Raw genomic sequence first — 57,671 nt, forward strand, 5'->3', positions numbered from 1 at the left:
CACCGCCTGAGCCTTCACCAAACCCAGAATCTCGGTACGGAAATCCTCCAACCGATCCGACCACCGCAAACCACCACGCGCCACCGCACCGAACCGCAGATGCACACCCTCCACCCGCGGCGAATACACGAAGATCTCGAATTGTGGTCGCGGCTTGGGCAGTTCGGCGATCTCGCCCGGCTCGACCTTCATCGAGATGTAGTCCCGCGCGAGACCGTCGGCGTCGGTGACGTAGTAGTTGGTGCGCAGCGTCGCCGCGATCAGGCCGAGGATGGCCCGCAGGATGCGGTCGGCGTCCAGGCTCACCACCTGGTCGATCCGGCTCCGCACCTCCGCTTCCAACTGCGCCGCACGTTCGGCGGAATGGGTGTCGGGGTCGAACCTGGCCCCGAACAGCTCGGCGAACAGCCGCGCGGCCTCCGGATAGCTGAGCAGGACGCGGGCGATATTGGCCTGGCTGTACGGGAACCCGGCCTGTTGCAAGTACCGCGCATAGGTGCGCAGGATGGCCACTTCGCGCCACGGCATCCGCGCGCGCAGCACCAGTTCGTTCAACCCGTCGGCTTCGGCACGGCCGTACCAGACTGCGGCGAAGGCTTCGAGGAACCGCGACCGCAGCCCACGCGACCTGGCATCGAGGGCATCCGATCGGGCTGCCGATTCCAGCAGCTCGGCGTCCAGATCCTCGTCCAGCGCGCTACGCAGCAGTTCAGGCCGGGCGAGCAGACCGAAGTCGTAGATCCAGCGTTCGGCTGCCACCTCACCCGTGGCCGCCTCGAGCCGGATCTGGTACGGGCGTTCATCGATCACCTCGACACCGAGGCTCTGCAAGACCGGCAGCACCTGGCTCAGTGACACACCGGTGCCACCGATGTAGAGACTGAACCGCCACGATCCCGGCGCGGCACCGGGCTGGCGGTACAGGTACTGATCGATATCGCCTTCGGTCAGCCGCTCCAGCCGCGCGATATCGGCCAATGCCCGTGCGGGCTCGAAGTCTTGTTTGTACCCCTCGGGGAAGGCATCGGCGTAGCGATCGACCACGCCGGGATCGAGCACCGTCGAGGTGCTCACCGCGTCGTCGAGGTGGTCGTCCCAGGTATGACTGGCCTCGTCGAGCAGACGCTGGATGCGCAGCCTGTTGTCTTCGGAGGTATCGGCCATCATCGGCGCCCGCCCCCCGGCATCCGCCGCGACCGCGGGCATACGCACCGTGAAATACACGCTGGCGAGCTCACTTTCGCTCACCCGCGCGGAATAGTCGATGGACACCCCGCCCAGTTCCCGGACCAGGATCTCCTGCATCTCAAGGCGCACCGCGGTGGTGTAGCGATCGCGTGGCAGATACACCATGCAGGCGACGAACCGGCCGAAGCTGTCCGCCCGCATGAACAACCGCGCCTGCCTGCGCAGACTCACGTTCAGCACAGCGGTGGCCGTCCGGCGCAGCGTCTCGGTGTCGGAGGAGAACAGCTCGGTGCGTGGGAACGATTGGACGACCTCGAGCATCCCCTGCCCGGAGAACGAATCGAGATCGAATCCACTGTCCTCGATCACCGACCGCACCCGGCGCGAGATCACCGGAATGTCGAGCACGTTCTCGTGCACCGCGGTGACGGTGAAGACACCGATGAACAGATGCTGGCCGACAACCGAACCCGTGGCGTCGAGGTCGGCGACGCCGATGAAGTACGGGTACACCGAACGATGCACAGTGGCCGGGACGAGGCCCTGGGTGAGCATCAGCAGCGGCTGCTCACCGCTGGTCACGGGGACGTCGAAATCCGTACCGACGCCGGGACGCAACACACCGAGGCAGGAATCCGGGACGACCCGAGAGGCGGCGGTGGCATCGGCGTCCGTGCGGTATCGCGCGTAGCCGAGCACGGTGAAATGCCCACTCGCCAACCAGCGCAACAGATTCGCGCAATCGGTCAGATCGACCGAGGGGAAGGGCGCTGTTGCGGCGGCGGCGGCGCGGTCGAGTTCGTCGGCCAGGGTGCTCTGCGCCACCCGGATGGCGGCGGTATCGCCGATGACCTGCCGCACATCGGCCACCACATCCGGCATCGATGACTCGATCCGGTCGAGGACCGCGCGGCTCGTCGAGGGATGCAATTGCAGATGCATCCAACTTTCCCGCAGTCCGACGCCGCCGTTGGCATCGACCTCATGCGGTTTGGCGTCGATCAACCTGCCGTCGCCGTCGCGTTCGATCTCGAAGATCGGATGGATCACCTCGCTGACGCTGACCCCCATCCGGCTCAGCGACGAGGTGATCGACTCCACCAGCAGGGGCATATCGTCGGTGACCACCTGGACCGCGGCGCCGAGGCCGGACCCGTCGTCGGGGTGATACACCCGAACGAGGGCCCGGCCCGGAGCGCGAGTCATCGCCAGTTCCAGATGCCTGCGGAAGATCTGGGTGATCCCGGTGATCGCACAGTCCACATCGCCCGCGTCGACGTGGCGGAAGTATGCCTCTTCCAGGGCGGCGAGGTCGCCGCGCAATGGCTGCGGCAACCCCGCGACCCACGCCGCACTGGACAATTCGGACGAGACCGTCATTTTTTTCGCCAACTCCCTCGGATTCGGTTCCGCAACAAAGTGACGCCGGTCTCGACACTAGTCCCGCACCCGGGGCCGGTGGGCAAGAGCTTTGCGGTTACCCGCGAGTCAGCTTCCGGTGGGTGACGCGATGCGGCCGGGCTGCCTCGGGACCGAGCCGCTCGATCTTGTTCGCCTCGTAGGCTTCGAAGTTGCCCTCGAACCAGAACCACTTGGCGTCGTTGTCGGCATCGCCTTCCCAGGCCAGGATGTGGGTGCAGGTACGGTCGAGGAACCAGCGGTCGTGGGAGATGACCACGGCACAACCCGGGAACTGCTCGAGCGCGTTCTCCAGCGAACCGAGCGTCTCGACGTCCAGATCGTTGGTCGGCTCGTCGAGCAGGATCAGGTTGCCGCCCTGCTTGAGCGTCAGTGCCAGGTTGAGCCGGTTGCGTTCACCACCGGAGAGCACCCCGGCGGGCTTCTGCTGGTCGGGCCCCTTGAAGCCGAACGCGCTCACATAGGCGCGCGAGGGCATCTCCTGGTTGCCGACCTCGATGAAGTCCAGCCCGTCGGAAACCACCTGCCAGACGTTCTTCTTCGGGTCGATGCCCGCGCGGTTCTGGTCGACGTAGCTCAGCTTGACCGTCTCGCCGACCTTCACCTCACCGCTATCGGGCTGTTCCAGCCCGACGATGGTCTTGAACAACGTGGTCTTACCGACACCGTTGGGGCCGATCACGCCGACGATGCCGTTACGCGGCAGCGTGAACGACAGATCCTTGATCAGCTGACGATCGCCGAAGCCCTTGTCCAGATGCTCCACCTCGACCACCACATTGCCCAGGCGCGGCCCGGCCGGAATCTGGATCTCCTCGAAATCCAACTTCCTGTGCTTCTCGGCCTCGGCGGCCATCTCCTCGTAGCGGCCCAGACGCGCCTTGTTCTTGGCCTGGCGCGCCTTGGCACCGGAACGCACCCATGCGAGTTCGTCCTTGAGGCGCTTTTGCAGCTTCTGATCCTTCTTGCCCTGCACCTCCAGACGCTGGGCCTTCTTCTCCAGGTAGGTCGAATAGTTGCCCTCGTACGGGTAAGCACGGCCGCGGTCGAGCTCCAGGATCCACTCGGCGACGTTGTCGAGGAAGTACCGGTCGTGGGTGACGGCGAGCACGGCGCCGGGGTAGGAGGCCAGGTGCTGCTCGAGCCAGAGCACGCTCTCGGCATCGAGGTGGTTGGTCGGCTCGTCGAGCAGCAGCAGGTCGGGCTTGCTCAGCAGCAGCTTGCACAGCGCGACGCGGCGGCGCTCACCACCGGAGAGGTTGGTGACCGGCTCCTCCGGCGGCGGGCAGCGCAGCGCGTCCATGGCCTGTTCCAACTGGGAGTCGATATCCCAGGCGTCGGCGTGGTCGAGATACTCCTGCAACTTGCCCATCTCTTCCATGAGCTCGTCGGAGTAGTCGGTGGCCATGAGTTCGGCGATCTCGTTGAACCGGTCGAGTTTGACCTTCACCTCGCCGAGGCCCTCCTCGACGTTGCCGCGCACCGTCTTCTCCTCGTTGAGCGGCGGCTCCTGCTGCAAGATGCCGACCGTCGCGCCCGGAGCGAGGAAGGCGTCGCCGTTGTTCGGCTGATCCAGTCCGGCCATGATCTTCAGCACGCTGGATTTACCGGCGCCGTTCGGCCCGACGACACCGATCTTGGCGCCGGGAAGGAAGTTCAAGGTGACATCGTCGAGCACGACCTTGTCGCCGTGCGCCTTACGAACCTTCTTCATCTGGTAAATGAACTCAGCCATGGAAAGAGCCTATCGGTGCGAGGAATGACGGATCGAAGCAGAGCCAGCGCCTGCGCTCGGCACGCATACGCGTCAGGCGTCGACGGGTTCGTGGTCGGGAGTCCGGGGCGGTGCCAGCGCGGAGACCTCCGCGTCCACCTGCTGCCCGTCGCCCCCGTGCTCTGGACCATCAGCGCCTGAGTGCCCAGCAGTATTCCCCATCCCGACCGCTGCCGTGTTCGCGGCCTGGCGCCAGCGGTGCACCTGGGCCGTGCACCTGGACAGATCGGGGCCGACGGCGCTCGCGCGCATCTCCAGATCACGTCGGTCGAGGCCGTCGCGGGTGCGGTACTCGTTGGTCCGTAGCTGGCCGTGCGCGATGATCGGATCTCCGCGACCGATGGAGGCGTCCACGCCCGCGACCAGTTTGCGCCAGCAGCTGACCGTGAGGAACAGGGTCGCGCCGTCGACCCATTCGCCGGAACTCTGATCGAATCGGCGGGAGGTGCTCGCCATCCGGAAGGTCAGCACTTGCTCGCCACCGGGCAGTTCCCGGATGACCGGCTGGTTGACCACGGTTCCCACGACCGTCGATATCGCCTCGTACATTTCTCCACCCCTTCGTAGATGCCCCCATGGCCCGACCTGCGTGCCGGGCCGACACCGCTCACGAATGTCGCGGAACCCGCCGTTGCGCCGGATCCGCCGCCATCTTCAGCCGATGATCACCGCGAGCGACCTCTCCAGCATGCGCCGGAACCACCCCGGACGACAGTCGCTACACCCGTTCTGTGGATAACTCGTAAGCCTGTGAACAACCGGCGTTCCGCACGTCGACAGGGCACAACGGTCGGAGCCGAGCAGACTCGGCGACATCATCGCGTGCAGAGATACGCGGGCCGGACCTAGAAGGTCGTGAGGTCGGTATTCGCGCCGCAGAGCACCACCACCGGCCGCTCCCCCGCCGCCGGGACGTAGGCACCGCTGCGCACCGCGGCCAGCGCCGTGGCACCGGCCAGCTCGACCACGAGGCGGAACTCCCGCCACAGGTATTCCCGCGCGTCGGCGATGGCGTCATCGGTGACCAGCACCGATCCCACGTCGTACCGGCGCGCGACATCGAAGGCGATATCGCCGATCCGGGAGGCACCCAGCGCATCCGCGGCGATGCTCGACACCCCGACCGTGACCGGCCGTCCCGCGGCCATCGCGGCGTGCAGCGTCGGCACGCCCTCCGGCTCCACTCCGATCACCCGCTGTCTGCGGCCGAGCGCGGCGGCGATACCGGCCACCAGGCCGCCACCGCCGACGGCGACCAGCACCGGCGGCCTGCCACGCACCTGTTCTTCGAGCTCCAGCCCGACCACACCGGCACCGGCGACGACGGCGGGCAGGTCGTAGGCATGCAGTTGCAGCGCACGCCGCTCGATGGCGAGTTCGCTCGCGTATGCGTGCGCTTCGGCGTAGGTGGTGCCGTGCCACAGCACTTCGGCACCATAGGACCACATCGCGGCGACCTTGGTATGCGGCGCGGATTCGGGCACGACAACCGTGCACGTCTTACCGAGCGCCGCCGCGGCGAGGGCGGCCGCGATACCGGCATTGCCGCCGGAGGCGATCACCACATGGTCGGTATCGTCGCTCGATTCCAGTAGCGCGTTGAAGCTGCCGCGCGCCTTGAAAGTGCCGCCGTGTTGCAGATGTTCCAGCTTGAGCGTGACCGGTACCAGGCCGTGCGGACCCGTCACCGTGGTGTGGAAGACCGGTGTCCGGCGGATCCGGCCCGCCAGGCGCCTGCGCGCGGCGCGCACGTCCGAGCGGTACAACCGGGCGAACGGCCGCTGCTGTGGTGCCGAAGTGCGCTGATCGGTCATTTGCGCACCGCCCGGTCGCGTTCGGCCAGTTCGGCGAACATGGCGTTGTGCGCGGCGAGGTCGGCGTCGTGATCGCGTTCGGCCGCGCGATCGGTGCGCTGAGCCAACCGCTGATCACTGCGTGACCATTGGATGAGCAGGGCGAGCATCACTACCACCAGTGGTATCTCGCCGCTGGCCCAGGCCAGGCTGCCGCCGGTGCGCTGATCGCCGAGCAGATCGGTGTTCCAGTCCAGTCCGAGGCTGCGATAGAACCAGCCGCCGAGCACGGTGGTCGTGCTCATCAGGGCCACGCCGAAGAACGCGTGGAACGGCAGCGAACCGAACACCATGCCCAGTTTGGTCAGCGGCTGCACCTGTCTCGGCTTGGGGTCGATACCGATCACGACCCAATAGAACAGGTAGCCGCTCAACAAAAAGTGCAGATTCATCAGCAGATGCGCGGCGTGCGAGTCGACGAAACTGTCGAAGATTCCGCCCAGGTAGAGCGCGTAGAACCCGCCCACGAAGATGGCGGAGGCCACCACCGGCTGGGTCAGCGCCCGCGACACCGGATTGTGCACCGCCGCCAGGATCCATTCCCGCGGTCCAGGCACACCGCCGCGTCCGGCCGGTGGCAGGGCACGCAGAGCCAAGGTCACCGCGCCGCCGAGCGCCAGCAGGATCGGCACCAGCATCGATAGCGCCATATGCGCGCCCATGTGCACGCTGAACATGGCGGGCCCGTACCGTCCGACGCCCGACGAGGTGGTGAACAGCAGGATCGCGCAGCCCGAGAGCCAGGCGATGGTACGTCCGATCGGCCAGGCATCGCCGCGGGCGCGCAACCGCCGAACCCCGAGCAGATACAAGGCCGCGAGCACGATCGACACGGTGCCGAAGATCAGATCGAAGCGCCAATCGAACAGCAGCCGCGACACCGTTGGCGGTCCGGCCAGCTCGTAACCGAGTTCCACCTCGACCGGTGTCGGTACGGTGCGCGGCGGCGGTGGCGGGGTCCGGCCGAGCCCGGCGGCGAGGCCGAAGGTCGCGGCGAAGATCAGCACCTCGACCGCAGCGAAGCGGATGAGCGCGGACCGGTCCTTGGGGTCGGCGGCCAGCGCGGGCAGCGCGGCGCGGCGCTGCAAGTAGCCGAAGACACCGAGCACGATCAGCGCGGCGGCCTTGGCCAGTACCAGGCGGCCGTAGGTGCTGGTGAACAGTTCGTCCAGTGGTACCCGCACCCAGGAATTGATCACGCCGCTGGCGGCGATGACGAGGAACGCCACCGTCGCGATCCCCGAGAACCGGCGGGCGGCGAGATCGGTGTGGGTGCCGTCGCGCAGCGCGTGGGCCAGTACCGCGAACAGGCCGCCCACCCAGATCGCCGCCGACACCAGGTGCAGGATCAGGCTGTTGGTGGCGATGTCGTGCGAGCCGCCGGAGGAGGAATGTCCGGTGAACGCCAACGGCATCATGGTGGCGATGGCGCCGCCGAACAGCACCGGAGTCCAGCCCCAGCGCAGTGCCAGGCGGCAGCCGACCGCGACGATCAACGCGAAGACCACCGTGGTGCGCCAGGCACCGGCGAGTGCGACCTGATCGATCGCCTGCCACAGTTCGGTCGGCGCGAGCAGTTCCCGCACCGGACGGCCCGTGGTGTCGGACACGGTCAGCGGCACCAGCAGCGCGGCACAGCAGGCCCAGGCCAGCGCCATGTTCGACGCCCGGCGCACCGCGCGATAGCCGCCGACGTCGAGTAGCCCGCTCGTTTGCGGTGGGATGAGGAATGCTGCGAACAGCAATGAGCCGACAGTGAGCGCCGCGAACAGATCCGACAGCGCGCGCACCGCGGGCATACCGTAGGTGGTCAGCGGCCCCGGATCGGGAATGCCGAGCAGCGTCAGCGCCTCGGCGGCCGACAACCCGACCACCAGCGCGGCCACCACCGCGGTGATCGCACCGGCCATGACGGTCAGCGCCGCGAAGGTGGCCGCCGAGCCCGGCCGAGAGATCTCGACATCGGTTTCGGTGGACAGGCCTAGCGGTGACGACATACGACTGAGGGTAGTCGGCAGCGTCCATCCGGCGTGTCCGGCCCGGCGCGCCCACCTCGTCCCACGCTCACCGACCGGCCGAGCTGGACGGTCGCTATACTTTCTGGCTGGACACCACGGTCGAAGTCGGCAATGGTGGAAACCACTGCCTCCGTAGCTCAGTTGGATAGAGCAAGGGCCTTCTAATCCCTAGGTCGCAGGTTCGATTCCTGCCGGGGGCGCCAGAGAGATGGGACCGCCGTCACCCACCCGGGTGACGGCTTCCCGCGCTGGTCGTCGGTGTCAGTGGCTGCTGCGCCTGGCTGGCGAGTCGACTACGGCGGTCATGTGAGTTGCGACGAGCGTGGCCCGGTGGTGGGTTGTTCGTGGGTCTGGTTGTATCGGATCTCCCGTCGTAGGACGTCGGCGAACAGCTGCGCGCCGGTTCGGCAGGCAATCTCCTAGACGGCTGGGTACCCATTCGGTCGCTCTTCAATCAAGCCCGGGTTCGGTGCGGCGGTAGGTTCTCGAGCTTGTCCGGCGGTGCTCACCGAACGCGGAGTTCGGTGCGCCGCCCGGTGCTCCGATGGCCGATTGCCTATTTCTCGTCGGTCGGCTGCTGTTGAGCTGTGATCAGAAATCACCACAGTCGAACTGAAATTCGGTCAGTCGATGCAGACTGGTCAGGGTGTCGTGATGGTCGGCGCCCAGCACGCGAGTCTGGTCGGCGATCAGCTGCTCGTAGTCGGAAACAATGCTCACCCTGCCCACGGTACGACCGGAAAGGCAATTTTCTCAGCACTTTTCGGCGCATGCAGACTGAGCTGGCGCCCGTGGCGATGGCGGGATCGGGCAGTGGCAACCTGCCGACCCGTTCACCGTGCCGGTTTGTCGATCTGTTCGCGGAGGATGTCGCCGTGACCTGCGTGCCTGGCGAACTCTTCGATCATGGCGAGCAGGGTCCAGCGCATGCTGACGGTGCCTTCGCCCGGGATGTCGATGGTGTCGTCGAGGTCGAAGCGGGACGCGATCGTTCGTGATCGTGTGCTCGCCCGTTCGAATTCCGCGATGACGTCGGTGAGTGGTTCGTCGTCGGCGACGGCGAAGGTGCCTTCGTCGCGGCGCGAGTAGCCGTCGCATTCGGATTCGTCGAGTCCTGCCCAGAATCGTTGGAACCAGATCCGTTCCGCGGCGGCGGCATGTTTGATCAGGGAGATCGGTGTGGTCAGTGACGCGACGAGTCGTCGCCGGGCGTCGGTGTCGGACAGTCCGCGGACGGTGTCGATGAGTGCTTCGCGGTTGCGGTCGAGCACGTTCTCGATGACGGTGCGCTCCACGCCGTCGGTAATCCTGTTGATAGTCATGAGGTTTCACTCCATTCTGTCGTGTGGTCGAGAGACCGTCGGACGAGCCGAACGACACGAGACGGCCTGACGGTGATCTCGGAGGGTGGACGAAACGTCCGATGTCCGGCAATGACCGGAGAGGAGGGGCGTGCGATGTGCTCGTGGCGACGAGTGTGCGCGGAGCATGGCGAGCGGGCATCGGCACCGCGGTCCAGGCCTGTCGGAAGGCACTGTCGCCTTGGTCAGGATAGCGCAGGGTGCCCACCCCGCGGGCAGTATCCGACGCTGCGGTGCAGGCCGCCGAACGGTCCCCGCGATCATTTTCGCGAGGACCGTTCGGTTATCGGATCACACCGATGCGGTCAGCAGGTCGGCGATCTCGGCCGCGCGGTAGATGAACCCCGCATGGGTCGTATCGAGACTGTGGACGTCGAACCTGTTGCCGGGTGTCGACGCGTCGGCCTCCGCGATGAGACGGTCCTGCATGGCGAGCGGAATCGATCGATCGCCGGTCAGGCGGACGAAGGTGCGCGCGACGGTTCCCCAGGTCTCGGGGTCGGCGGTGGCATCGTCGGTCATCGCCGCCAACGACTCGTCGGGTTGCAGGATATCGAGGAACGCCATGAACTCCGCGTCGGTGCGGTCGGCCATGGTCGCCTCCTTCAATCCCCGGAGCAGCTCCGGATCGGCGGTCCGGTAGTTCGCCCGGCCCGCGCCGAGTGCCGGGTCACCGACGTTCAATCCGGCCAGTTCCGGCAGCACACTGTCCGCGAATTCGGGTTCGGACATGTACGCCACCGGGCTCGGCCGTGTGGTGCACACCCAGGCGGAGATGTAGACCAGCCGGTCGATCAGATGCGGGGCCCGGTTCGCGGCCACGGTGATCGTCGTCCCACCGAGACTCGCGCCGACCAGCACGACGGGTCCGTGCTCGTGCAGTCGGACGACGGCGTCGAGCACGGTGGCCACGTTGTCGGCCAGGCCGACCTCGGCCAGCGTGGACGGGGTGGTGGCGAGGGCCGCCAAGTCCTGCGGCGCCTGATAGGCGGGCAGATACTGGGCGTCGAGTCCGTGACCGGGCAGGTCGACGGCGTAGGTGCGGTGGCTGCGGAGCGCGAGTTCGCGTTGTACGGAGGTCCACATGAACGAGCTGGTACCCGAACCGTGCACGAGGACGAACGTCGGGCGCGCCGAAGACGCGTGGGAAAAGGCAGTCATGCGAGAGACTTTCGTGTCGAAGGTGACGTACTCGTCGGCGACACGTCCGGCCCGCAGCACAGGGGCGGCTGGGACGGAGTCCGGCCTCGTAAGGCGGAAGGGTGCGCCGACTACGCGGCGCGCACGCGCATGAACTCGATCAACATGGTCGGTACCTTACCGCAGACCCGGTACCGGGATTCCGGTACCGAGCCGCGTGTGCGCCGATGTCAGGCGCAGGTGCGACCGTTCCACACGGTGCCCTTTTCGCATTGGGCGGTCGGCGGCGCGGCCTTCGTGGTCGTCGGTTGCCCCGAGGGGCCCGGCTTCCTGGTCGGCGTCCCCCGCGTGGGCGGCCCGCTCTTCACGGTCGGTGCGGGTTTCGTCGACGTGACGGGTTTGCTGACGGCGACGGTGCCGTCCCGGAATTCGGCGCAGGCACTGTGCCGTGGGCAATCCGACGCATCGGCGGTATCGCCCATGGCGGTCCCGACAGCGAGCAGACCTCCCCAGACGGCAGCGACGGTCCCGATCATCACCATGGTTCTACGCACGATATCCACTCCTCGATTCGGCTGGAACGGCAAGAATTCACTGACCGTACAAGCCGCGCACCCGCGCGCCGTTCGCCCCGGATAAGCGTGTCGCCGAACCGGAAACGTGATGATCACACCTGACGCTGACGGCCGGGCGGTGAAGCGATTCCTCCACGGCATCGGGATATCGCGGCTGTTCGTTCACCGCTGCACCCCGTCGGGTCCGGTCGCCGCGCCCGGACGTGCGGGAAGTCGGACCATGACGCGAAGCCCACCGCGGGGGCGCGGGGCCAGTGTGAGGGTGCCCCCGTGCGCTCGGGCGATGCTGTCGACGATGGCCAACCCGAGACCGACACCCGCGCGATGGGTGCGGATGCGTCCGGCGCCGCGCCGAAACGGCTCGGCGAGGGTGGCAACCACCTGCGCAGTGAGCACCTCACCGGTGTTCTCGACGACCAGCACCACACCGTCGGGCTGAACACCGGTTCCGACCCATACCGCGCCTTGTCCAGAGAGATTGTGGACGATCGCGTTGTGCACGAGGTTCGTCGTCAGCTGGAGCAGGAGGGCGGGCGAGCCCATGGTCGGGGTGATATCGCCGGAGGTCTCGAGGGTGATGCCGTGCGCTTCCGCCAGGGGCAGCAGCGTTTCGGTGGCTTCTTCGGCGAGGAGGGACAGGTCGACGGGCTCCCGGGTGAATGACCGTTGGTCGGCGCGGCTGAGCAGGAGCAGGGCTTCGGTGAGGTCGATCGCTCGGGTGTTGACGGCCTGGAGGCGGTCGACCAGTTCGTCGCTGTCGTGGTCGCGATCATTGCGGGCCACATCGAGCAGTGTCCGTGTGATCGCCAGCGGGGTGCGCAGTTCGTGGGAGGCATTGGCCGCGAACCTCTGCTGTTCGGCGACGTGGGCCTCGAGCCGGGCGAGCATCGCGTCGAAGGTGTCGGCGAGTTCGCGCAATTCGTCGCCGCGGCCCGGCAGCCGGATCCGGTGCGAGAGCGATCCGTTCGCCGCCATACGGGCGGCGGCGGTGATGCGGGTCAGCGGGGCGAGCATCCGACCGGCGAGAATCCAGCCGCCGAGCAGACCGAACAGCAGCAGGAAGACCAACACGACCGCCATGAACGGTGCGAACGAGCGCAGCAGCAGTGGGCGGTCGATCCAGAAGTTGCCGGTGGTATTGATCCACCCGGCGGGCAGGAAGTACAGGTAGAAGATCAGCACGGCGGCCAGCAGCAGGACACCGGCCACCATGAGGAAACCGGCGTAGCTGAGGGTCAGTTTGAGGCGAACGCTCAATCCGGGGGCTCTAGCCACGGTCGGCTCCTTCCCGCCCGGTATCGGCGTCGATGCGGTAGCCGACCCCGGCGACGGTGGCGATGATCCACGGTTCGCCGAGACGTTTGCGCAGCGCCGAAACGGTGATGCGCACGGCGTTGGTGAACGGGTCGGCGTTCTCGTCCCACGCCCGTTCCAAGAGTTCTTCGGCGCTCACCACGCCGCCCTCGGCGGCGACGAGAACCTCGAGCACGGCGAATTGTTTGCGGGTCAGCGCGATATAGCGGCCGGCGCGGTAGACCTCGCGGCGGAACGGGTCCACCCGCAGACCCGCGATCTCCCGCACGGGTGGTCTGCTGTGCGCGCGCCTGCGGTCGAGCGCTCGGAGGCGCAGGACGAGTTCGCGGAGCTCGAAGGGCTTGGTGAGGTAGTCGTCGGCGCCGAGTTCGAACCCGCTCGCTTTGTCGTCGAGCCGGTCAGCGGCGGTGAGCATCAGGATCGGCATACCGCTACCGGAGGCGACGATGCGTTCGGCGATCTCGTCGCCGGATGGGCCGGGGATATCGCGGTCGAGGACGGCGATGTCGTAGGCGTTGACGCCCAACAGTTCCAGCGCGGTGTCGCCGTCGCCCGCGATATCGGCAGCGATCGCCTCCAGGCGCAGCCCATCACGAATGGCGGCCGCCAAATAGGGTTCGTCCTCGACGATCAGTACGCGCATAGACCCTCGATCCTCCCAGCCGTGGTGTATCGCCGGTGTATCGAAAACCGCATACGGGCCGATAACGCCACGCGGCCTTGACTGAGGGCATGAACTACCGTCAACCAGCACGAACAGGTCCCCGGCCGACTGTCCTTGCGGCACTGATGGTCGGCTGCGCCCTGCTCATCGGTGTCCTCGCGTACAAGCCACTCGCGTCCCTGGCGCCCTCGGCCGTATCGTCGGTCGGCGTACCGCCCGGCTTACACCATGATCCCCCCGGCGTCTCGGTCTTCGCCGACGACATTCCGTCGGTGGCACATCTCGATCCCGATCTACGCGATGCCCTGCGCCGAGCTGCTACCGACGCCGCGGAGGAGGGCATCGAACTGGTCGTCAACAGCGGCTGGCGTTCCCCGGAGTACCAGGCGCAACTACTGCGGGAAGCGGTGTCGACGTACGGCTCGGAAACCGAGGCCGCCCGATGGGTGGCGACTCCCGACACGTCCGCTCATGTGTCGGGCGACGCTGTCGATATCGGACCCACCACGGCCACGACGTGGCTGTCCGCGTACGGCGCCGGGTACGGGCTGTGCCAGATCTACGCGAACGAGCCGTGGCACTACGAACTGCGGCCCGACGCCGTCGACTACGGCTGCCCGGCCCCGTATGCCGACCCCACCGAGGACCCGAGGATGCGGCAGTGATCGGCACGCACGTCGCCGACCGCGTCACCACACCGCCGGACTGGCGTCCGTCGACGCGCCTGGTGTTCCGTTTCTGCGTCGTCTATTTCGGCCTGTTCTGTCTGCTCGTCACCCCGATCCCGTTGGCGCTGCTCGGGGTCCTCGGCCGCTGGGTCCCCGGCCACAACGGACCATGGGGCCCGACCGTGACCGACCCCGTCACCAGCTGGGTGGGCGAAACGCTGTTCGGAGTCGACGCGGCGCTGCTCACGGATTCCGGCGCGGGTGACCAGACGGCCGTCTGGGTGCTGGTGTTCTGCCTCCTGGTCGTCGCGGTGGTGGCGACCGCGGTGTGGACCGCGTTCGACCGCCGGACCGCCTACCCCGGGCTGCTGGCCTGGTTCACGCTGTTGCTGCGGCTGTGCCTGGGCGGGCAGATGTTGTCGTTCGGGATGGCCAAGCTCATCCCCAACCAGATGCCGGGCCCCGGCCTCGCGCAGCTGCTACAGCCGTACGGCAGCTTCAGCCCCATGTCGGTGCTGTGGCTACAGGTGGGCAGCTCCCCCGCGTACGAGATGGCCCTCGGTGCGGTGGAAGTCGTTGCCGGGCTGGCGCTTTTCGTACCACGAACATCCGTGCTCGGCGCCGCACTGAGTCTGGCGAGCACGGCGCAGATCCTGCTGATGAACCTGACGTTCGATGTCCCGGAGAAGCTGCTCTCCTCGCATCTGCTGCTGATCAGCCTGGTCCTGCTCGCCCCGTATCTCCGGCGACTGGCCGATGTGTTCGTACGACAACGCGGGTGCGCACCGCTGCGCCAACCCGCGCTGTTCGCCGACGACCGGAAAAACCGCATCGCGGCCTGGCTTCAGATCGCCCTCGGCCTCTGGGTCGTACTGAGCGGCAGCTACGACAACTGGCGGGTCTGGCAGCAACAGCACGGTGCCGCGAGCCCGAGATCCGAGCTGTACGGAATCTGGGAGGTACGCGAATTCACCGTGGACGGAAGGCCGGTGCCACCGCTGACGACTGATGCGAACCGTTGGCAGCGCCTCGTTTTCGACGACCCGGAGGAAGCGACCTACCAACGGATGAACGGCGAACTGGTGCCTGCACGCGCCGATTTCCTCCCCGACGGGCAGCTGCAACTCACCACCGTGCCGGATATGACCGACACAACGGCCGCGCGGCCACCATTCGCGACCCTGTCTGCCGAGAGACCCACCCCGGACCGACTGATTCTCGACGGGAACCTGTATGACCGCCCGGTGACGATCACCCTGGAACGCGTGGATCCGAACAGCTTCACCTTGCGCAGCCGCGGGTTCCACTGGGTGCAGGACCACCCGTACTTCCGATGATCAGAGCCGATATCGCACAGCCCGCCGGACGATTCCGGCGGGCTGAACGAGACGAGCGGATCAGGCGTTGGCCGGGAAACCCAGATTGATCTGACTCTCCGACGGCTCGGGCCAGCGGGTGGTGACCACCTTGCTGCGGGTGTAGAAGTGGATGCTCTCCGGGCCGTAGATGTGGGTGTCACCGAACAGCGACTTCTTCCAGCCGCCGAAGGAGTAGGCGCCGACCGGTACCGGGATCGGCACATTGACCCCGACCATGCCGACTTCCACGTCGTATTCGAACTGGCGGGCGGACTTACCATCGCGGGTGAAGATGGCGACACCGTTGCCGTAGTAGTTGTCGTTGACCAGATCGACGGCTTCCTGATAACTGTCGACCCGCACTACCGCGAGGACGGGACCGAAGATCTCCTCGTCGTAGACCTTCATACCCGGACGGACCTCATCGATCAGGCTGACACCGATGAAGAAACCATCCGAATCGAACAGCTGCTGACGTCCATCCACCACGACCTTCGCACCGTCGCCCGCCGCGCCCGCCACATAGGAGGCAACCCGATCCCTGGCCTCCTTGGTGATCAGCGGACCCATCTCCGACTGCGGATCCGAGCCCGGCCCGATCCGCAGCGCCCGCACCCGCTCGGTGATCTTGTCGATCAGCGGATCCGCTACCGCACCGACGGCCACCAGCACCGATACCGCCATACACCGCTCACCCGCGGAGCCGTAGGCCGCCGAGACCGCCGCGTCGGCGGCCGCGTCGAGGTCGGCGTCGGGCATGACCACCATATGGTTCTTCGCCCCGCCCAACGCTTGTACGCGCTTACCGCGGTCGGAGGCCCTGCGGTAGACGGCCTCGGCAATGGGCGTCGACCCGACGAAACTCACCGCGGCCACATCGTCATCATCGATGAGCGCGTCGACGGCCTCTTTATCGCCGTGGACGACGTTGAGCACGCCGTCGGGCAGTCCCGCCGCGCTGAACAGCTCCGCGAGCAACACCGCCGCCGAGGGATCCTTCTCACTCGGTTTGAGGATGACGGTGTTACCGCAGGCGATGGCCGAGGACACCATCCACAGCGGCACCATCGCCGGGAAGTTGAACGGCGTGATGCACGCGACGACCCCGACCGGTTGCTTCACCTGATGCACATCGACACCAGCGGCCACCTGCTCGGAATAGTCACCTTTGAGCAGATGGGTGAGCCCGGCGACGAATTCGACGTTCTCCACACCGCGCGCGATCTCGCCCATCGCGTCGGCGACGGTCTTACCGTGTTCGGCGGAGATGATGCGCGCCAGTTCCTCGCGCCGCTCCCCGATCAGCTGGCGCAGCCGGAAGAAGACATCCGAACGTCGGATGAGGCCGGTGGCGCGCCAACCGGGCAGTGCGTTCTTGGCGAGCTGGACCGCGTCGGCGACTTCGGGCGCGGAGGCGAAGACCACCTCGGCGGTCTGCTCGCCGGTCGCGGGATCGAACACCGGCCCGGTGCGCGCACCGGTATCGATGCGTTTGCCGTTGAGGTAATGCGGAATACGGTTCATTGCCTGCGTCTTTCGGCTCGATGGCTAATCAGGAGATGGTGTCGTCGATGTGTTTGACGATCAGCGTGCAATCGCGGTCACCGAGACCGCTGTCGACGAGATCCTGGAGCTGACCCGCGACGATGCTCGCGGTCGGCAGCGGGGTGCCGGTGGATTCGCCCGCCCGCAGCGCCAATCCGATGTCCTTGTTGGCCAGGCTCGCGGCGAAGGTGGGATCGAATCCGTTGTTGGCAGCCGATGTCTCGACGATCCCCGGCACCGGATACCAGGTCCGCAGGGCCCACGAATCGGCCGAGGACACCGAGGCCACATTCCAGAACACCTGCGGATCGAGTCCGAGCCGCTCGGCCAGTACCGCGCCCTCGGCGCATCCGGCCAGATTGATCAGCAGCATCATGTTGTTGCAGATCTTGGCGGCCTGCCCCGAGGTCGCGCCTCCGGTTTGGATGATGTTGCGGCTCATGGGCTCCACCAGTTCGGCGGCCGCGTCGACGGCATCGGGTTCGCCGCCGAGCATGAAGGTGAGGGTCGCGGCGGCGGCGCCGCTGATCCCACCGGAGACCGGGGCGTCGACGAACCGGAATCCGCGCGACCGCGCGATCTCGTGCAGCGCGGCGGCGGTGTCGATATCGATGGTCGAGCTGTCCACCAGCAGCGCCGACGAATCTGCCTGGGCGAGAATACCATCCGGCCCCTCATACACCGCACGGACATTCTCGCCCTTCGGCAGCATCGTGAACACCGCGTCCACGCCCTGTACGGCCTCGGCAACCGACGCACAGGGCTTCACCCCATTTCCGGCCGCGGCGGCGAGCGCCTCGGCATTCAGGTCGAAGCCGTGGACGGTATGGCCCTTAGCCACCAGATTCGCCGTCATGGGGTTGCCCATATGGCCGAGGCCGATCCACGCGATTGTTGCCATCGTCTAGCTCCATCCTGCTGTCGCTTGGCAAGAAATAAGTGATGCAGGCCACGCTATGGGACGCTCGGTATAAAGATCAATGCAGTTCGAGACCTACTTTTGCAGCAATGGGCTGCAAATTTGCAGCCGCCGTGGTGTGATCGTCGGATGACCGCGGAGCGCCGACATATGGCCGGTGGCCAGCCCAATCCCGACGATCTGCTGGTCATGCTCGCGGTGGCGCGGCTGGGTAAGTTCTCCGCGGCCGCCGATGCGCTCGGCGTGAACTCCACCACGGCGTCCCGGCGTATCGCCGCGTTGGAGAAGGCGATGGGCGGCCGGGTGCTCGTACGTGGTTCCGGTGGGTGGGAACTCACCGAATTGGGCCGTGGCGCCTTGGTTGTGGCGGAGGAGATCGAGCGCTCGCTACAGCAACTGGCCACTCCCGCACAGATGCAACGCGACGGTGTGAGCGGTCTGGTGCGGATCGCGGCCTCGGACGGATTCGCGGTCCGCTTCGCCGTGCCCGCGCTGGCGCGGCTCCAGGAAAACCATCCCCGCCTGTCGGTGGAGTTGATCAGCGCCACCCGTCGGGTCCGGCAGAACCGGTCCGGCGTCGATCTGGAGATCGTCGCCGGACGCCCGGACGTGCATCGCGCAATCGCCCGCTTCCTCACCCACTACCACCTCGGCTTGTACGCCAGCGAGAGCTATCTCGCCCGCCACGGCAGCCCCGCCGCACTGGCCGATCTGGCCGACCACCGCCTGATCTACTACATCGAATCCGCCCTCCAGGTCGACGAATTGGACCTGGCCGCCAAACTGCTACCCCAACCGGCCACCAGCCTGCGCTCCACCAGCGTCTTCGCCCACGTCGAAGCCACCGTCGCCGCAGCCGGAATCGGTATCCTGCCGGTGTACCTGGCCGATGAACGACCCGAGCTACGACGACTGCTGCGCGCGGAGTTCGACCCGGAGATCTCCTACTGGTCGGTGGCGCGCGAAGAGTCGCTGCGCAGCAACGCCGTTCGCGCGGTACTCACCGCCCTACGCGCCGAGGTCGAATCGCGGGCGGCCGAGCTGCGCGGGCGCCTCGGCTAACGGCGCCGGTGACGATGACGACACACTGGACAGACGGACCGAGGAGGATCTCCATGCACAGCTCGATGCGCCATATCCGAACGGCGTTGATCGCTCTGCCGCTCGCGCTGGCCGGTCTGCTCGCTGCGGCGGGCCCGGCCACCGCACAGGGCACAGACCTGGACGACTACACCCCCATCGATGCCGCCCGCTACCTCGTCTCCGATCCATCGGTGAAGGGCACCGCCTTCTTCACCACCCCGGACGGCCGCCACTGCGCCATCTACTGGAACAACGGCCCCGCGGGCTGTGACGCGGTGCCGATCGACGCACCGGCGGGCACCGATCAGATCCGTGCCGGGCTGTTCGAGCCCGCGCATTTCATCGACGCCGACGATCCGATCTTCACCCATCCAGAAGCGGCCGTCCTGCCGGAGGGCCACAAGATCAGCCTCGGTGGAACCACCTGCGGCGTCGGCTATCAGGGCACCGTCAGCTGCGAAGCCGGTCCGCACGGTTTCACACTGGCGGCGACCTACAGCGTGCTGTACTGACCGTCCCCGATCGCGCACTGCGGCAATAAGAGCTTTCACCGAACCCACCCGACGGGTAAAATCGGATCCTTGTGCCTCGGCATCGGGAGGGGGTCGGCTGTGCTCACCACGGCACAGGATCTGCGCAGGTCGTCCGCGGTGTACTGGTATCTGGCGGTGGCCGGTTTCCGGCGGCAATGGCAGTACAAACTGGCCATGTTCGCTGGACTGTTCACCAACTGTGTGTTCGGGTTCGTCCGCGCGGCGGTCATGGTGGCCGCGGTGGGCGCGGCCGGTGGTTTCGGCGATTACGACGCCGACAGCATCGGCGCCTACGTGTGGATATCGCAGGGTCTGCTCGGCGCGGTCCAATTCATGGGCCCGCATACCGAACTGCGCGAGCGCGTCCGCAACGGGGATATCGCCATCGACTTCCTCCGTCCGGTCGATGTACAGCTCGGCTACCTCGCCGCCGACCTGGGCCGCGCAGCGTGCACCCTGCTGCCACGCGGTGTGCCGAGCCTTCTGGTCGGTGCGCTCACGTTCGGGCTGGCGATGCCCGATACACCTGGGCCGTACCTGCTCGGGTCGATCAGCGTATTGCTCGCGGTCACGGTGTCGTTCCTGTGCCTGTTCGCGGTGTCCGTCGCCGGCTTCTGGGTGGTGGAGACGCGCGGAATCGAAATCCTGCACCGGACCTGCGGAGTATTCCTCGCCGGTCTGGCCGTGCCGATCCACCTGTTCCCCGACTGGTTGCGCGCCATCGCGTACTCGACACCGTTCCCCTCGATCCTGCAAGCGCCGGTCGACGTGCTCTCCGGCCGGGTGTTGGGGGTGGACGCGCTCCAGGTCGTCGGCGTCCAACTGTTCTGGGTGGTGGTGATCGGCGCGCTCGGCCAGGTGCTGGTGCGGGCCGGACGACGCAAACTCGAGGTGCAGGGTGGCTGAGCGCACGGCGACCGGCACCTGGTTCGCCCCGTATCGCGCGGTATTGCGTTCCCGGCTCGACGCACAACGCAGCTACCGGCTGTCCTTCGCCAGCGATCTGTTCGGCGCGTTCCTGCTCGGATTGGCCGAATTCGGCGAGGTGTGGGTCATTTTCGGCAGCGGGCGGGTGATCGGCGGGCTCGATCTCGACGCCGCGCTGCTGCTGTTCGGTTTGAGCAACACCGGTTTCGCACTGGCGCAGGTGATCTTCGGCCATCTCGACCAGCTCCCGACACTGATCCGGCTCGGCACCCTCGACACCTACCATCTGCGGCCACAGCCGCTACTGCTGCAACTGATCACCGGCGATATCGCGCTGCGCCGATTCGCCCGCGCGTTCGTCTCGGTCGCCGTGCTGATCCTCGGGCTGATCCGCAACGACATCGACTGGTCACCCGGCGCGGTCCTGCTGCTCGCGATGGCCGCGGTGAGCGCGATCGCGCTGTTCGGCGGATTGTTCGTCTGCGCGGCGGGCTGCCAGTTCTATCTGATCGACGGCTCCGAACTCACCAACAGCTTCACCTACGGCGGTATGTTCGCCGCCACCCAGCCCGCATCGGTGTTCCCGGCGCCGCTGCGGCTGCTGTTCGGTTTCGCGATCCCCGTCGCGTTCACCGCCTATCTGCCGACCATCGCGCTGCTCGGCCTGCCCGGCCCGACCTTTCTGCCCGCATGGCTGGCCTGGCTGACACCGCTCGCCGCGCTGTGGGTGTGGCTGATCGCGCTCGGCATGTGGCGGCTCGGTACCAGGCACTATCAGGGAGGCGGCGGCTGATGGACGATTCGACACCCGATCCGATCATCGAGATCGAGGATCTGACGCGGCAATTCGTGCTGCGCCGTAAGGACGGCAACCACTGGCGCCGACGACGCGAGGTGCTCACCGCCGTCGACCGGATGACCTTCCGGGTCGCGCGTGGCTCCGCGGTCGGCTACATCGGCGCCAACGGTGCGGGAAAATCCACCACCATCAAGATGCTCACCGGCATCCTGGTGCCGACCTCGGGCACCGTGCGGACCTGCGGGCTGGAGCCGGTGCGCCAACGCAGGCAGCTCGCGAGCCGGATCGGCGTGGTGTTCGGGCAGCGATCACAGCTGTGGTGGGATCTTCCGCTGCGCGAATCGTTTTCGATCCTGTCGGCGATCCACCGGCTCGATCCGGAGATCGCTCGCAAACGCACCCATGAGCTGGTCGAACAGCTGGAGATGGGCGAGACCCTCGACACCCCGGTGCGGCAGTTGTCGCTGGGCCAGCGCATGCGCGCCGAGGTCGCGGCGGCGCTGTTGCACTCCCCCGACCTCGTCATCCTGGACGAGCCGACCATCGGGCTCGATGTGCTGTCCAAACAGCGGCTGCGCGAATTCCTGCGCGATGAACGCACCCAGCACGGCACCACCCTGCTACTGACCACCCACGATATGGGCGATATCGAGCGACTCTGCGATCGCGTCCTCGTCGTCGACCACGGCAGCCTGGTGTACGACGGATCGCTGACCGGCCTCGGCGCGACCGTCGGCGCACGGCGGGTCCTGGTAGTGGATCTGGCCGAGCCGACACCGGATATGACCGATCTACCGGGCGCGACCCTGGTGTCCAGCGAGGGCGGCGGTCTGCGGCAGCGGCTGGCCTTCGACGCCGAGACCACCACCGCCGCCGGACTTCTCGCCGCGGTATCACAGCGGGCCGAGGTGCGTGATCTGTCCATCGAGGAACCCGAGATCGAGGACATCGTCCGACGCATCTACCGGTCCGCGCGCTGACGTTTCGCGCGCACCGCACCGGCGCGTCGCCGTAACGACGAAAGTCGCGGCGTGGATGAACGAGTGACAACATCGCGCGTTCGCGCGAACCGACAATGCCGGTGTGGCATCCACTCCGGCGAGCGGCTCACCACCCCTGCGTCGGCCGATCCGGGCCGCACATCGCCTGGTGGCCGGTCTGCACACGAAGGCGAATCGATGACGGCGATAGCACTGCTCGCAACGATGATGATCGCGCTGCTGATCGGTATGACCATCGGAATACACACTGCTCGCGACGAACTCGCGGCCTACTCGTTGCGCAAGTGGGGGCGCTCGTCGATACTGGCTGAGGTCCATCTGATCCGAAAGCCTTTGGGGGGAACCGATCATGGTCAGGTCACGACCTGTGCTCGTCGTGCTGGGCGCGTTGCTCGCGGCCGTTCTGGTGTTGTCGATGAGCGGCTGCGGCTCGGGTAAGAAACGCCGGTCGTCGAGTTCCTCGCACGGGGCGGCCACCACCAGCGCGCAGCCGTTCCAGAACTGCACGCAGGCATGGGAGGCGGGGAAAGCGCCGCTGCGCCGTGGTGATTCCGGCTACACCACTCAGCTCGATCAGCTCGACGGCAAGAACGACGGGCTCGCCTGCGCCGATCGGCCGACCAGTACGACGTCCACGAAACGCGCGATCCCCGGCGCCGCGACCGCCCCGATGGCCACACCGACGGTTCCACCTGCACCGAAGCCCGGTTCCGGCGGTTCCTCCCACCCGCACACCACCGGTGCGCCGAAGCACACCGCCAGCGGCGGCTCCGAGAGCGGCAACCGGTCGGGCACGGGTTCGCGCTCGGGACGCTCCGGATCAAGCGGCGGCCGCTCCGGCTCCAGCCATCGATAGCGAGCCCGCTACCCATCGCCGGGAGGCTTGTACCATCGGCAGACGTGACCATCGGCGCGATACGTACCCCGGGTATCCGGGTCGTTGTCGCGTTGCTGTTCACGGTGTGGACGATCGCGATGTCGCTGCCGGAATGCCATGTGTTCCCCACACACGCCGCCCTGGTGCATACGCATATCGAATCCACCGATCCGGGTATCGCGAGTCCCGAGGCGGTGCGCGCGCTGACCATGCCGCATCAGCACGCCGCCGAGCCTGATCGGCATCTTCCCACCGAGGCCGTCCTCGCGACGCTGCCACGCAGCGGCGGCAGTCTGTTCGAGCTGTTGGTTCTCGCCGCACTGCTGATCTTCGCGCTCTCGCTCACCGCCCTGATCGCGCACGGGGTGCGGGCGCCGCCGTCCAGCGGTCCGCCGGTCCACAGCGGCCGCGAAATACTCACCCGATTCTGTATCGCCAGGAACTGATCGGCCAGCGTCAGGCCGATGCTGCCGGGCCCGGCCGGTGTTCGTGCGTACCGCACCCACACCACCTTCGCTGTGATCAGCGACCGCACAGAATCGACTGTTCCCATGTCTTCCGCACTGCACAGTGCCGCCCCGACCACAGCCGCCCCGACCGGCGTCGCCCCCGGCACGACTCGACCCGGGACCGCCACTCGGGAGTACGCCCCCGAACCGCGCGTGAGCCCGGCGGCGCTACTGACCACCGCACACCGCTGCCCTCGCCCCGCGACCATGGTCGGCAACACCCCCGTGCTGTGGGTGACCGAACCGCTCGCACCGTCCGGTCGCGGGTTCTGGGCCAAACTCGAGGGCGCCAATCCGGGCGGGATGAAGGACCGCACCGCCCTGCACATGGTCGAGCGCGCCACCGCACGCGGTGAACTCGCGCCCGGCGATCCGATCATCGAATCCACCAGCGGCACCCTCGGACTCGGCCTCGCGCTGGCCGGGATGGTGCACGGGCATCCGGTCACCCTCGTCACCGATCCGGGGCTGGAACCGCTCATGCGGCATATGCTCGCCGCCTACGGCGCACAGGTGGAGATGGTCGAGCAACCGCATCCGGTCGGCGGCTGGCAGCAGGCCCGCCGCGATCGGGTCGCCGAACTACTGGCCGAGGATCCGCGCGCCTGGTGCCCGGACCAGTACCGCAATCCCGACAACCGGGACGCCTACCGATCACTGGCGCTGGAACTGGTGGCGCAGCTGGGCCGGATCGACGTGCTGGTCTGCTCGGTGGGTACCGGCGGCCATTCGGCGGGGGTCGCACGGGTGCTGCGTGAGTACTTCCCGCATCTGAGGCTCGTCGGTGTCGACACGGTGGCGTCCACGATCTTCGGCCAACCCGCCGGGCCGCGGCTGATGCGTGGGCTCGGCTCCAGCATTCATCCCGATAACGTCGACTATCCGGCGTTCGACGAAATCCATTGGGTCGCACCGGCCGAGGCGGTGTGGGCCTGCCGCGCGCTGACGGCGACCCACCATGCCAGCGGCGGCTGGAGCGTCGGGGCGGTCGCCCTGGTGGCCGGATGGCTGGCCCGCACCACCGAACCCGAGACCCGTATCGCGGCCGTGTTCCCCGATGGGCCGCTGCGCTATTTCGACACCGTGTACAACGACGACTATTGCCGGGCCAACGGCCTGCTCGACGGTCCGATCCCGGATGAACCAGCGACCATCGCACATCCCGCCGACGCGGTGGTCACCCGCTGGACCCGCTGCACCACCGTGGTCGATCCGCATGGTCGCCATCGTCGCGACCCGGCGACCGCACCCGGCACACCGCATTCGGACGGCTACCCGCCCGGCGGCCCAGGCCGACCGGCAGCCACCCGCGCCGAGGCCGCGACCACCCCGCACGCCGTCGGCGAGGCCTCCGCCACCATGCCCCGGCCGAGCGCAGACACCATCGACCGGAGCCACGACACGGCCACGACCGCGCAGGAGACCATCCGGTGATCGAGTTCTTCACCACCTATCGCAGTTTCAGCAAACCCAGCCGGATGCTGATGCTCAATCAGTTCGCCATCAATACCGGCTTCTTCATGTTGATGCCCTATCTGGCCGGATATATGGCGGGTCCGCTCGGCCTCGCGGCCTGGGCGGTCGGCCTGGTGCTCGGTATCCGCAATTTCAGCCAGCAGGGCATGTTCCTCGTCGGCGGGACACTCGCCGATCGGCTCGGCTACAAACCGTTGATCGTGGCCGGATGCCTTTTGCGGACAGGCGGTTTCGCGCTGCTGGCGTTCGCGGATTCGCTACCGGCGCTGCTGATCGCCTCGGCCGCCACCGGTTTCGCCGGTGCGCTGTTCAATCCGGCGGTGCGCGCCTACCTCGCGGTGGATTCCGCCGATCGCCGAGTCGAGGCCTTCGCGATGTTCAACATCTTCTACCAGGCGGGCATCCTGTTCGGCCCGGTGGTGGGGTTGGCATTGATGGCCTTCGATTTCCGCGCCACCGCCGCCGGATCGGCGGTGGTGTTCGCCCTGCTGACCATCGCGCAGCTGCGCGCTCTGCCGCAGCACCAGGCCGAACAGAAATCGGCGTCGGTGCTCGATGATTGGCGCGTGGTGGTGGCGAACCGGCCGTTCCTGCTGTTCGCCGCGGCGATGATCGGCTGCTACGTGCTCTCGTTCCAGGTGTATCTGGCCTTGCCGATGCAGGCGACGAGGGTGGTGGGCGCCGAGGCGGCGACCACCCTGATGACGGCGGTATTCGTGGTGTCCGGGCTCATCGCCATCGCCGGTCAGCTGCGGATCACCCGCTGGTTCGCCGCACGCTGGGGGCGCCCGCAGAGTCTGGTGCTGGGCATGATGATCCTGGCCGCCGCGTTCGTGCCGCTGCTGCTGGTGCCTGGCACCGCGCTCGGCACGCCGGTCGCGATCGGGGTCATGCTGTTGACGGCGGCGGTGCTCGGTGTCGGCGCGGCCGCGGTGTTCCCGTTCGAGATGGACACCGTGGTCGCCTTGTGCGGTGACCGGCTGGTGGCCACCCACTACGGGCTGTACAACACCATCGTCGGCATCGGCATCCTGCTCGGCAACCTGGGCACCGGCACCGTGCTCGACGCCGCGCGCGCGGCCGGGCTCAGCTCGCTGGCCTGGGCCGGGCTGATCGCGATCGGGGCGATCTCGGCGGGCGGACTGGCGCTGCTCACCCGCGCGGGCCGGTTGGACGCGCCGGTTCCGGTGGGCTGACGCGACAGCGGGTGGTGGGGCCTGTTATCGGCGCCCACCACCCGCTGTCATGGGGGCTATTTGTTCAGACCGACGGGCCCGTCCGGCATATCGCCCTCACGAGCGCCCTGATCCAACCGGAACGGCGGATATTCGTCCCGCATGAGCGAGGCGTACGCCTGTACACGCAATGCCCACCGATTGATCCCGAGGACGAAGTCGAACAGGCCACCGGGATAGCGCGCGGTGAACAGCAGGGCGATGACCGCGATGAACACCAGCAGTCCGAGTACCGGCGGTGCGTAGGCGCCCGACCAGTCCTCGTCCCAGCCGGACGCCGCCCAGGTACCGCTCACCATGGCGCCGACCAGCAGATAGTGCGGGATCGCCAGCAACCACCACTTCACCAGCACCAGGCCGCGATGCAGGCTGTCCGGGTAGTCGACAACCACATCGGCCGGATAGTCCGGCCGCGAATCGAGCGAGAACGGCGGATATCTGTCGGTGCCGAGCACACCCCACGCATAGAAGGTGACCCGCCACGACCAGCGCATCACTCCGACATTGAAATCGAACAGACCGCGCGGATACCGGCCGGTGAACAGAATCGCGAAGAAAGCGATGATCGTGACCACCGCGTACGCGATATGCAAGAAGAACAACACGATGTAGTGCGGAATGGCGAGAATCCACTTCACCAACCACATCCACCGCGACAGACCGGGGTCGAGATCGCCGCGGACGTGGACGGGATAGCCGGATACGACGGGGACGCCGGAATTCTCGGGATTGCCGGGTTGCATGATCGACACTCCTTCACCAATGCTCGGGGAGCGGGACGGCACCATGGCCGTATCTGGTGATTGTGTCGCACAACACGTTCGCCTTCGGCAACGTTGCGATACCAACACGCCAACAAATATTCGGTCACCAGCGGACAGCCGCCCGTCGCGGCCGGAAATCCGGTGTCAGTGCGGGGCTTCGCCGTGCGCGGAGTACAGGCTGATCTCGCCGTCCTCGGCGAGAAACGCATTGACCAGCATGATGCGATCTTCGCGCAGCACATCGGGTTCGGGGGCGCTGGTGGTGATGGTGATCTGCGGAATCGACGACCAGTTCACGACATAGCGTTGCGGCGGGCCCGCATCGTCGGACAGCCGGGCCAACCGGAACACCGATACGGTCTGGCGCAGCATCAGATCGCGTACGACCTCGGCGATTCGCTCGGGGTCTTCCAGCGCGAACATGAACCCGAATGTCAACTCGGGTGAGGACACATAGGCGGGCACAAACTCCGAGGCTAGCCCATCGACTGCCGGTATGCGGGCACTACGCGCGGACGGTTGCCGACGGTGCGCCGGCAGCCGCAGCGGTGGCGCTCACGCCCGCGACGACGACCGCCCGGCAACGGGATCGCGCCGGTGCCGAGGGTATCCGTCCCAGTCGGAGCCCCTCGGCCCGGCGCATCCATCCGCGGGGGTTCGCCGCGATGGTGGTCGATCCCCGCTAGCGCGGGCGGTCGGTCTCCGGATCGACCACCTCGGCCTCGACATAGCTGGCCGGGGTGGCATCGGGACCGAAACGCGGATCGTCGTGGTCGGTGATCCGGGGCTCGGCGGCGAACTCCGGATCGTCGGCCGCAACCTCGACCGCGTCGGCGGCGTCGCGTTTGGCCGCGGCGGCCGCTTCGTTCATTTCGATCGCGTCGGTGATCCACTCACCGATCTCACGGGTGACCTCGGAGACGGTGCCGGTGATGATGGTGGCGATATTGCCGACATGCCTGGCACCGGAGGACGTCAATTCCTGGATCAGATCTTTGTTGGCTTCGAATTTCCCGATCATTTACACGCCCACTTCGGTAGCCTTCCGCTGTCGCATCACGATAACACCGGGAGCAGGCTTCTTCCGCAGGGCAGCGGGCAGCAGGGCGGCGAAACGGGATTCGAGCAGACGCGGCGGCAGAGCCAGCTGGAAAATCTTCGCCCACACCGAACCGATCTGCTTACTGAACGGGCCGGTGTTGTACGGAAGACCGTATTTCTTGCACAGTTCCTCGACCTCGGGCGCCATCTCCGGGTAGCGATTGGCGGGCAGGTCCGGGAACAGATGGTGCTCGATCTGATGCGACAGGTTGCCCGACATGATGTGGAACAGTTTGCCGCCGGAGATGTTGGCCGAGCCGAGCATCTGCCGCACGTACCATTCACCGCGGGTCTCGAACTCGGTCTCCTCCTCGGTGAACGTCTGTACGCCCGAGGGGAAGTGTCCGCAGAAGATGATCGAGTACGCCCACAGGTTGCGGACCAGGTTCGCGGCGAAGTTGCCCGCGAATGTGCTGACGAACAGCGGCCCGGTCAGCGCCGGGAACACGATGTAGTCCTTGAGCACCTGGCGCCCCGACTTGCGCAGCTGACCCTTGATCAGGGGCTTGAGGTCCGACCATTTGCGCTTGCCCTGGATGATGTTCTCCGCCTCCAGGTCGTGCAGCATCACGCCCCATTCGAAGAACACCATCAGCAGGAACGCGTACACCGGGTTGCCCAGGTAGTACGGATTCCACTTCTGACCCTCATCGATGCGCAGGATGCCGTACCCGATATCGCGGTCGCGGCCGTGGATGTTGGTGTAGGTGTGGTGCATGTAGTTGTGCGAATGCTTCCACTGATCCGCCGGGCAGACCGTATCCCATTCGAACACACGGGAATTGAGGCCCTGTTCGCGCATCCAGTCGTACTGGCCGTGCATGACGTTGTGGCCGATCTCCATATTGTCCAGGATCTTGGACACACCGAGCGCGGCGACACCGGCCAGCCAGAACGGGGGCAGGAAGCCCAGATACATCAGGCCACGCCCGGCGATCTCGAAACCGCGCTGCGCCTTGATGATCGAGTAGATGTATTCGCGGTCGCGTTCACCGAGGTCGGCGACGATGCGGTCGCGCAGCTCATCGAGCGCGCGGCCGATCTCCTCGACCTGGTCCGGCGTGAGGACGAGTGGGCCGTCCTTCGTCTCGGTCAGAATGGTCATCGGTTGCTCCCCTTCAGTTGTCAGATGTCGATGTCGACGTCGCCGACGGCGGCGCTGACACAGAGTTGGATGGGCTGATCGGGATCGGCGTCGGTTTCACCGGTGCGCAGATTGCGGGTGCAGCCGGTGCGCCGGATGGCGGTGCAGGAGAAGCAGATTCCCATCCGGCAGCCGAATTCCGGGCTCAGCCCGGCGGCCTCGGCCTGTTCGAGCAGACTGCCTCCGGTGTTCTCGGCGCTGACCGCACTGGCGGAGAAGGTCACCGTGCCGTGCACATCGGCGGCGTCGACCGGCGCCACCGACAGCGTGAACTCCTCGGTATGCAGGCGATCGCCGAGCTGCTCGGCCTCGAAGACGGTGCGCACCGAATCCATCAGCGGGCCGGGTCCGCACAGGTAGGTGTGCGCGTCGGCGAACCACGGTGCGACCCGCTCGAGTTCGTCGTAATCGAACGTGCTGCCGTCCACCTCCGGGTAGCGCATCTCCAGTGCGACGTTGGGATGCGCGGCGGCGATCGCGGCGAGTTCGGCGCGATGCGGCACGTACTCCGGTGTGCGCGCGTAGTGCAGGAACACCACCGGACCGCTGTGCCCCTCGTCGGTGAGGGTGCGCAGCATCGACAGCACCGGGGTGATACCGCTGCCGCCGCTGATCAGCAGCACTCGGTCCGGCCGCGCCTCGGGCAGATGGAAGACGCCCGAGGCCGGTTCCAGATCGACCACAAGGCCGGGCTCCGCCGCCCGGTGCAGGTACCGCGACACCAGGCCTTCCGGATGCACCCGGATGGTCAGGTCGATGCGGCGGTCCCGTTCGTGCTGCGAATTCACCGGTGAATAGCAGCGGGTGTGGCGCACGCCGTCGATGACGACGCCGATCTGCACGAACTGACCGGCCCGGAAGCCGGACCACTGTCGCGTGGGGCGCAGCGACAGCGACACCGTGCCCGGCACCGACCGGTCCACCCGCACGATCTCCGCGCGCATCTCGCGGGCGGTGAGCATCGGGCGCACCAACTCCAGATAGCGATCGAGCGGATGCGGTGTGGTCAGGGTCTGCACCAGATTGATGAGATCCACCATGCGGTTTCTCCGTGCCTGTCGTTGGTCACCCTCGGCGGACGAGCCCGAGACAAATTTCAGTGTACGTCTGTACACTCAACAGTGTGACCGATGACCGGGGATGGATGTCAACCAGGAGTTCATGTGACGCGAACTACATCTACGAAATGAGCACATGGTGAACGGATGTATGCTCACCGTGATGAGCGAGCAGGCGGAAACCCGAGTCGAGCGCAAGGAGCGCACCCGGCGGGCATTGCTGGAGGGCACCCTCGCCCTCGCCGCCGAACGCGGGTTCGCCGCGCTCAGCCTGCGCGAGATCGCCCGCTCGGCCGGTATCGTGCCGACGGCCTTCTACCGGCATTTCGCCTCGCTGGACGATCTGGGCGCCACCCTCGTCGACGAGGGCGTCAAAGCCCTGCGCCTGGCACTGCGGCAACTGCGTCGCCGCCCGGACGCGCATCTGGCCGAGACCGTCCGCTTCGTCTTCGACCAGGTCGCGGACAAGCGTGCGCTGTTCGGTTTCCTGACCAGGGAGCGACGCGGTGGTTCGGCCGCGCTGCGCCAGGCGATCGCCCTGGAGATGCAGCTGATCGTGCGCGAACTGGTGGTCGACTTCTCCCGGATCAGCGCGCTGGACTCCTGGTCACCCGAGGACCTGGAGCTGGCCGCGGACCTGATCGTGTCCACCGTCGCCGACGGTATCGCCGACTATGTGGCGGCGGCACCGCGCGATCAGCAGCCGACCGTCGATCGCACGGTCTACCAGGTGCGGCTCATCGCGCTGGGCATGGGTGCCTGGAAGCCGTAGGCAATCCCGCGTGGATCCGACTCCGGCGCAACCCGACTCGACCTGTCGACGTGCGGGCGGCGTCCGCCGAACCGTCACTCGTTCGGATGCCCCATGGGGCCGGAGGGTTCCCGCACCGGGTCCGGCGACGGCACCGCGAGTAGGGCGGCGAGGCCGATGGCCAGCACTACCAGCAGCCCGAGGATGCCGGCCCGGTCGGTCGCGAACGCCCAGGCGAAGAAGCCGAACAGCATCGGCGCGAGGAACGAGACCGCCCGGCCCGTGGTGGTGTAGAGGCCGAACAGCTGACCCTCACGCCCGGCGGGAGCGAGCCGGGCCAGGAACGAGCGCGCCGACGCCTGCGCCGGGCCGACGAATACCGTCAGCAGCAGGCCGAAGATCCAGAACATGAGCGGACCGGAGACCGCGAGCAACGCGCTCCCGCAGATCAGCATCGCCACCAGCGACACCACGATCACCCGCTTCGGCCCGACCCGGTCGTCGAAGCGGCCAGCGACGATCGCACCGAGGGCCGCGACCACATTCGCGGCGATGCCGAACAGCAGCACATCGTCATCGGCGAAGCCGTACACCCCGACCGCCAGGACCGCGCCGAAGGTGAACACCCCGGCGAGGCCGTCCCGGAAGATCGCGCTGGCCAGCAGGAAGCCGACGGTGCGCCGATCCGCGGCCCACAGTTCGCGCAGATCCCGCCACAGCACCCGATACGAGCCGAACAACCCGGCCGACGCCGCACCAGGATCGGCGCCGGTGCGCACCACCTCGGGCACCGCGAACAACACCGGCAGCGCGAACGCCGCGAACCACACCGCGGCCAATACGGCCACCAACCGGATATTGAGTCCGTCGTCGGTGGGGATGCCGAACAGCCCGCGCTGATCACCCTCACCGGCGATGAAGCCGAGGTAGCAGATGAGCAGCAGGAAGATGCCACCGAAATAGCCCATCGCCCAGCCGAATCCGGAGACGCGGCCGACGGTGGCCGGTGTCGAGACCTGCCGCAGCATGGCGTTATAGGGCACATTGGCCAGTTCGAAACAGGCCGAACCGAAGCCGAGCAACACCAGCCCTAGCCATAGATCGTGGTAGTCGTCGTGGACGAAGAACATCGCGACCATCGCGGCCACGGTCAACGCGGTGAGCACGCCGAGCGAGCGTTTGCGGTTGGCGGTGGCGTCGAAGCGCTGCCCGCTGATCGGCGCGGTCAAGGCGACCACCAGGCCCGCGATGCCGAGCGCCCAGCCCAGCCACGCGCTCGCCGAGATGCCGCCGGGCAGATCGTCGCCGACGCTGTCGGTCAGATACACCGAGAACACGAAGGTCAAGATGACGGCGTTGAACGCGGCCGAACCCCAGTCCCACAGCCCCCACGCCACCACCTGCCCGCGCCCGGTACCGGCCTCACCGCGCGCGTCGACCTCGCTCATATGCGCACCCTAATCGACGGCGCGGCGCGGAGCCGGTCTTCGGTTCGCGCCTTGCCGCGGCGATCGCGACGCGCTCGTTCCTTCTCGGCCCTACCATGAGCGACCCGGACCACACGGCCATATGCACCCAGTTGCATAGTACTTCGGGTATCGAATAATCTGTATCGTATGGCACTCGAGCACGCCCTGTTGGTATCGCTGACCGAACGTGCCGGTTCCGGGTACGAACTGGCCCGTCGGTTCGACAAATCGATCGGCTATTTCTGGAGCGCCACCCATCAGCAGATCTATCGGGTGCTGCGCCGGATGGAGGAATCCGGTTGGCTGCACAGCGAATCGGTCGCCCAGGCGGGCAGGCCGGACAAGAAGGTCTATTCGGTGAGCGAGGCCGGTCGCGCAGAACTGGCGCGCTGGATCGCCGAGCCCACCGAGATCGAACGACAACGCAATGAACTCTTCGTCAAGGTGCGCGCGGCGTCCTACGGCGATCTCGACACGCTGCGCGCCGAGGTCACCCGTCACCGCGAGGAGCACACCCATCGACTCGAGCTGTACCGGCTCATCGAGAAACGAGACTTCCCGGCGCCGGATCAGCTCACCGGCACCGGGCTGCACCAGTATCTGGTGCTCCGCGCAGGTATCCGCCTGGAGGCCGGATCCATCGAATGGTGCGACGAGGTCCTGCACGCCCTGCGATCGAATACCCCGCCACCGCCCCCGACAGCCCCGGGCGCGGACTGACGTCAGAAAGCGAGCCCGATCGTGCGATCGACCAGCTACCCCCATCTGTTCGAGCCCCTCGACCTCGGCCACACCACACTGCGCAATCGCGTGATCATGGGGTCGATGCACACCGGCCTGGAGGATCGAGCCTGGGACACCAACCGCCTGGCCGCCTATTTCGCCGAACGCGCGCGCGGCGGCGTCGGGCTCATCATCACCGGCGGTTACGCACCCAACCGGACGGGCTGGCTGCTGCCGTTCGGCGCCAAACTCACCAACAGGACCGAGGCCTACCGGCATCGGGTCATCACTCGCGCGGTGCACGCCGAAGGCGGCAAGATCGCCCTGCAAATCCTGCACGCGGGCCGGTATTCGTATATGCCGGGCAGTGTGTCGGCGTCCTCGATCAAGGCGCCGATCAATCCGTTCCGGCCGCGCAAACTCTCCGCCAAGGGTGTCGAGCAGACCATCGACGATTATGTGCGCTGCGCCGGGCTGGCCGAGTTCGCTGGTTATGACGGTGTCGAGATCATGGGCGGTGAAGGCTATTTCATCAACCAGTTCCTCGCACCGCGCACCAACAAGCGCACCGACAAATGGGGCGGTTCGGCGCAGAACCGGCGTCGACTCGCGGTCGAGATCGTGCGCCGCACCCGCGCCGCCGTGGGGCCGGATTTCATCATCGTGTTCCGGTTGTCCATGGCCGAGCTGGTGGAGAAGGGCCAGACCTTCGACGAGATCGTCGCGCTGGCACAGGAACTCGAAGCCGCTGGGGCCAGCATTCTCAATACCGATATCGGCTGGCACGAGGCTCGGGTGCCGACGATCGTGACATCGGTGCCGCGCGCCGCCTTCGTGGAATTCACCGCGAAGATCACCTCGCGGGTGAACATCCCGGTGTGCGCGTCGAATCGGATCAATATGCCCGAGATCGCCGAGGAGATCCTCACCCGCGGCGACGCCCAGCTGGTCTCACTGGCGCGCCCGTTCCTCTCCGACCCGGAATGGGTCAACAAGGCGGCGCAGAACCGGGCCGACGAGATCAATACCTGCATCGCCTGCAATCAGGCCTGCCTCGACCACGCCTTCCAGCACAAGACCGTCTCCTGCCTGCTCAACCCGCGCGCCGGGCACGAGACCGAGCTGAAACTGCTGCCCACTCGGCGCGCCAAGCGCATCGCGGTGGTCGGCGCGGGGCCCGCCGGACTGTCGGCGGCGGTGAATCTCGCCGAACGCGGGCATCGGGTGGACCTGTTCGAAGCCGAGGACAAGATCGGCGGCCAGTTCGATATCGCGCGGCGCATCCCCGGTAAGGAGGAGTTCGACGAGTCCATCCGGTACTTCACCCGCAAACTCGAACTCACCGGCGTCACCGTTCATCTCGGCACTCGCGTCACCGCGACCGAACTCGTCGATCGCCGCTACGACGAGGTGGTGTTGGCCACCGGTGTGCGCCCGCGCATCCCGAACATCCCCGGCATCGACCATCCGATGGTGCTGACCTACGCCGAACTGGTGCGCGAGGAGAAGCCGGTCGGCAAACGCGTCGCGGTGATCGGTGCGGGCGGTATCGGCTACGACGTCAGCGAATACCTCACCGTCGAGGGCCATCCCACGCTGAAGCTCGACGAGTGGAAGCAGGAATGGGGCGTCGATTCGGCCGATGAGCAGGTGCGCGGCCAGCTCGCCACGCCGCTCCCCTCCCCCGCCGCCCGCGATGTGGTGCTGCTGCAACGCAAGTCCGGGTCATTCGGCAAGAGCCTGGGCAAGACCTCCGGCTGGGTGCATCGAGCGGCGGTGAAGGCCAAGGGAGTCGAGCAGATCGGCGGTGTCAACTATGAACGCATCGACGACGCCGGACTGCACATCAGCTTCGGGGAGAAGCGGGAACGCCGACAGCTGATCCCGGTCGACAACGTGGTCATCTGCGCCGGTCAGGAATCGGTGCGTGATCTGGAAGACGACCTGCGCGCGGCCGGTGTGCATCCGCACCTGATCGGCGGCGCCGAACTCGCGGCCGAACTGGATGCCAAACGCGCCATCGACCAGGGCACGCGTCTGGCCGCGCGGTTGTGAACGCGGCGCGGCGCTCATCGACGGTTCGATGATGAGCCGATAGAGAGCAGCACACGATTGCCGCGTGGTCGCCCTACGCCCTCGACCTGCCTCGGGTGATGGGCGAAACCCGGCAGGACCGGCGGACGCCGTTTGCGGAACGCGGGCGGCGCGCGGTGGCCGATCGATGTCGCTTACGCTCATGGCGTGAGCCTGCCTGCCCCCACCGCCGACAATCGTGCCGTCGTCACCGGAGCCTCGTCCGGGATCGGAACCGCGCTGGCCGCCGAGCTGGCCATGCGCGGATATTCGCTGATCCTGGTGGCCCGCCGGGGCGATATCCTCGAGGAGCTGGCCCAGCGGCTGACCCTGGCCCATGGCATCACCGCCGAGGTACGCGCCGTCGACCTGGCGAACCGGGAGCAGCGAGCACCGCTGGTGGAGGAGCTGTCGGCGCGCAATATCGCCATCCTGTGCAATAACGCGGGTATCGCGACCTTCGGCGCGGTCGCCGACCTCGACCCCGCCTACGAGCGCGATCAGCTCGAACTCAACGCCGTCGCCGTGCACGACCTCACCCTCGCGGTGCTGCCCGGCATGATCGAACGCGGTGCGGGCGGCATCCTGATCAGCGGTTCGGCGGCGGGCAATATGCCGATCCCGAACAACGCCACCTACGCCGCGAGCAAGGCCTTCGCCAACACCTTCTCCGAATCGCTGCGCGGCGAACTCAAGGGCACCGGCGTCAATGTCACCCTGCTGGCGCCCGGCCCCGTCCGCACCGAAACCCCCGACCCCGCAGAAGCATCCATCGTCGACCGCATGGTCCCCGACTTCATGTGGGTCTCCTCCGAATCCACCGCCAAGGCCTCCATCGACGCCCTGGCCCGCAACAAGATGCGCATCGTCCCCGGGTTGATCTCCAAGGGCATGAGCGTCGCCGGTCAATACGGACCGCGCGCGGTCACGGCGCCGGTCGCCGGGGCGTTCTACAAGAAGCTGGGCAGCTGACCCGACGTCACGATCGTAGGCGGAGCCGATTGATCCATTCCACCTCGGGGAAACGGACATAACGCAGCGCGGCACCGCATCGCCGTCGCGTGTACCTCCCGACAAACCGCAGGCGGGCGCGGCCGAAGGCGCGTCACCGCGGCGGGAACAGAGTCAAGAGCTGGGTCATCACGTCTCTGGCGACGGCATCGGAGGCGGCGGAGACCTCGACGATCGGGACGCGGGGGCCGAACATGGTGCTGTCGGGAGGCAATTCGGGGCCGACCACCGCGGTGAAGATCGGGATGGTGTTGTCGTAGAGCGATACCGATCGGTGCACGATGTGGTCGCCGAAGCGTTCCTCGGTGCCGCCGGCCGCCACATGGGTGGGGACGCGGTATTCGTAGGTGACGGTGACGGTGTCGTCACGGTATCGGAACAGGCATTGGGTGAGGCGACGTTGATCGGTGTCGCCGGTGTCGGCCAGTTTCGCGCGGACCGCGCACGGGTCGGCGCCGAGCAGCACCGTCGGCACCGTATCGGGCGAGGTGCCCTGGGGCGGCGACTGCCGCCACCGGTCGATCATCCCCGGCAGCACCCCGTCGGCGACGGCGCACGGGTCCTGCCCCGGTGTCGTGAGACCCAGATAGAACGCCGCACCCGAGACGAACCGCGCCGTCGCGCCGCAGGAGCGCGGTGGCCCGTCGTCGCGATCGGGAACCAACCGCACACTCACATCACCGAGCTGTTTGCTGATGCCGCGCCCGGGAGCCAACTCCGGAAGCAGGGTCGCATGCCAGGTGAGAACGCTGTCCTCACCCGCGGTATCCCGGCCGAGCGTCGCGCGGCAGGAGTCGAGCCCAACCGCCACATCCCTGATATCCCCGAGATCGTCGAGCACATCCCGCGGCAGCAGCGAGCACACATCGATCTGCCGCGTCGCCTGCGCGACAGCGGCGTGCTGCTGGGCGGTGTCGGCGGGCGCCGACCAGAACTCGGGTGGCGGAGCGGGGATCACCGGCGCGGGCGGCGACGACGTCTCTGCCCGGTCGGCGACCTCATCACCGCAGCTCACGACCGAGAGCAGCACGACAGCGGCGAACGTGAGCGTCCGATACATCGTCACACCTGTCCTCCCAGCCGGACCTGAGCCGGATCGATGTCCGGCCACCGAGTCTGCCCGTATCGGCAATCGGTGCGCAAATACCTGTCCACGGACGTGGCGAGGTCCGATCGTTCGACCGCTGCCGAATGCGGTCCGCCCTGATCACACCGGGCCCACGCCGCCTGCCGACCGGCGACGGCCATCGGCTCCGGCATCGCGACTGGCGTCAACAGCTGGTCAGGATTGATGGGCGAGGGTGTCAAGGACTCGTCAGCGCGGTGCCCGGGCGCTCTGGCGCGGCGTAGTACTCGAGGTGGCCCCGCATACCGAGAAAGCGGGGGCGTCGCAGGAGAAGCTGGTGACGTTGCTCGAGATATTTCCGTCGTTGCGGACGGTGGTGCGGCCGCGGCTGGATTCGGCGGTGTGGCCGCAGGACACGCATTACGACGACGAGGGGCGGATCACCCTCGGTGGGGTGGCGCTGGCCGATATCGCCGATCAGTTCGGCACCGCCACGTATGTGCTGGACGAACAGGAGGTCAGGCAGCGGTGCCGCGCCTATCGCAAGCATTTCCCGGAAGCGGAGATCATCTATGCCGGGAAGGCGTTGATGATCCGGGCCGTGGCGCGGTGGGTGCGCGAAGAGGGTCTGTCGGTGGATGTGTGCTCGGGCGGTGAACTGGCCATCGCACTCGCCGCCGGGGTCGACCCGCAGCGGATCGTGCTGCACGGCAACGGGAAATCGAGCGAGGAACTCGCCACCGCGATCGACGCCGGTGTCGGCCGGATCGTGGTGGATTCGCTCACCGAGATCACCCTGCTCTCGGCGCTGGCCACTCGGCCGCAGCGGGTGCTGCTGCGCCTGTCGCCCGGTATCGACGTGCACGGGGACCCCGCGGTGCGCACGGGTGTGGTCGACCAGAAGTTCGGCTTCCCGCTCGGTGGCGCGACGGCCGCCGAAGCGGTGCAGCGCATCATGGCGCAGCCGAACCTCCAGCTGGTCGGCCTGCACTGTCACCTCGGCTCGCAGATCTACAACCCGGACTACTACGGGGAGGCCGTCCGGCGGTTGATCGGCGAAATGTCGTGGGTCCGGCACGAATACGACCACATCCTCACCGAACTGGATCTCGGTGGCGGTCACGCGGTGGCCTACCGCAGTGGCGACGCGGAGCTGAATCTGGCCGAGTTGGCCGACATCATCGATGACGCCCTCGACGCGGCCTGCGCCCGGCATCGGTTCCCCCGACCGGCCATCGCCATGGAGCCGGGCCGCGCGATCGTCGCGCGCGCCGGGGTGACGCTCTATCGAGTGCTGTCGGTGAAACACATCGACGGCGGGCGCACCTTCGTCACCGTCGACGGCGGTATGAACGACAACCCGCGCGTCGCGCTCTACGGCGCCGGGTACGAAGTGGTGGTGGCCGGTCGGCATCCACGCGGACCGCAGATGACGGCCACCGTCGCGGGCCGCTACTGCGAGGCGGGCGATATCGTCGCCACCGATATCCGGCTACCGGCCGATCTGCGTCCGGGTGAGGTGCTGGCCGTTCCGTGCACCGGCGCCTACCACCACAGCCTCGCCTCCTCCTACAACAGTGTCGGCCGCCCGCCGATCGTCGCCGTCCGCGATGGTCGCGTGCACGAACTGGTGCGCCGGGAAACCACCGCCGACCTCATGGCCCGCGATATCGGCGCCTAGCGCCTCGTGGTTCTCCGATAGCGGTAGCGGTGAATGCTCGCCGCTACCGGCCCACCGGCACCACAGACACGAGGTCGATACCCACACCGCGAACGGGCGTCGGCTCAGCGGCGCTTACGGGTACCGAACAGACTGCGGGAGATCTCACGGCCCGCGACCGTCGCCGCGGAGCGCAGGAAGCTCTTGACCGCGGGATTCTTCATGATGCGCTCCGCGGCCGAATCCTCGTCCGCACCGGGTGAACGGCCGGCGGCGGGTTCGGGTTCGACCGCGGGTTCGGCGGAGGCGACATCGGCCGCGAGCATCTCGTAGGCCGATTCCCGGTCCACGGTCTGCCCGTACTTGCCCTGCAACGCACTGGCCAACGCCCGCGACTTGATCGTGTCGGCGCCGATGGTGTCCATGAGCGAGCGCGGCGGCACGATCCTGGTCCACGCCACCGGGGTCGGCGCACCCCGCTCCGACAGCACGGTCACGATCGCCTCGCCGGTGCCGAGCGAGGTGAGCGCCTGCTCGAGATCGTAGGTATCGGTCTTCGGATAGGTGCGCACCGTCTTCGACAGCGCCTTCTGATCGTCGGGAGTGAATGCGCGCAACGCGTGCTGGACCCGCGCACCCAGCTGGGACAGCACCGGATTCGGGATATCGGTGGGCAACTGGGTACAGAAGAACACACCGACACCCTTGGATCGGATCAGTTTCACGGTCTGTTCCACCTGATCCAGGAAGGCCTTCGACGCGTCGGCGAACAACAGATGCGCCTCGTCGAAGATGAACACCAGCTCTGGTTTGTCCACATCACCGACCTCGGGCAGTGTGTGGAACAGATCGGCGAGCACCCACATCAAGAACGTGGAGAACATCGCGGGCCGCGCCGCCTGCGCGCCGAGTTCGAACAGGGTGATCACTCCCTGCCCGCCTTCGGTGCGCAGCAGATCGGACGGGTCGAGTTCCGGTTCGCCGAAGAAGGTGTCGCCGCCGTCGGCTTCCAGATTCACCAGCGCCCGCAGGATCACCCCGGCCGTCGCCGAGGACACACCACCGATCCCGTGCAGATCCGCCTTGCCCTCGGCGCTGGTGAGGTGCTGGATCACCGCGCGCAGATCCTTCAGATCGAGCAGGCCGAGGCCCTGTTTGTCGGCCCAGTGGAAGATCAGGCCGAGCGTGGATTCCTGGGTTTCGTTGAGCCCGAGCACCTTACCGAGCAGGATCGGACCGAATGAGGTGATGGTGGCCCGGATCGGTACGCCGATTCCGCCGGTGCCGAGCGAGACGAACTCGGTGGGGAATCCGGCGGGCGCCCAGTCGGTGGCACCGGTCTCCGCGGCTCGCTGGGCCAGCTTCTCGTTCTGTTCCCCCGGCTGCGACAGCCCGGACAGATCGCCCTTCACATCGGCCAGCACCACCGGAACCCCGGCGCGCGAGAGCTGTTCGGCGATGCCCTGCAAGGTTTTCGTCTTACCGGTTCCGGTGGCTCCCGCGACCAAACCGTGCCGATTCATCGTGCGCAGGGGAATCCGCACCCGCGCGGTGGGATCGACCGCCCCGTCGACGAGGACGGTGCCGAGTTCCAACGCCGCTCCCTCGGCCGCATATCCCGCCGCGATCGTGCGTGCCTTCGACGAGCCGGCATCTCCCGCATCGTCGGCCGGCTCGGCCGCTCCATCGTCGGCATTTGCGCTCGCCGACACATCACCCGCATCGGCGGATGCACCACCGGACTCCGCCGCACCACCCGACCCCGTTGCCGCGGTGTCCGTCCCGGCCGACGCGGCTTCGGCTTCAGCGGCCTCCGCCGCCGCGGCAGCCTCCGCCGCGACCCGTGCGGCTTCCTCGGCGGCCTTGCGCGCGGCCGCTGCCTTCTCCTGAGGGGTGGTCATCGCAGGTCCTCCTGTGTCGAGCGCATCGACCACACCGAGGTGATCGCGCCGAACACCACGCGATCGATCCGCCGAGTGGGCCTGTCCTTGCGTGCGGTGTTCCCGCCGCGGCAAACGCTGTTCGGGCAGAGCCGGACACGACCCGCGCGTGGTGGCGAACCACCGGCGGCGCCGCGCCGAACTGCCCACGACACGGTGGAGGTGGAGCACTACCGCGCCGAATACCTCGGGAACAGGGTATCGCCGCAACAGGCCGTGACCGGCGAAGTGAGGTAATCGGACACGCCCGGTTCCGCGCTGACTACTGTATGGCGAGTGTCCGACAAATTAGTGGTGTGGATGGATTGCGAGATGACCGGGCTGCGCCTGGACAGCGACAAGCTGATCGAGGTGGCCGCACTCGTGACCGACAGCGACCTCAACATCCTCGGCGACGGTGTCGATATCGTCATCCACGCCGATGACGAGGCCCTCGCCGCGATGCCGCCCGTGGTCGCCGACATGCACGCCCGCTCGGGCCTCACCGACGAGGTGCGCCGCTCCACGGTGACCCTGGAAGAAGCCGAGCAACAGGTGCTCGACTACATCCGTCAGTTCGCACCCACCCCGGGCACAGTGCCGCTCGCGGGCAATTCGATCGCCACCGACCGCGGCTTCCTCGCCCGCGATATGCCCGCCCTCGACAGCCATCTGCACTACCGGATGATCGATGTCAGCTCGATCAAGGAACTGTGCCGCCGCTGGTACCCGCGGATCTATTTCGGCCAGCCGGAAAAGGGCCTCACCCATCGCGCCCTCGCCGATATCAAAGAATCCATCCGCGAACTGGAGTACTACCGGCGCACCGCCTTCGTGGCCGCACCGGGCCCGTCCACCGCGGAGATCGCCACCGTCGCGGCCGAAGTATCCGGCCAGACGGAAAAGCCCCAGGTCAGCGACTCGCCGATAACCGATTAGCTCCGAGAGGGGTTGACGCGCTACTATCGACCGCGCCGGTGTCACACCGGCGATGGTGAGTGTAGTTCAGTTGGTAGAGCACCAGGTTGTGATCCTGGCTGTCGCGGGTTCGAGTCCCGTCACTCACCCCGAAGAGATCGGGCCCGGAAGAATTCTTCCGGGCCCGATCTCTTTTTTCGACCCGAACCCACCGCCCACACCATGCGAGAATGCGGCATGAGCATCAAGATCGACGCACTCGACTCCGCGCTGCTCGCCGAGCTGGCCGCCGACCCGCGCGCGCCGATCCTCGAACTCGCCCAACGCCTCGGCATCGCCCGCAACACCGTCCAGGCCAGGATGAAACGGCTCGAAACATCCGGCGCGGTCCGCGGATACCCACCCGACGTCGACGTACAGGCCATCGGATACGCCGTGCACGCCTTCCTCGGTATCGAACTCGACCAGAACAAGATGAACGACATCGTCGAAGCGCTGCGCGACTTCCCGCACGTCCTCGAAGTACACGCCACCACCGGACGCGGCGACCTGCTCGTCCGCATCGCCGCACGCTCACAGCAGGACCTGCTCGAGATCATCCAGCGGGTCCACGCCATCCCCGGCGTCAAACACACCGAGACGATGCTGGCGCTGGCCACACCGATCGAATACCGATGCCTGCCGCTCGTCGAACACCTGACGAAAAGCCCCGACACCCGATGATGTGACTCAGATCTCTCTACGCTCGAGCAGAATGACACATCGTGAATAGTGCGCTAGATCACTTTTGATCAGATTGATCAACCTTTCTCCCGACTGTTGACACAGATCACCCTTCCACGGCAGATTTCGCTGCACCGAACGCAGTTCCCTTCGTGTGCGGCTCACAATCTGGGTTGCCGAAAGAGTGGTGAGGTGTCATGACGACCGTTGCCTGTCCGACCTGTCTGCCGCAGGCCGAGCCGACCTCGCCGTACGACCTCGCCGACCGCTACCGCTCCGGCGCCGGACCGGTCCTGCTCACCGGCGTACAGGCCATCGCGCGGCTGCTGGTCGAACAGCATGTGCGCGATATCCGTGCGGGCCGCCGCGTCGCGACATTCGTCTCCGGTTATCAGGGCAGCCCGCTGGGCGGGGTGGACAAGATGCTGTTCGGTATGCCGGAGGTGCTCGCCGAACACGACATCACCTTCGTACCCGGCCTCAACGAGGAACTCGCCGCCACCTCGGTCTGGGGCAGCCAGGCCGAACTGCCCGCGGGCCGCGCGACCCATGACGGCGTCGTCGGGGTCTGGTACGGCAAGGGTCCAGGGGTGGATCGCGCGACCGACGCCATCCGGCACGCCAACATGTACGGCGTCAACCCGCGCGGCGGGGTCCTGCTGCTGGTCGGCGACGATCCGGCCTCGAAGTCCTCGACCGTGCCAGCGGTGAGCGAGCGGTCACTGGCCGCGATGGGCGTCCCGGTGTTGTTCCCGCGCAACGCCGAAGAGATCATCACCATGGGTATGCAGGGTGTGGCGCTGTCGCGGGCCTCCGGCTGCGTGGTGGCGATGAAGATCGTGGCCGATGTCGCCGATGGTGCGTGGACCGTCGACGCCTCGGTCGCCGACCGACCGCTCACCATCCCCGACGTGCAGTGGGAAGGAAAGCCTTTCGTCTACCGGCAGCGGCCGATGGCCGCGCCCTCCGACAGCGTGCTCGCCGAGGCGGATCTGTACGGTCCGCGCTGGGAGATGGTCCGTGCATACGGCGCGGCCAACGATCTCGACGTCATCGAGGTCGATCCGGCCGAGGCCAGGATCGGCCTTGCCGCCACCGGCACGACCTTCGACGCGGTCCGCCAGGCCCTGCTCGACCTCGGGGTCGACGAGGCCGCCATGCATCGCGCCGGCATCAGGCTGCTGCGGATCGGGATGCCCTATCCCGTCGGAGCATCCGCGGTGACGGAATTCGCGCGCGGTCTCGAACAGCTGATCGTGGTCGAGGACAAGACGGCGTTCATCGAAACCCAGATCCGCGAGATCCTCTACGGCACCGCCGACGCCCCGCGGATCCTCGGCAAACATGATGAGCGCGGCGCCCGGCTCATGCCGGTCGACGGCGAACTGACCGCGGGCCGGCTACTCGGCCCGCTGCGCCGGCTACTGCGGGATCGGGTCGAACTGAAACGAGCGGCGCCACCACCGCTGACGCTGGAAGTGCTCTCCGCCAAGCGGACCCCGTACTTCTGTAGCGGATGCCCGCACAACCGCTCCACCGCGCTGCCCGAGGGATCGATCGGTGGCGGCGGTATCGGCTGCCACACCCTGGTCACCCTCTCCGGGCGCAACGACAGCGCCGTCACCGGCCTCACCCAGATGGGCGGTGAGGGCAGTCAGTGGATCGGCCAGGCGCCGTTCACCGATGTGCCGCATCTGTTCCAGAACATCGGTGACGGCACCTTCTTCCACTCCGGCCAGCTCGCGGTGCAGGCCTGCGTCGCGGCGGGAGTGAACATCACCTACAAGCTGCTCTACAACGAGGTCGTCGCGATGACCGGCGCCCAGGACGTGGAGGGCGGCCTCACCGTCGCGCAGCTGACCCATAAGCTCACCATCGAGGGCGTGCGCCAGATCATCATCTGCGCCGACGAACCGAAACGGCACAAGAAGAAGGCCCTGGCCAAGGGCACCCTGCTGTGGCATCGCGACCGGCTCGACGAAGCACAGAAGCTGTTGCGCGAGATCGAGGGCGTCACGGTGCTGATCTATGACCAGCACTGCGCGGCCGACGCCCGCAGACAACGCAAACGCGGCACGCTGCCGGTGCGCAACACCCGTGTCGTGATCAACGAGGCGGTCTGCGAAGGATGCGGTGACTGCGGCACCAAATCCAACTGCCTGTCCGTGCAGCCGGTCGACACCGAGTTCGGTCGCAAGACCCGCATCGATCAGACCTCCTGCAATACCGATTACAGCTGCCTCGACGGCGACTGCCCGTCATTCGTGACCGTCGAACTCACCCCGCAGAACAAGACCAGGAAACCAGGGACCGCTCGCCGGACTGTCGAGCCGCCCGCGGTGGCCGAACCGGGTCTCGGCGTTCCGGAGGGCACCCAGAATGTACTCATCGCCGGGATCGGCGGTACCGGCATCGTCACGGTGAACCAGGTGCTCGCCACCGCCGCTCTGCGCGCCGGTTACGACGTGGAAAGCCTCGACCAGATCGGGATGAGCCAGAAGGCGGGCCCGGTGGTGTCGCATCTGCGGTTCTGCGCGAATGGGCTCGAACCGTCCAACCGGCTCACCCCCGGCAGCGCCGACTGCATCATGGCCATCGATCTGCTCACCGCCACCGATACCCGGTATCTCCAGTACGGCGATGCGGCGAAGACCGTGGCGGTGGCCTCGACGAGCCCGACCCCCACCGGCGATATGGTCTACGACAAGTCGGTGACCTATCCCGATACGGATGGGCTGCTGGATCGCCTTGCCGCGGTATCGAACTCGGTCAGCCACTTCGACGCGCTGGCCGCGGCGCAGACGCTGTTCGGGAATACGGCGGCGGCCAACTTCCTGATCGTCGGCGCGGCCGTCCAGTCCGGGGGGCTTCGCCTGCCCGCCGCGGCGGTCGAGGAGGCCATCGGGATCAACGGTGTCGCGGTGGACAGCAATATCGCGGCCTTCCGTTGGGGACGCGTCGCCGTCGCGGACCCGGTGACGTTCGCCGCGGCCGTCGATGAGGGGCGGCCGCGGCGTACTCCGCCGGTGGCGCCCGCGGAACTGCTGGCGCACACCGGTTTCGAGGGTGAGGTACGGCGACTTGTCGAGCGGCGGGCGGCGGAGCTGATCGGCTACCAGAACGTCGAGGTGGCGCGGCGCTACGTCGAGACTGTCGAGCACGTCTGGTCGGCCGAGCGTGCCGTCACCGAGCGCACCGACTTCAGCGAGGCGGTGGCGCGCGGGCTGTACAAGTTCACCGCCTACAAGGACGAGTACGAGGTGGCGCGGCTGCTGGTCGATCCGGCATTCCTCGACGAGGTGCGGGCGCAGGTGCCCGGCGGCGAGAAGCTCACCTACAAACTGCATCCGCCGATGCTGCGCGCAATGGGTCGGCGCAAGAAGATCGGCCTCGGGCCGAAATCACATCTGGCGCTGAAACTGCTCGCGAAGGGCAAGGTGCTGCGCGGCACCCGGCTCGACCCGTTCGGCTACGCCCACGTCCGGAAGGTGGAGCGCGCACTGCTCGCCCACTACACCGAGATGGTGTGCCGGCTCGCCGACGGCCTGACCGGCGACACCTACGACATCGCGATGAAAGCCGCCGAGCTGCCGGATGTGGTGCGCGGCTACGAGGACGTCAAGCTCGGCAATGTCGAGCTGTACTGGGCCGGCCTGCGCGAACTCGGTATCGAACACTGATCCGGCTCGGACGCACTGAAACCGCCGCAGACCCGCGGCGTCACCGAGCCGCGGGAGCGGTAGTCCACCAGACACCGCTCCCCGGCACCACCGAAAGGAATCGACAGTGACAGTTCTGCACCCCGAGGCAGGAGTCTTCGGCCGCTCACACGGGCTCAGTTCCCGCGGCCACGAACAGGTCGTGTTCTGCGAGGACGACACCACCGGCCTGCGGGCGATCATCGCGATCCATTCGACGGCACTGGGCCCCGCGCTCGGCGGCACCCGCTTCTATCCGTACGCCGACGAGTCAGCGGCGCTACAGGATGTGCTGCGACTGTCCTGGGGAATGACCTACAAGGCGGCCGCCGCCGGGGTCGATCTGGGTGGTGGCAAGGCCGTCATCATCGGTGATCCGGCGATCGATAAGAGCGAGGCGCTGCTCGCGGCGTACGCGCGCTTCGTCGAGACGCTCGGCGGCCGCTACATCACCGCGGGCGATGTCGGCACCAACACCGACGATCTCGACGTCATCGGCAGGCACACCCGCCACGTCACCGGACGTAGCACCGCGGCGGGCGGCTCCGGCGACAGCGCCCGACTCACCGCGCTCGGAGTGTTCCACTCCATGCGCGCGGGCGCCGAATCCGTGTGGGGCGCACCGACACTCGCCGGTCGCACCGTCGGCGTCGAAGGTGTCGGCAAGGTCGGACGTGAACTCATCGCACTACTGCTCGCCGACGGCGCCGAGGTGTGCGTGGCCGATGTGAACGAGGCCGCGATGCGGCGCGTGGCGCAGCAACATCCGTCCGTGCGCCTGCTCGGCGCGGTGGCGACCGCCCCGGTCGATGTCTACGCGCCGTGCGCGCTCGGCGCCACCCTCACCACCGACAGTGCCGAGGCCATCGAAGCCAAGCTCGTCTGCGGCGCGGCCAACAACCAGCTCGCCGACCCAGGCGTGGAACAGACATTGAACGACCGTGGCATCACCTGGGTGCCCGACTTCGTCGCCAACGCCGGCGGACTCATCCAGGTGGCAGGCGAACTCAGAGCCGCCGCACCCGCCGAGATCGAATTCGAGGTGGCCGACATCTTCGATCGGTGCCGCGACATCATCGCCACCGCGCTGGCCGAGGGCATCGGCACCGGCGCGGCCGCGAATCGGTTCGCCGAGCGTCGCCTCGATGCCATCCCGCGGTCACTCTGACGGCGCCGCGGATGTCAGTGAGGAGACCTGCCATGGCGATCACGAGCGGAATCTTCCGCACCAAATCGGTGGAACAGTCGATCCGGGATACCGACGAACCGGATTCGAAACTCCGCAAGGACCTGACGGCGAAGGACCTCACCATCTTCGGTGTGGCCGTGGTCATCGGTGCGGGCATCTTCACCCTCACCGCACGCACCGCGGGCACGGTGGCCGGGCCGTCGGTATCGCTCGCGTTCGTCTTCGCGGCGATCGCCTGCGGTCTGACGGCGCTGTGCTATGCCGAGTTCGCCTCGACGGTTCCGGTGGCCGGCAGCGCCTACACCTATGCCTACGCGACCTTCGGTGAGGTCATCGCGTGGATCATCGGCTGGGATCTGATCCTGGAATTCGCGCTCGCGGTCTCGGTGGTGGCCAAGGGATGGTCGCAGTATCTCGGTGAGGTGCTTGGCGCCAACGCACCGGTCGTCGAGATCGGATCGGTGCACTTCGACTGGGGTGCGGTGCTGATCATCGCGATCGTCGGAGTCCTGCTGGCCACGGGGACGAAACTGTCCTCCCGCGTATCGGCCATCGCGGTCGCGATCAAGCTCGGTGTGATCGCCCTGGTGCTGGTGGTGGGCGCGACCTATTTCAAGCCCTCCAACCTGACGCCCTACATTCCGCCCTCGGAGCCCTCGGAGAAGGCCGAAGGTGTGCGCCAGTCGCTGTTCGCCTTCCTCACCGGCTCCGGCGGCACCAGCTACGGCTGGTACGGGCTGCTGGCCGCGGCCAGCCTGGTGTTCTTCGCGTTCATCGGCTTCGATGTCGTCGCCACCACCGCCGAGGAGACCCGCAATCCGCAGCGCGACGTACCGCGCGGCATCTTCGGCTCGCTGGCCATCGTCACCGTGCTCTACGTCGCGGTATCGCTCGTCCTCACCGGCATGGTGTCCTACACCCAGCTCGCGGACGGGAACGCGACCCTCGCAACGGCTTTCGCACTCAACGGAGCCACCTGGGTGAAGAACATCATCGCCATCGGCGCACTGGCCGGGCTGTCGACCGTGGTCATGGTGATGTACCTGGGCCAGACCCGCGTGCTGTTTGCCATGTCGCGTGACGGCCTGCTTCCCCGCGGCCTCGCGCAGACCGGTTCCAAGGGCACGCCCGTGCGGTTGACCATCATCGTCGGTGTGGTGTGCGCACTGCTGGCCGGGTTCGTCGACTTCGGCACCCTCGAGGAGATGGTGAATATCGGCACCCTCGTCGCGTTCGTGCTGGTGTCGGTGGGCGTGCTGATCCTGCGCCGTACCCGCCCGGATCTGCCGCGCGGGTTCCGGGTGCCGTTCGTCCCGGTGGTGCCGATCCTCGGCGCGCTCGCCTGCCTGTGGTTGATGCTCAATCTGTCCATCGAGACCTGGTTGCGTTTCGTGATCTGGATGGCGCTGGGGACCGTCGTGTACTTCGCCTACAGCCGCTCGCATTCGGTGCTGCGGCGCACATCCGAGCCAGACGACAAGAGCCTGTCACCGGCTCGATAGCGATGGTCACAGCCCCCGGTTCGCGCCGAGCCGGGGCCTGTGACGTGCGCACGAGCCCGTTCACGACATGTGAAACGTTCATAGTCCGAATGTGTGGTGCATCTCGGCACCGGTCCGTAGACTGCGCGAAAGGGGGCCGCCACCGTGGCGCACCCGCTCGACGAGAAAGACAACATCTCCTGATGCGTTCCGCGGTAATCGCAGCCTTCATCGGCGCCACCCTCGTCACCGGATCCGCCGGAACGGCCGCGGCGGCGGTCGGGCTGCCGGATATGCCCGACTCCGGTTCCGCCAGCAGCGGCTCGGCGGGCGGACTCGCCACCACCGGCTCCTCCGGCACCGGCTCGGCCGGCCTGCCCAACCTCGACCGGCTGCTGCTCGGCGGCGAGAAACTGCTGTGCGCCGCCACCGGCAGCGCGGCCGCCATGGCCGGCAACGCCCACCTCGGCTGCGACATGCTGCCCTGAGCGACCCGAAAACCAGACGAGCGGACACCGGATCACCGGTGCCCGCTCGTGGCGTCTCTCGGGCCGTATCAGCCCACGTCGGCGTTGCCCGCCTTCCACTCCGACCACGGGATGTTCCAGTCACCGAGGCCATCCACACCCGACAACGTCCCGCCGACGGTGTTCTGCACGATGGTGATGTCGCCACGTTTGGCGTTCTCGAACACCCAGGCCGCATCGGCCGGACTCAGGTTCAGACATCCGTGGCTGGTGTTCGAATAGCCCTGCTGACCCACCGACCACGGGGCCGAATGGAAGAAGATGCCGCTGTAGGAGATCCGGGTCGCGAAGTCGACCGGGGTGCGATATCCGTCGGGTGAATTGACCGACACACCGTAGGTCGAGGAATCCATGATGATCTCGCGGTGCTTGTCGGCGACGATGTAGACACCGTTATCGGTGGGTGTGCTGTCCTTACCCATCGAGGTCGGCATGGTGCGGATCACCTGACCGTTCTTCTGGACGGTCACCTGCTTGGTGTTGTCGTCGGCGGTGAAGATCACCGCATCACCGATGGTGAACGAGGAGTGGATGTCGTCCTGGCCGTAGAGCCCGTCACCCAGATCCTTGCCGTAGACATTCACATCGATGGTGACCTTGGTGCCAGGAGCCCAGAAATGCTCCGGCCGCCACCGGACCTCGCGATTGTTCACCCAGTAGAACGCACCCTCGACGGCGGGCTCGGTGGTGATCTTGATGGCTTCCTGCGCAGCCTTGCGATCGGGGATGTTCTCGTCGAACTGGATCGCCACCGGCTGCCCGACGCCGACGACCTCGCCCTCACCGGGGATGAGATAGGGCTTGGTCTTGTTGTCGGGCGAGGTGGTGGTGAAGCTCAGCGTGCTCGTGGTCGCACCACCGAGGCCGACCGCCTCGGCCACCAACTTGTAGGTGCGCCCGTAACCCAGCGGCTCCGAGGTCGCCCATGAGCGGCCGTCCGACGCGAGAGCACCGGAGACCGGCTCCTCCTCCGGCGTGAGCAACGACACGTTGGTGAACTTGCCGTCCTCGACCTGGAAGGCCATCGGCGCGGCCGGTGATACACCGACATCGCCGTCCTTGACCGGCGCCAGTAGCTTCGGCTTGATCAGTTCGGTGATGGGGTTGCGGTCGATGGCCACATGCTCGTTCGCCGCATCCGACGACGAGCACGAAGGCAATGCCAACGCCACGACCGCGAGCAGGACCAGCGGCCCTGCGAGCTTCCACGTCGACCGATGTCGACCTCGACCAATACGCATCTCAACCCCGTTTCAAGTCCCGGTGCAACAGCCCGCACCGACGGCTTCGGATCCCACCGATTACCCACCGAGCTCAACCCACCGCACCGGGCGGGCCGGTCGAGACCACGTGCTGCCATTCTGCCAGCCCGGCAGACGGTTCCCAACGTGACGACCGGCTCGTCTCGGCGCGTCTTCACGGTTAGATCCCATGCGAACCACAACCCGTTACGGGTAGAGCGACGCACGCCACACCCTCGGCCGATGTATCGATTTCACTTTCTGCGCCCGGTCCTGTTAATGTCTGTCCCGCACCGGAACACGGGGCACGCGCCATTAGCTCAATTGGCAGAGCAGCTGACTCTTAATCAGCGGGTTCGGGGTTCGAGTCCCTGATGGCGCACAACAAGCATGGCCCCTGACCAGATCATTATGGTTAGGGGCCTTTCTTTGTGCACATGTTCGATGGTGCTGTCACTCGCGTCATCCGCCCTGCCTGAGAATTCCTCGTTCATGAATTCGATTCACGTTGCTGGTCCGCGGCGCACAGGCGCTCCAACGGCGCCCACTGTTCGTCAGGCAGATCGCCATGGTTCACCCGCCGATCGCTCCACAACCCGGATCATCGCGGGCACGCGATCCTGCTCGCGTTTCGGAAGTGAGGCGACGTCGACGGCACGTGGAATGCCGCATGCGGCAACTCGATGGCAACTCGATATGGGCCATCCGGCCGATGACCACAGCCCTATCCGAGCCAGGTAGAGGCGAGAAAGTGCCGTTGTTGTCGGAGTGCCGGGCCGAGATTCGTCGCTTGCGCCCTGGTTCCGAGCTGCCACATGGTCGTGCGTCATCGCCGAGATGACAACGTCAACTATGGGTTAACGATGCTGCTCGATTCAAGCGTTGATCCTCCGCGAGCCGGGAGGAATCATCAGTGGAGAAAGGGATCGCAGGTGTCTCGACTACCGGGATTCGGCCAGGCCGATGGCGGTCGTGTCACCTCGGGTGAGGTCCCTTGTCGCAGTGTTGTCAATCCTCGGTCGGTACGGTCGGCAGAGGAGCGAAGGAGTGCCGTGTCCGTGTCAGCGAACAAGTCCACAGTCGATCAGTACATCGGCAGGTTCAAAATCCGGCCACGGACAGATCCAGGCATACCTCACCGACGGTCTCGAGTGGACCGTGTCGGCCACGACAGGAAGCGCACCGATTTGTCCGATCAACCGGGGCGCTGCGGAAGTTCAGTTCGTGGAGGGGTAGATGCGGCGGCTGCCGCGAAATCGCGAACCACATCGTTCGAGGTAGCGGTGCGCCAGACCAGTGCCCACTTGGCGGCGGGTGCATCACGAATCGGCCGGTAGACGACGTCCGGGCGGCGGGCATACTGGGCCGCGTGCGCGTGCACCGGTGAGATGGCTTCGCCGGTGGCGAGGATCGGGAGCATCTCCTCGAACGTCGTCACCGTCGGCCCGACCGGGATCGTCCTGCCGCCAGGCGTCCGATGCGGGACCAGCGCGTCCCGCCAATAGGCGGGATAGGCGCCTCCCATCACCACTTCGTCGGCGAGATCCTCCAACGAAACGTACGTACGTGTAGCGAGACGGTGCGAGGCCGACATCGCGAGCAGGATGGGCTCGACGAATACCAGCGGTCCGACAGTCAGATCGGGTTCACGAACGGGAAGCCACAACACCGCCGCGTCGATATCGCCGGAACGCAGCCCAGCGAAAGGATCCGCGAAACCCACCGAACGTATCCGCACCTCGATATCCGGCCTTTCCCTCGCGAAGACTCCGAGCGCCGGACGCACCATCTCGGTCTTCCAACTGAGCATCCCTAGCTTGAGCAGGCCTGTTGCACCTCGGGCGGTCCGGCCGGCGCGTTCGAGCACATCCTGCAAGCCGGAGTACGTGGAGGCCAACTCGTCGCGCAGTTGCTTGCCGAGCGGTGTCAGGGCGACGTGGCGGCTGGTCCGCTCGAACAGCACGCCACCGACTCTGCGCTCGGCCTTCTTGACGACCTGGCTCACCCGAGCGGTAGTGAGGTGCAGCCGCTCCGCGGTCCGCCCGAAATGGAGTTCGTCGGCAAGGGTGAGGAATACCTCGATGTCACGCAGCTCCACCGGTTCTCCTTTACATACTCCTGCCCTGGTTCGACCCGCGCAGCTGGTCATCGATGATATTCGACCAACGCGCGCACACCGATCGGCCGATGGTTGACCCGCAGCCGAAGTGTTCGACCAGGTCCGATAGCGATGATCGGCATCAGGAGACCCGGCCGATCGCGACACGGTACAGACGCATCTTCACCGAGAGCATGTGGCGATAACAGGGTCGCTCGGGCTCTTGATCTCGGCGACCGACCGCGGTCCATCACCCGAATCACCCACAAGTTAGCGGCGACCATCGCCGCAGACCCGCACACCAACACCAACAGGAGCAATCTCATGGGACGACTGATCATCAACGTCGGCACGACCGTCAACGGCGCCTTCGAAGCACCGGCACCCGAGCCACACGGTGGGTGGCTGGTCACCGACCCCGACAGCATGCGGGCAGGACGTGAGATGTGGCAGGCCGCCGACGCAATGCTGCTCGGACGCAAGACCTACGAAGGCCTGTCCGCGGCTTGGCCCAAGCTCGCCGATGCTCCGGGTTTCGAGGCGTACGCGGCCCGGATGAACAGCATGCCCAAGTACGTTGCGTCGCGGTCGCTGAGCGCACCGCTGGAGTGGAACGCCACCCTGCTCGATGGAGCTCTCACCGAGGCCGTCAGCAACCTCAAAGACAAACACGACGGCAATCTGATCGTCCCCTGTGCGGGCGAGCTGGCCCGTGACCTCATCGCAAACGATTTGGTCGACGAGTTCTGGATCAACGTCAGCCCCTACCTCTGGGCGGACGGGCCGCAAATCCTCGACGGCATCGGACCTCTCCGGTTGGAGCCGACCAGCACCACTGTCTTCCCCTCGGGGGTGATCCGCCTCTGCTACCGGCCTGCCCCAGCTGATTCGTTCGCCGCACGATAGTCGGCGCGGCGCCCGGCGCCGGTCCACAGCTCTTTTCAAGCCCCACCGAACGCGGTCGTTCCCGAATTCCTACCGGAGCGACGCGTTCGGGCGCGTCCAGCCGTGCACACATAATGCTCACACAGCAGCGCACCGGATAGCCGCGTCAGGTCGCCATTCCACTCTTGAAGGAGACATGCCGGCGCCGCGTTGTGTCGCCACGATGGGCCCCAGCGGTAGCGCGGTGATGTTCATGCTTCGCTGAGTACCAGACCAAGTGACTGCTCGAGGCCGGCGGCGCCATGGTCGGTGAGGTGGACCAGGCGGGGGGCGACGCCCCAACGCACCCAGCCCAGGTCGAACAGTCGGGTGGTCAAGGCCGCACCGAGACCGCCGGCCAGGTGGTGGCGGTGCTCGCTCCAGTCGACGCAGTATCGGATCGCGGGCCGGCGCGGCGGCAAGCGGTCGGTGTCGATGCCGAGTTCACCGAGTCGCTCGCGGCCGGTGTCGGTGAGTTCGTAACGAATGTCATGACCGTAAGCCGAGGGGCGGTCGCGCACCGCGTCCTCGGGACGGTGTACTCCGTCATATCCGGTGAGAATGCCGCGGTCGAGCAGCGCCTGAAGCAGGGCGACGCCGAGCTGTCCGGCCAGGTGGTCGTAGCAGGTGCGGGAGCGGTGCAGTGCGTTGGTGCGGTTGCTCTCCCGCAGCGAAGTGATGGGCAACGGCGGCGCGATGAGCGCCAGCGCCTCCAGGGCCGCGCTGACATCGGAACCGGCGAGGCGGTAGTAGCGGTGCCGCCCCTTCCGCGCGACCGTGACAAGCCGGCCTTCCACCAGCTTGGCGAGGTGCGCGCTGGCCGTAGCGGCACTGACCGCGGCCTCGCCGGCCAGCGCGCTCGCGGGCAGGGTCCGGCCGTCGGCCAGGCATTTGAGCATGACGGCCCGGGAGGGATCAGCGATCAGAGCTGCGGCACGGGCGATATCGGTCTGGCGCTGGAGCGGGTGGGGATCCGACATGACGACAGCATATGACATCAACACTTCGACGAATGACGAAATATCTGGGGTAGAGGATCTACCACATGATCTCCACGGACCTCGCCACCCGGCCCATCCACGCCGACGGTCTCACCGGTTCATCCCAATCGTCCTCAACCCCCGACGCGGACAACTCGCGATCCACACTCGCGCTGGCCCCGCTGGTCGCACTCAGCCTCGGCTACTTCCTCGTAATGCTCGACGTGACCGCCGTCAATGTCGCCCTCCCCGATATCCGCGCGTCCCTTGGCGCCCGTCCCTCGGCTCTGCAATGGATCATCGACGGCTACAGCACCGTCTTCGCGGCGCTGCTCCTGCTCGGCGGTGGCCTCGCCGATCGACTCGGGCATCGGCGGGTCTTCCTTGCCGGCCTCGGAGTCTTCATGATCGCGTCCGCAGTCTGTGGCCTCGCCGCGAACGCCAGTACGCTGATCGCCGGACGGCTCGCCCAGGGTGTGGGCGCGGCACTGCTCGTACCCGCCTCGCTCGCACTCCTGCAAGCCGCTTACCCCGATCTGGCAGTGCGGACACGGGCTATCGCGATCTGGGGCGCGGTGGCGTCTGTCGCTTTCGGCGCTGGCCCCGTGGTCGGCGGGGTCTTGGTCTCAGCTGTCGACTGGCAATTCGTGTTCTGGCTGAATCTGCCTATCGGCGTTCTCGCCGTGCACCTCACTCTGCGCTATCTCCGTGCCTCCACCCGCCTGGCGAGCGCCCACCGGATGGACCCGCTGGGACAGGCGCTCAGCATCGTCGGGCTCGTCGCCTTGGCCTACGGCCTCAACGAGGCGAGCGCACGCGGCTGGACGTCGACGCCTATCCTGGCCGCCTTCGGCCTGGGCACCGTCGCGCTTGTCACCTTTGCCCTGGTCGAGCGAGTCCTGGAGGCACAGATGGTACGGGGCCGCGGCAAGCGCGCACCGCTGCTGCCACCCTCATTGTTCCGCTCCCGAGCCTTTACCAGCACCGCCGCGATCGGATTACTGATCAGCCTCGGCTATTACGGCATGCTCTTCCTGACCACCCTGTATTTCCGGCAAGAACGCGGTTTCAGCGCTCTGGCGACTGGCTTCGCGCTACTGCCGTCGGTGTGCATGGGCTTGGCAGCCGCACCGCTGTTCAGCCGGATCGTTGCCCGTACCGGCCCGTACATCCCGATGGCCGCGGGCCTCATGCTCGGCACCGCCGGCTTCCTCGGCTGGCTGCTCGCCGGGCCGCACACTCCCTATTCCGTACTGCTGTTCGCCCTGGTTGCCACCGGGCTCGGCCAGACCATGACGGCCCTGGCTGCCACTGCCGCCATCATCGACGCCGCCCCCGCGTCAGGGGCGGGCATCGCCGCCGCCGTCTTCAACGTCTCCCGGCAGGTCGGCAGCGCCGCCGGGGTGGCGCTGTTCGGCATGCTCGCCGCCTCCAACGGCTTCATACCCGGCCTGCGGCTATCGGCGGCTCTCGCTGCCGCAGCCTTCGCCACCGGTACCTTGCTCGCCATGTTCACCCTGTCGCAGTGGCGCGCCAACGACCAGTGACCCCTCGACTCCCGTCCACTCACCCGCAATCCGGCTCCGACAGAAAGAATCCTCACCAATGAACGCTCCGACCCCCACCGCCATCCTGCACTACACCGCCTTCGCAACCAGCCCCCACGGCGGCAACCCAGCCGGGGTTGTACTCGACGCCTCCGGACTCGACGACAACACAATGACCGCAATCGCCGCCGAACTCGGCTACTCGGAATCCGCCTTTCTCACACCCGGCCCCACCCCGGACGACCACAGAACCTTCACCCTTCGGTTCTTCAGCCCCAAGGCGGAAGTCGACTTCTGCGGCCACGCCACTGTGGCCACGGCCATCGCACTCGGTGAACGGTTCGGACCCGGGAATTTCGACCTCCACACCCAGGCCGGTCTGGTACCGGTCGCCGTACAGGACGAAAACGGGACGCTGAAGGCCACGCTCACCACCGTGCCGCCGCGGGTGTATGAGGCAGATCCGAGCGATGTCGCGGAGGCCTTGGCGGCGCTCGGCTGGACGAGCCAGGAGCTGGACCCCGCGCTGCCCCCGCGGATCGCGTACGCGGGGGTACACCATCTGGTACTGGCGGCCGCCACACGAGAACGGCTGGCCGACCTGGACTACGACTTCGACCGCCTGCTCGCGCTGATGCATCGGCTAGACCTGACCACGGTGCAGCTGGTCTGGCGCCAAACCACGACGATCTACCACGTCCGCGACCCATTCCCCGTCGGCGGCGTCGTAGAAGACGCCGCCACCGGTGCCGCCGCCGCGGCCTTCGGCGCATACGCGCGCCAGCTCGGCCTGGTTCCGCCCGACGCCGAGCTGACCCTCCACCAAGGCCACGACATGGGTCGACCGTCGCTGCTGGAAGTCACGCTGCATCCGGGCGAGGAGCAGGTCAGGGTCACCGGCACCGCGGTCCGGCTCCGCTGATCGCGCCGAGGCCGGGCGGCCGCGACACGAGGACCTGTGCGGGATCGTGGGGCGATTGAAGTGGTCGGCCCGCCGGCGGTGCATGGGAAGACTCCGGCTTCGATCACCGAAGATGCCGCAGTCGTCCCGGCTGTGTTCAATCGCCATTCTCAGACCGAATTCACAGTGATCGCCCAGAACAGTCACGCATCACGCGCCGCCGAGGCTGGAGCGACAGCTGGGATCCACTGCGACCGGCTGTGAACTCTGGCCGAACCACAGCAGCGGACTCGGGGTTCGAGTCCCTGATGGCGCACAACAAGAAAGCCTCGGCATCACATTATGCCGGGGCTTTCTTTTGTTCGACCCAGTGGGCGCGGTCACGCGCGAATACACCGGCAAGGTCACGGGAATGTCACTTTCAGGCCCTGAAACAGACTTTGTGTTGAAAAGTTCTGTGAGCTGAGGC

General features: G+C 66.9%; 48 protein-coding genes, 3 tRNA genes and 1 pseudogene. 28 read left to right on the top strand and 24 right to left on the bottom strand.

The annotated features are described in order from the left end of the window. The 5 genes from QH168_RS16775 to QH168_RS16795 form a co-directional block, all read right to left on the bottom strand. Nucleotides 1-2,568 (bottom strand): NAD-glutamate dehydrogenase domain-containing protein (locus QH168_RS16775; protein WP_280235597.1); only part of this gene is annotated, 2,568 nt, incomplete at its 3' end. A 97-nt stretch (nucleotides 2,569-2,665) separates the two neighbouring features. Then, nucleotides 2,666-4,342 carry an energy-dependent translational throttle protein EttA gene (gene ettA / locus QH168_RS16780; protein ID WP_280235598.1) on the bottom strand — a complete coding sequence of 559 codons (1,677 nt, stop codon included), beginning with the start codon at nucleotides 4,340-4,342 and terminating at the stop codon, nucleotides 2,666-2,668. 72 nt (nucleotides 4,343-4,414) lie between these two features. Further along, nucleotides 4,415-4,930: a single-stranded DNA-binding protein gene (locus QH168_RS16785; protein WP_280235599.1), complete on the bottom strand. Its 516-nt coding sequence runs from the start codon at nucleotides 4,928-4,930 to the stop codon at nucleotides 4,415-4,417. A gap of 296 nt (nucleotides 4,931-5,226) precedes the next feature. After that, a complete protein-coding gene (locus QH168_RS16790; protein ID WP_280235600.1) occupies nucleotides 5,227-6,195 on the bottom strand; it encodes a serine/threonine dehydratase in 969 nt (322 codons plus the stop codon). Next, a complete protein-coding gene (locus tag QH168_RS16795) occupies nucleotides 6,192-8,231 on the bottom strand; it encodes a cytochrome c oxidase assembly protein (RefSeq protein WP_280235601.1) in 2,040 nt (679 codons plus the stop codon). Before QH168_RS16795 ends, QH168_RS16790 begins: the two co-directional genes overlap by 4 nt. A 147-nt stretch (nucleotides 8,232-8,378) precedes the next feature. Here QH168_RS16795 and QH168_RS16800 point away from each other — a divergent pair. Further along, a tRNA-Arg gene (locus QH168_RS16800) sits at nucleotides 8,379-8,455 on the top strand. A 388-nt stretch (nucleotides 8,456-8,843) separates the two neighbouring features. On the opposite strand, the gene QH168_RS16805 is transcribed toward QH168_RS16800, so the two are convergent. The 6 genes from QH168_RS16805 to QH168_RS16830 all read right to left on the bottom strand — a co-directional run bounded on the left by QH168_RS16805 (nucleotide 8,844) and on the right by QH168_RS16830 (nucleotide 13,285). Further along, the gene (locus QH168_RS16805; RefSeq protein WP_280235602.1) at nucleotides 8,844-8,972 is read right to left on the bottom strand and encodes a hypothetical protein; all 129 of its coding nucleotides are present in this window, start codon (nucleotides 8,970-8,972) and stop codon (nucleotides 8,844-8,846) included. A gap of 113 nt (nucleotides 8,973-9,085) precedes the next feature. Then, the gene (locus tag QH168_RS16810) at nucleotides 9,086-9,574 is read right to left on the bottom strand and encodes a DinB family protein (protein WP_280235603.1); all 489 of its coding nucleotides are present in this window, start codon (nucleotides 9,572-9,574) and stop codon (nucleotides 9,086-9,088) included. A 330-nt stretch (nucleotides 9,575-9,904) separates the two neighbouring features. Next, entirely contained in the window at nucleotides 9,905-10,774 is an 870-nt protein-coding gene (locus QH168_RS16815; RefSeq protein WP_280235604.1) for an alpha/beta fold hydrolase, read from the bottom strand. A 209-nt stretch (nucleotides 10,775-10,983) separates the two neighbouring features. Next, complete coding sequence (locus QH168_RS16820) at nucleotides 10,984-11,307, bottom strand: hypothetical protein (protein ID WP_280235605.1); 324 nt, start codon at nucleotides 11,305-11,307, stop codon at nucleotides 10,984-10,986. 183 nt (nucleotides 11,308-11,490) lie between these two features. Further along, nucleotides 11,491-12,603, bottom strand: coding sequence for a sensor histidine kinase (locus QH168_RS16825; protein WP_280235606.1), 1,113 nt, complete (start codon nucleotides 12,601-12,603; stop codon nucleotides 11,491-11,493). Beyond that, on the bottom strand, nucleotides 12,596-13,285 hold the full coding sequence (locus tag QH168_RS16830) for a response regulator transcription factor (RefSeq protein ID WP_280235607.1): 690 nt from the start codon (nucleotides 13,283-13,285) through the stop codon (nucleotides 12,596-12,598). The genes QH168_RS16825 and QH168_RS16830 overlap by 8 nt, the downstream gene beginning before the upstream one ends. Nucleotides 13,286-13,374: 89 nt before the next feature. Between QH168_RS16830 and QH168_RS16835 the strand changes: the two genes are divergently transcribed. Both QH168_RS16835 and QH168_RS16840 read left to right on the top strand, forming a co-directional pair. After that, nucleotides 13,375-13,971 (top strand): M15 family metallopeptidase, encoded by a 597-nt coding sequence (locus QH168_RS16835; protein ID WP_280235608.1) that lies wholly within the window; start codon nucleotides 13,375-13,377, stop codon nucleotides 13,969-13,971. Then, entirely contained in the window at nucleotides 13,971-15,311 is a 1,341-nt protein-coding gene (locus QH168_RS16840) for a DoxX family protein (protein WP_280235773.1), read from the top strand. Before QH168_RS16835 ends, QH168_RS16840 begins: the two co-directional genes overlap by 1 nt. 60 nt (nucleotides 15,312-15,371) lie before the next feature. On the opposite strand, the gene QH168_RS16845 is transcribed toward QH168_RS16840, so the two are convergent. Beyond that, complete coding sequence (locus QH168_RS16845; protein ID WP_280235609.1) at nucleotides 15,372-16,856, bottom strand: CoA-acylating methylmalonate-semialdehyde dehydrogenase; 1,485 nt, start codon at nucleotides 16,854-16,856, stop codon at nucleotides 15,372-15,374. Nucleotides 16,857-16,884: 28 nt separating this feature from the next. Beyond that, on the bottom strand, nucleotides 16,885-17,778 hold the full coding sequence (gene mmsB / locus QH168_RS16850; protein WP_280235610.1) for a 3-hydroxyisobutyrate dehydrogenase: 894 nt from the start codon (nucleotides 17,776-17,778) through the stop codon (nucleotides 16,885-16,887). Between the two features lie 147 nt (nucleotides 17,779-17,925). Between mmsB and QH168_RS16855 the strand changes: the two genes are divergently transcribed. The 9 genes and pseudogenes from QH168_RS16855 to QH168_RS16895 all read left to right on the top strand — a co-directional run bounded on the left by QH168_RS16855 (nucleotide 17,926) and on the right by QH168_RS16895 (nucleotide 26,197). Further along, entirely contained in the window at nucleotides 17,926-18,858 is a 933-nt protein-coding gene (locus tag QH168_RS16855) for a LysR family transcriptional regulator (RefSeq protein WP_280235611.1), read from the top strand. 53 nt (nucleotides 18,859-18,911) lie between these two features. After that, a complete protein-coding gene (locus QH168_RS16860; protein ID WP_280235612.1) occupies nucleotides 18,912-19,391 on the top strand; it encodes a hypothetical protein in 480 nt (159 codons plus the stop codon). Nucleotides 19,392-19,490: 99 nt separating this feature from the next. Further along, a complete protein-coding gene (locus tag QH168_RS16865) occupies nucleotides 19,491-20,318 on the top strand; it encodes an ABC transporter permease (protein ID WP_280235613.1) in 828 nt (275 codons plus the stop codon). Further along, a complete protein-coding gene (locus QH168_RS16870; protein ID WP_280235614.1) occupies nucleotides 20,311-21,132 on the top strand; it encodes an ABC transporter permease in 822 nt (273 codons plus the stop codon). Before QH168_RS16865 ends, QH168_RS16870 begins: the two co-directional genes overlap by 8 nt. Next, the gene (locus QH168_RS16875; RefSeq protein WP_280235615.1) at nucleotides 21,132-22,118 is read left to right on the top strand and encodes an ABC transporter ATP-binding protein; all 987 of its coding nucleotides are present in this window, start codon (nucleotides 21,132-21,134) and stop codon (nucleotides 22,116-22,118) included. Before QH168_RS16870 ends, QH168_RS16875 begins: the two co-directional genes overlap by 1 nt. A gap of 370 nt (nucleotides 22,119-22,488) precedes the next feature. Continuing rightward, nucleotides 22,489-22,995, top strand: a complete 507-nt coding sequence (locus QH168_RS16880) for an excalibur calcium-binding domain-containing protein (RefSeq protein WP_280235616.1) — start codon at nucleotides 22,489-22,491, stop codon at nucleotides 22,993-22,995. Nucleotides 22,996-23,039: 44 nt separating this feature from the next. Further along, nucleotides 23,040-23,462 carry a hypothetical protein gene (locus tag QH168_RS16885; RefSeq protein ID WP_280235617.1) on the top strand — a complete coding sequence of 141 codons (423 nt, stop codon included), beginning with the start codon at nucleotides 23,040-23,042 and terminating at the stop codon, nucleotides 23,460-23,462. 270 nt (nucleotides 23,463-23,732) lie between these two features. Next, a pseudogene (locus QH168_RS16890) lies at nucleotides 23,733-24,740 on the top strand (PLP-dependent cysteine synthase family protein); the annotation flags it as partial. Nucleotides 24,741-24,955: 215 nt separating this feature from the next. Beyond that, complete coding sequence (locus QH168_RS16895) at nucleotides 24,956-26,197, top strand: MFS transporter (RefSeq protein WP_432421117.1); 1,242 nt, start codon at nucleotides 24,956-24,958, stop codon at nucleotides 26,195-26,197. Between the two features lie 56 nt (nucleotides 26,198-26,253). Here QH168_RS16895 and QH168_RS16900 read toward each other — a convergent pair whose 3' ends face one another. The 5 genes from QH168_RS16900 to QH168_RS16920 form a co-directional block, all read right to left on the bottom strand. Continuing rightward, entirely contained in the window at nucleotides 26,254-26,979 is a 726-nt protein-coding gene (locus QH168_RS16900; RefSeq protein WP_280235618.1) for a DUF4389 domain-containing protein, read from the bottom strand. Nucleotides 26,980-27,144: 165 nt separating this feature from the next. Next, the gene (locus tag QH168_RS16905; RefSeq protein ID WP_280235619.1) at nucleotides 27,145-27,465 is read right to left on the bottom strand and encodes a hypothetical protein; all 321 of its coding nucleotides are present in this window, start codon (nucleotides 27,463-27,465) and stop codon (nucleotides 27,145-27,147) included. Nucleotides 27,466-27,682: 217 nt separating this feature from the next. Beyond that, nucleotides 27,683-28,021, bottom strand: a complete 339-nt coding sequence (locus QH168_RS16910) for a hypothetical protein (RefSeq protein ID WP_280235620.1) — start codon at nucleotides 28,019-28,021, stop codon at nucleotides 27,683-27,685. Continuing rightward, complete coding sequence (locus QH168_RS16915; RefSeq protein ID WP_280235621.1) at nucleotides 28,022-29,206, bottom strand: fatty acid desaturase family protein; 1,185 nt, start codon at nucleotides 29,204-29,206, stop codon at nucleotides 28,022-28,024. A 20-nt stretch (nucleotides 29,207-29,226) separates the two neighbouring features. Then, nucleotides 29,227-30,285 carry a ferredoxin reductase gene (locus QH168_RS16920; protein ID WP_280235622.1) on the bottom strand — a complete coding sequence of 353 codons (1,059 nt, stop codon included), beginning with the start codon at nucleotides 30,283-30,285 and terminating at the stop codon, nucleotides 29,227-29,229. A 181-nt stretch (nucleotides 30,286-30,466) separates the two neighbouring features. Between QH168_RS16920 and QH168_RS16925 the strand changes: the two genes are divergently transcribed. Beyond that, complete coding sequence (locus QH168_RS16925) at nucleotides 30,467-31,075, top strand: TetR family transcriptional regulator (RefSeq protein ID WP_280235623.1); 609 nt, start codon at nucleotides 30,467-30,469, stop codon at nucleotides 31,073-31,075. 74 nt (nucleotides 31,076-31,149) lie between these two features. Here QH168_RS16925 and QH168_RS16930 read toward each other — a convergent pair whose 3' ends face one another. Further along, nucleotides 31,150-32,502 (bottom strand): MFS transporter, encoded by a 1,353-nt coding sequence (locus QH168_RS16930; protein WP_280235624.1) that lies wholly within the window; start codon nucleotides 32,500-32,502, stop codon nucleotides 31,150-31,152. 168 nt (nucleotides 32,503-32,670) lie between these two features. Between QH168_RS16930 and QH168_RS16935 the strand changes: the two genes are divergently transcribed. The 3 genes from QH168_RS16935 (at nucleotide 32,671) to cmrA (ending at nucleotide 36,291) form a co-directional block, all read left to right on the top strand. Continuing rightward, the gene (locus tag QH168_RS16935) at nucleotides 32,671-33,243 is read left to right on the top strand and encodes a PadR family transcriptional regulator (RefSeq protein WP_280235625.1); all 573 of its coding nucleotides are present in this window, start codon (nucleotides 32,671-32,673) and stop codon (nucleotides 33,241-33,243) included. A 21-nt stretch (nucleotides 33,244-33,264) separates the two neighbouring features. Continuing rightward, a complete protein-coding gene (locus QH168_RS16940) occupies nucleotides 33,265-35,301 on the top strand; it encodes an NADPH-dependent 2,4-dienoyl-CoA reductase (protein ID WP_280235626.1) in 2,037 nt (678 codons plus the stop codon). 186 nt (nucleotides 35,302-35,487) lie between these two features. Then, a complete protein-coding gene (gene cmrA, locus QH168_RS16945) occupies nucleotides 35,488-36,291 on the top strand; it encodes a mycolate reductase (protein WP_280235627.1) in 804 nt (267 codons plus the stop codon). Between the two features lie 133 nt (nucleotides 36,292-36,424). Here cmrA and QH168_RS16950 read toward each other — a convergent pair whose 3' ends face one another. Continuing rightward, on the bottom strand, nucleotides 36,425-37,390 hold the full coding sequence (locus QH168_RS16950; RefSeq protein WP_280235775.1) for a peptidase: 966 nt from the start codon (nucleotides 37,388-37,390) through the stop codon (nucleotides 36,425-36,427). Between the two features lie 343 nt (nucleotides 37,391-37,733). Between QH168_RS16950 and lysA the strand changes: the two genes are divergently transcribed. Next, on the top strand, nucleotides 37,734-39,077 hold the full coding sequence (lysA, locus tag QH168_RS16955) for a diaminopimelate decarboxylase (RefSeq protein WP_280235776.1): 1,344 nt from the start codon (nucleotides 37,734-37,736) through the stop codon (nucleotides 39,075-39,077). Nucleotides 39,078-39,181: 104 nt separating this feature from the next. Here the strand turns inward: lysA and QH168_RS16960 are convergent, their stop codons facing one another. After that, nucleotides 39,182-40,957, bottom strand: a complete 1,776-nt coding sequence (locus tag QH168_RS16960; RefSeq protein ID WP_280235628.1) for a helicase HerA-like domain-containing protein — start codon at nucleotides 40,955-40,957, stop codon at nucleotides 39,182-39,184. Between the two features lie 315 nt (nucleotides 40,958-41,272). Between QH168_RS16960 and orn the strand changes: the two genes are divergently transcribed. The 7 genes from orn (at nucleotide 41,273) to QH168_RS16995 (ending at nucleotide 49,472) form a co-directional block, all read left to right on the top strand. Beyond that, nucleotides 41,273-41,914: an oligoribonuclease gene (gene orn, locus QH168_RS16965; protein WP_280235629.1), complete on the top strand. Its 642-nt coding sequence runs from the start codon at nucleotides 41,273-41,275 to the stop codon at nucleotides 41,912-41,914. Between the two features lie 55 nt (nucleotides 41,915-41,969). Next, nucleotides 41,970-42,042: transfer RNA gene (locus tag QH168_RS16970), tRNA-His, on the top strand. Between the two features lie 88 nt (nucleotides 42,043-42,130). After that, on the top strand, nucleotides 42,131-42,616 hold the full coding sequence (locus tag QH168_RS16975) for an Lrp/AsnC family transcriptional regulator (protein WP_280235630.1): 486 nt from the start codon (nucleotides 42,131-42,133) through the stop codon (nucleotides 42,614-42,616). A gap of 197 nt (nucleotides 42,617-42,813) precedes the next feature. Further along, nucleotides 42,814-46,296 (top strand): indolepyruvate ferredoxin oxidoreductase family protein, encoded by a 3,483-nt coding sequence (locus QH168_RS16980; RefSeq protein WP_280235631.1) that lies wholly within the window; start codon nucleotides 42,814-42,816, stop codon nucleotides 46,294-46,296. Nucleotides 46,297-46,402: 106 nt separating this feature from the next. Further along, on the top strand, nucleotides 46,403-47,482 hold the full coding sequence (locus QH168_RS16985; RefSeq protein ID WP_280235632.1) for a Glu/Leu/Phe/Val dehydrogenase dimerization domain-containing protein: 1,080 nt from the start codon (nucleotides 46,403-46,405) through the stop codon (nucleotides 47,480-47,482). 32 nt (nucleotides 47,483-47,514) lie between these two features. Next, nucleotides 47,515-49,005: an amino acid permease gene (locus QH168_RS16990; RefSeq protein WP_280235633.1), complete on the top strand. Its 1,491-nt coding sequence runs from the start codon at nucleotides 47,515-47,517 to the stop codon at nucleotides 49,003-49,005. Nucleotides 49,006-49,187: 182 nt separating this feature from the next. Beyond that, nucleotides 49,188-49,472 (top strand): hypothetical protein, encoded by a 285-nt coding sequence (locus tag QH168_RS16995; RefSeq protein ID WP_163814843.1) that lies wholly within the window; start codon nucleotides 49,188-49,190, stop codon nucleotides 49,470-49,472. A gap of 68 nt (nucleotides 49,473-49,540) precedes the next feature. On the opposite strand, the gene QH168_RS17000 is transcribed toward QH168_RS16995, so the two are convergent. After that, nucleotides 49,541-50,752: a L,D-transpeptidase gene (locus QH168_RS17000; RefSeq protein ID WP_280235634.1), complete on the bottom strand. Its 1,212-nt coding sequence runs from the start codon at nucleotides 50,750-50,752 to the stop codon at nucleotides 49,541-49,543. A 309-nt stretch (nucleotides 50,753-51,061) separates the two neighbouring features. On the opposite strand from QH168_RS17000, the gene QH168_RS17005 reads away from it, so the two are divergent. Then, nucleotides 51,062-51,134: transfer RNA gene (locus QH168_RS17005), tRNA-Lys, on the top strand. A gap of 813 nt (nucleotides 51,135-51,947) precedes the next feature. On the opposite strand, the gene QH168_RS17010 is transcribed toward QH168_RS17005, so the two are convergent. Continuing rightward, nucleotides 51,948-52,850 carry a LysR family transcriptional regulator gene (locus tag QH168_RS17010; RefSeq protein ID WP_280235635.1) on the bottom strand — a complete coding sequence of 301 codons (903 nt, stop codon included), beginning with the start codon at nucleotides 52,848-52,850 and terminating at the stop codon, nucleotides 51,948-51,950. 324 nt (nucleotides 52,851-53,174) lie between these two features. On the opposite strand from QH168_RS17010, the gene QH168_RS17015 reads away from it, so the two are divergent. After that, nucleotides 53,175-53,756, top strand: coding sequence for a dihydrofolate reductase family protein (locus tag QH168_RS17015; RefSeq protein ID WP_280235636.1), 582 nt, complete (start codon nucleotides 53,175-53,177; stop codon nucleotides 53,754-53,756). Nucleotides 53,757-53,986: 230 nt separating this feature from the next. Here the strand turns inward: QH168_RS17015 and QH168_RS17020 are convergent, their stop codons facing one another. Then, nucleotides 53,987-54,754, bottom strand: a complete 768-nt coding sequence (locus tag QH168_RS17020; protein ID WP_280235637.1) for an ArsR/SmtB family transcription factor — start codon at nucleotides 54,752-54,754, stop codon at nucleotides 53,987-53,989. Nucleotides 54,755-54,819: 65 nt separating this feature from the next. Here QH168_RS17020 and QH168_RS17025 point away from each other — a divergent pair, with 65 nt between their 5' ends. Continuing rightward, nucleotides 54,820-56,301 carry a DHA2 family efflux MFS transporter permease subunit gene (locus tag QH168_RS17025; RefSeq protein WP_280235638.1) on the top strand — a complete coding sequence of 494 codons (1,482 nt, stop codon included), beginning with the start codon at nucleotides 54,820-54,822 and terminating at the stop codon, nucleotides 56,299-56,301. A 58-nt stretch (nucleotides 56,302-56,359) separates the two neighbouring features. Then, on the top strand, nucleotides 56,360-57,223 hold the full coding sequence (locus QH168_RS17030) for a PhzF family phenazine biosynthesis protein (protein ID WP_280235639.1): 864 nt from the start codon (nucleotides 56,360-56,362) through the stop codon (nucleotides 57,221-57,223). The last annotated feature ends 448 nt before the right edge of the window (nucleotides 57,224-57,671 follow it).

Origin of the sequence: Nocardia cyriacigeorgica, assembly GCF_029868385.1 — a bacterium.
Classification (GTDB): Bacteria; Actinomycetota; Actinomycetes; order Mycobacteriales; family Mycobacteriaceae; genus Nocardia; species Nocardia cyriacigeorgica_F.

Coding starts and splice junctions, on each gene's coding strand:
- ettA (WP_280235598.1), bottom strand. CDS start 4,342: ATGGCTGAGTTCATTTACCAGATGAAGAAGGTTCGTAAGGCGCACGGC.
- QH168_RS16785 (WP_280235599.1), bottom strand. CDS start 4,930: ATGTACGAGGCGATATCGACGGTCGTGGGAACCGTGGTCAACCAGCCG.
- QH168_RS16790 (WP_280235600.1), bottom strand. CDS start 6,195: ATGACCGATCAGCGCACTTCGGCACCACAGCAGCGGCCGTTCGCCCGG.
- QH168_RS16795 (WP_280235601.1), bottom strand. CDS start 8,231: ATGTCGTCACCGCTAGGCCTGTCCACCGAAACCGATGTCGAGATCTCT.
- QH168_RS16810 (WP_280235603.1), bottom strand. CDS start 9,574: ATGACTATCAACAGGATTACCGACGGCGTGGAGCGCACCGTCATCGAG.
- QH168_RS16815 (WP_280235604.1), bottom strand. CDS start 10,774: ATGACTGCCTTTTCCCACGCGTCTTCGGCGCGCCCGACGTTCGTCCTC.
- QH168_RS16830 (WP_280235607.1), bottom strand. CDS start 13,285: ATGCGCGTACTGATCGTCGAGGACGAACCCTATTTGGCGGCCGCCATT.
- QH168_RS16835 (WP_280235608.1), top strand. CDS start 13,375: ATGAACTACCGTCAACCAGCACGAACAGGTCCCCGGCCGACTGTCCTT.
- QH168_RS16845 (WP_280235609.1), bottom strand. CDS start 16,856: ATGAACCGTATTCCGCATTACCTCAACGGCAAACGCATCGATACCGGT.
- mmsB (WP_280235610.1), bottom strand. CDS start 17,778: ATGGCAACAATCGCGTGGATCGGCCTCGGCCATATGGGCAACCCCATG.
- QH168_RS16855 (WP_280235611.1), top strand. CDS start 17,926: ATGACCGCGGAGCGCCGACATATGGCCGGTGGCCAGCCCAATCCCGAC.
- QH168_RS16860 (WP_280235612.1), top strand. CDS start 18,912: ATGCACAGCTCGATGCGCCATATCCGAACGGCGTTGATCGCTCTGCCG.
- QH168_RS16875 (WP_280235615.1), top strand. CDS start 21,132: ATGGACGATTCGACACCCGATCCGATCATCGAGATCGAGGATCTGACG.
- QH168_RS16880 (WP_280235616.1), top strand. CDS start 22,489: ATGGTCAGGTCACGACCTGTGCTCGTCGTGCTGGGCGCGTTGCTCGCG.
- QH168_RS16900 (WP_280235618.1), bottom strand. CDS start 26,979: ATGCAACCCGGCAATCCCGAGAATTCCGGCGTCCCCGTCGTATCCGGC.
- QH168_RS16910 (WP_280235620.1), bottom strand. CDS start 28,021: ATGATCGGGAAATTCGAAGCCAACAAAGATCTGATCCAGGAATTGACG.
- QH168_RS16915 (WP_280235621.1), bottom strand. CDS start 29,206: ATGACCATTCTGACCGAGACGAAGGACGGCCCACTCGTCCTCACGCCG.
- QH168_RS16920 (WP_280235622.1), bottom strand. CDS start 30,285: ATGGTGGATCTCATCAATCTGGTGCAGACCCTGACCACACCGCATCCG.
- QH168_RS16925 (WP_280235623.1), top strand. CDS start 30,467: ATGAGCGAGCAGGCGGAAACCCGAGTCGAGCGCAAGGAGCGCACCCGG.
- QH168_RS16930 (WP_280235624.1), bottom strand. CDS start 32,502: ATGAGCGAGGTCGACGCGCGCGGTGAGGCCGGTACCGGGCGCGGGCAG.
- QH168_RS16935 (WP_280235625.1), top strand. CDS start 32,671: ATGGCACTCGAGCACGCCCTGTTGGTATCGCTGACCGAACGTGCCGGT.
- QH168_RS16950 (WP_280235775.1), bottom strand. CDS start 37,390: ATGTATCGGACGCTCACGTTCGCCGCTGTCGTGCTGCTCTCGGTCGTG.
- QH168_RS16960 (WP_280235628.1), bottom strand. CDS start 40,957: ATGACCACCCCTCAGGAGAAGGCAGCGGCCGCGCGCAAGGCCGCCGAG.
- QH168_RS16975 (WP_280235630.1), top strand. CDS start 42,131: ATGAGCATCAAGATCGACGCACTCGACTCCGCGCTGCTCGCCGAGCTG.
- QH168_RS16980 (WP_280235631.1), top strand. CDS start 42,814: ATGACGACCGTTGCCTGTCCGACCTGTCTGCCGCAGGCCGAGCCGACC.
- QH168_RS16990 (WP_280235633.1), top strand. CDS start 47,515: ATGGCGATCACGAGCGGAATCTTCCGCACCAAATCGGTGGAACAGTCG.
- QH168_RS16995 (WP_163814843.1), top strand. CDS start 49,188: ATGCGTTCCGCGGTAATCGCAGCCTTCATCGGCGCCACCCTCGTCACC.
- QH168_RS17000 (WP_280235634.1), bottom strand. CDS start 50,752: ATGCGTATTGGTCGAGGTCGACATCGGTCGACGTGGAAGCTCGCAGGG.
- QH168_RS17015 (WP_280235636.1), top strand. CDS start 53,175: ATGGGACGACTGATCATCAACGTCGGCACGACCGTCAACGGCGCCTTC.
- QH168_RS17020 (WP_280235637.1), bottom strand. CDS start 54,754: ATGTCGGATCCCCACCCGCTCCAGCGCCAGACCGATATCGCCCGTGCC.
- QH168_RS17025 (WP_280235638.1), top strand. CDS start 54,820: ATGATCTCCACGGACCTCGCCACCCGGCCCATCCACGCCGACGGTCTC.
- QH168_RS17030 (WP_280235639.1), top strand. CDS start 56,360: ATGAACGCTCCGACCCCCACCGCCATCCTGCACTACACCGCCTTCGCA.